The sequence below is a fragment of the Pelotomaculum sp. PtaB.Bin117 genome, assembly GCF_002067195.1.
Classification (GTDB): domain Bacteria; phylum Bacillota; class Desulfotomaculia; order Desulfotomaculales; family Pelotomaculaceae; genus Pelotomaculum_D; species Pelotomaculum_D terephthalicicum.
Genome location: NZ_MVQM01000151.1, coordinates 1 through 45417, shown reverse-complemented (window position 1 = coordinate 45417; position 45417 = coordinate 1). Strand labels below are relative to the sequence as shown.

Annotated in this window: 51 protein-coding genes, 1 tRNA gene and 2 riboswitches; of the genes, 41 read left to right on the top strand and 11 right to left on the bottom strand. The window is 47.0% G+C overall.

All coding sequences use genetic code 11. The features are described from left to right. The 10 genes from A4E54_RS11235 to A4E54_RS11190 all read left to right on the top strand — a co-directional run. On the top strand, positions 1 to 510 hold a 510-nt coding region (locus tag A4E54_RS11235), incomplete at its 5' end, for an AAA-type ATPase lid domain-containing protein (protein ID WP_286726154.1). A gap of 225 nt (positions 511 to 735) precedes the next feature. After that, positions 736 to 1494, top strand: coding sequence for an electron transfer flavoprotein subunit beta/FixA family protein (locus A4E54_RS11230; protein WP_240081786.1), 759 nt, complete (start codon positions 736 to 738; stop codon positions 1492 to 1494). Between the two features lie 15 nt (positions 1495 to 1509). After that, complete coding sequence (locus A4E54_RS11225; protein ID WP_240081785.1) at positions 1510 to 2493, top strand: electron transfer flavoprotein subunit alpha/FixB family protein; 984 nt, start codon at positions 1510 to 1512, stop codon at positions 2491 to 2493. 170 nt (positions 2494 to 2663) lie between these two features. Further along, entirely contained in the window at positions 2664 to 3848 is a 1185-nt protein-coding gene (locus tag A4E54_RS11220; protein ID WP_240081784.1) for an acetyl-CoA C-acetyltransferase, read from the top strand. A 95-nt stretch (positions 3849 to 3943) separates the two neighbouring features. Beyond that, complete coding sequence (locus A4E54_RS11215; RefSeq protein WP_286726152.1) at positions 3944 to 4792, top strand: 3-hydroxybutyryl-CoA dehydrogenase; 849 nt, start codon at positions 3944 to 3946, stop codon at positions 4790 to 4792. 18 nt (positions 4793 to 4810) lie between these two features. Continuing rightward, positions 4811 to 5593: an enoyl-CoA hydratase-related protein gene (locus A4E54_RS11210; RefSeq protein WP_240081782.1), complete on the top strand. Its 783-nt coding sequence runs from the start codon at positions 4811 to 4813 to the stop codon at positions 5591 to 5593. 121 nt (positions 5594 to 5714) lie between these two features. Next, positions 5715 to 6872 (top strand): acyl-CoA dehydrogenase family protein, encoded by a 1158-nt coding sequence (locus A4E54_RS11205; protein WP_240081781.1) that lies wholly within the window; start codon positions 5715 to 5717, stop codon positions 6870 to 6872. 412 nt (positions 6873 to 7284) lie between these two features. Continuing rightward, a complete protein-coding gene (locus tag A4E54_RS11200; RefSeq protein WP_240081780.1) occupies positions 7285 to 8169 on the top strand; it encodes an AAA family ATPase in 885 nt (294 codons plus the stop codon). 6 nt (positions 8170 to 8175) lie between these two features. Then, positions 8176 to 9378: a vWA domain-containing protein gene (locus tag A4E54_RS11195; RefSeq protein ID WP_286726149.1), complete on the top strand. Its 1203-nt coding sequence runs from the start codon at positions 8176 to 8178 to the stop codon at positions 9376 to 9378. A gap of 35 nt (positions 9379 to 9413) precedes the next feature. Then, a complete protein-coding gene (locus A4E54_RS11190) occupies positions 9414 to 10628 on the top strand; it encodes a vWA domain-containing protein (protein ID WP_240081778.1) in 1215 nt (404 codons plus the stop codon). A gap of 11 nt (positions 10629 to 10639) precedes the next feature. On the opposite strand, the gene A4E54_RS11185 is transcribed toward A4E54_RS11190, so the two are convergent. Together A4E54_RS11185 and A4E54_RS11180 are read right to left on the bottom strand one after the other, a co-directional pair. Next, complete coding sequence (locus A4E54_RS11185) at positions 10640 to 11326, bottom strand: protein-L-isoaspartate(D-aspartate) O-methyltransferase (RefSeq protein ID WP_240081777.1); 687 nt, start codon at positions 11324 to 11326, stop codon at positions 10640 to 10642. An 85-nt stretch (positions 11327 to 11411) separates the two neighbouring features. Beyond that, a complete protein-coding gene (locus A4E54_RS11180; RefSeq protein WP_240081776.1) occupies positions 11412 to 12497 on the bottom strand; it encodes a GNAT family N-acetyltransferase in 1086 nt (361 codons plus the stop codon). 285 nt (positions 12498 to 12782) lie between these two features. Here A4E54_RS11180 and A4E54_RS11175 point away from each other — a divergent pair, with 285 nt between their 5' ends. Genes A4E54_RS11175 through A4E54_RS11155 form a run of 5 tightly spaced genes read left to right on the top strand, consistent with a single transcriptional unit; the run spans position 12783 to position 17290 of the window. After that, entirely contained in the window at positions 12783 to 13766 is a 984-nt protein-coding gene (locus A4E54_RS11175; RefSeq protein ID WP_240081775.1) for an HlyD family secretion protein, read from the top strand. 29 nt (positions 13767 to 13795) lie between these two features. Then, positions 13796 to 14674: an ABC transporter ATP-binding protein gene (locus A4E54_RS11170; protein WP_240082146.1), complete on the top strand. Its 879-nt coding sequence runs from the start codon at positions 13796 to 13798 to the stop codon at positions 14672 to 14674. Continuing rightward, positions 14674 to 15591: an ABC transporter ATP-binding protein gene (locus A4E54_RS11165; protein ID WP_240081774.1), complete on the top strand. Its 918-nt coding sequence runs from the start codon at positions 14674 to 14676 to the stop codon at positions 15589 to 15591. The genes A4E54_RS11170 and A4E54_RS11165 overlap by 1 nt, the downstream gene beginning before the upstream one ends. Continuing rightward, positions 15592 to 16701, top strand: coding sequence for an ABC transporter permease (locus tag A4E54_RS11160; protein ID WP_240081773.1), 1110 nt, complete (start codon positions 15592 to 15594; stop codon positions 16699 to 16701). It abuts the gene before it with no gap. Positions 16702 to 16726: 25 nt separating this feature from the next. Continuing rightward, positions 16727 to 17290, top strand: coding sequence for a TetR/AcrR family transcriptional regulator (locus A4E54_RS11155; protein ID WP_240081772.1), 564 nt, complete (start codon positions 16727 to 16729; stop codon positions 17288 to 17290). A gap of 7 nt (positions 17291 to 17297) precedes the next feature. Here A4E54_RS11155 and A4E54_RS11150 read toward each other — a convergent pair whose 3' ends face one another. After that, positions 17298 to 18623, bottom strand: a complete 1326-nt coding sequence (locus A4E54_RS11150; protein WP_240082145.1) for a DUF2225 domain-containing protein — start codon at positions 18621 to 18623, stop codon at positions 17298 to 17300. A 477-nt stretch (positions 18624 to 19100) separates the two neighbouring features. Further along, on the bottom strand, positions 19101 to 19337 hold the full coding sequence (locus A4E54_RS11145) for a hypothetical protein (RefSeq protein ID WP_240081771.1): 237 nt from the start codon (positions 19335 to 19337) through the stop codon (positions 19101 to 19103). 37 nt (positions 19338 to 19374) lie between these two features. Further along, positions 19375 to 19458: riboswitch (cyclic di-GMP riboswitch) on the bottom strand. A 322-nt stretch (positions 19459 to 19780) separates the two neighbouring features. Between A4E54_RS11145 and A4E54_RS11140 the strand changes: the two genes are divergently transcribed. Beyond that, positions 19781 to 19855, top strand: a tRNA-Thr gene (locus tag A4E54_RS11140). A gap of 267 nt (positions 19856 to 20122) precedes the next feature. Further along, entirely contained in the window at positions 20123 to 20416 is a 294-nt protein-coding gene (locus A4E54_RS11135) for a hypothetical protein (protein WP_240081770.1), read from the top strand. Between the two features lie 198 nt (positions 20417 to 20614). Here A4E54_RS11135 and A4E54_RS11130 read toward each other — a convergent pair whose 3' ends face one another. Continuing rightward, complete coding sequence (locus A4E54_RS11130) at positions 20615 to 21145, bottom strand: hypothetical protein (protein ID WP_240081769.1); 531 nt, start codon at positions 21143 to 21145, stop codon at positions 20615 to 20617. A 636-nt stretch (positions 21146 to 21781) separates the two neighbouring features. On the opposite strand from A4E54_RS11130, the gene A4E54_RS11125 reads away from it, so the two are divergent. Together A4E54_RS11125 and A4E54_RS11120 are read left to right on the top strand one after the other, a co-directional pair. Beyond that, positions 21782 to 21931 (top strand): hypothetical protein, encoded by a 150-nt coding sequence (locus A4E54_RS11125; protein WP_240081768.1) that lies wholly within the window; start codon positions 21782 to 21784, stop codon positions 21929 to 21931. Positions 21932 to 22221: 290 nt separating this feature from the next. Next, entirely contained in the window at positions 22222 to 23571 is a 1350-nt protein-coding gene (locus A4E54_RS11120; RefSeq protein ID WP_240081767.1) for an aminotransferase class V-fold PLP-dependent enzyme, read from the top strand. 315 nt (positions 23572 to 23886) lie between these two features. Here the strand turns inward: A4E54_RS11120 and A4E54_RS11115 are convergent, their stop codons facing one another. Next, complete coding sequence (locus A4E54_RS11115) at positions 23887 to 24141, bottom strand: AbrB/MazE/SpoVT family DNA-binding domain-containing protein (protein ID WP_240081766.1); 255 nt, start codon at positions 24139 to 24141, stop codon at positions 23887 to 23889. Positions 24142 to 24423: 282 nt separating this feature from the next. On the opposite strand from A4E54_RS11115, the gene A4E54_RS11110 reads away from it, so the two are divergent. The 6 genes from A4E54_RS11110 (at position 24424) to A4E54_RS11085 (ending at position 28745) form a co-directional block, all read left to right on the top strand. Further along, entirely contained in the window at positions 24424 to 24849 is a 426-nt protein-coding gene (locus A4E54_RS11110; RefSeq protein ID WP_240081765.1) for a ribonuclease HI family protein, read from the top strand. A gap of 122 nt (positions 24850 to 24971) precedes the next feature. Beyond that, the gene (locus A4E54_RS11105; protein WP_240081764.1) at positions 24972 to 25352 is read left to right on the top strand and encodes a zinc-ribbon domain-containing protein; all 381 of its coding nucleotides are present in this window, start codon (positions 24972 to 24974) and stop codon (positions 25350 to 25352) included. Positions 25353 to 25416: 64 nt separating this feature from the next. Next, on the top strand, positions 25417 to 25788 hold the full coding sequence (locus A4E54_RS11100) for a DUF2512 family protein (protein WP_240081763.1): 372 nt from the start codon (positions 25417 to 25419) through the stop codon (positions 25786 to 25788). Between the two features lie 59 nt (positions 25789 to 25847). Then, positions 25848 to 26017: riboswitch (cyclic di-AMP (ydaO/yuaA leader) on the top strand. Then, a complete protein-coding gene (locus A4E54_RS11095; protein ID WP_240081762.1) occupies positions 26018 to 26824 on the top strand; it encodes a cell wall hydrolase in 807 nt (268 codons plus the stop codon). A 215-nt stretch (positions 26825 to 27039) separates the two neighbouring features. Then, positions 27040 to 27672 (top strand): 5' nucleotidase, NT5C type, encoded by a 633-nt coding sequence (locus A4E54_RS11090; RefSeq protein WP_240081761.1) that lies wholly within the window; start codon positions 27040 to 27042, stop codon positions 27670 to 27672. A gap of 65 nt (positions 27673 to 27737) precedes the next feature. Beyond that, a complete protein-coding gene (locus A4E54_RS11085) occupies positions 27738 to 28745 on the top strand; it encodes a tetratricopeptide repeat protein (RefSeq protein ID WP_286726156.1) in 1008 nt (335 codons plus the stop codon). Positions 28746 to 28768: 23 nt separating this feature from the next. On the opposite strand, the gene A4E54_RS11080 is transcribed toward A4E54_RS11085, so the two are convergent. Next, positions 28769 to 29002 (bottom strand): hypothetical protein, encoded by a 234-nt coding sequence (locus A4E54_RS11080; RefSeq protein ID WP_286726145.1) that lies wholly within the window; start codon positions 29000 to 29002, stop codon positions 28769 to 28771. 83 nt (positions 29003 to 29085) lie between these two features. Between A4E54_RS11080 and A4E54_RS11075 the strand changes: the two genes are divergently transcribed. From A4E54_RS11075 to A4E54_RS11065, 3 genes are all read left to right on the top strand, one after another. Further along, positions 29086 to 29355 carry a TIGR04076 family protein gene (locus tag A4E54_RS11075; RefSeq protein WP_248285786.1) on the top strand — a complete coding sequence of 90 codons (270 nt, stop codon included), beginning with the start codon at positions 29086 to 29088 and terminating at the stop codon, positions 29353 to 29355. A gap of 115 nt (positions 29356 to 29470) precedes the next feature. Then, on the top strand, positions 29471 to 29722 hold the full coding sequence (locus tag A4E54_RS11070) for an FmdB family zinc ribbon protein (RefSeq protein WP_240081757.1): 252 nt from the start codon (positions 29471 to 29473) through the stop codon (positions 29720 to 29722). 102 nt (positions 29723 to 29824) lie between these two features. Next, positions 29825 to 30469 carry a redox-sensing transcriptional repressor Rex gene (locus tag A4E54_RS11065; RefSeq protein ID WP_240081756.1) on the top strand — a complete coding sequence of 215 codons (645 nt, stop codon included), beginning with the start codon at positions 29825 to 29827 and terminating at the stop codon, positions 30467 to 30469. A 4-nt stretch (positions 30470 to 30473) separates the two neighbouring features. Here the strand turns inward: A4E54_RS11065 and A4E54_RS11060 are convergent, their stop codons facing one another. From A4E54_RS11060 to A4E54_RS11050, 3 genes are all read right to left on the bottom strand, one after another. Continuing rightward, on the bottom strand, positions 30474 to 31439 hold the full coding sequence (locus tag A4E54_RS11060; RefSeq protein ID WP_240081755.1) for a patatin-like phospholipase family protein: 966 nt from the start codon (positions 31437 to 31439) through the stop codon (positions 30474 to 30476). A 184-nt stretch (positions 31440 to 31623) separates the two neighbouring features. Next, the gene (locus A4E54_RS11055) at positions 31624 to 32277 is read right to left on the bottom strand and encodes a response regulator (RefSeq protein ID WP_240081754.1); all 654 of its coding nucleotides are present in this window, start codon (positions 32275 to 32277) and stop codon (positions 31624 to 31626) included. 34 nt (positions 32278 to 32311) lie between these two features. Then, positions 32312 to 33502, bottom strand: a complete 1191-nt coding sequence (locus A4E54_RS11050) for a sensor histidine kinase (RefSeq protein WP_240081753.1) — start codon at positions 33500 to 33502, stop codon at positions 32312 to 32314. 104 nt (positions 33503 to 33606) lie between these two features. On the opposite strand from A4E54_RS11050, the gene A4E54_RS11045 reads away from it, so the two are divergent. From A4E54_RS11045 to A4E54_RS11000, 10 genes are all read left to right on the top strand, one after another. After that, positions 33607 to 33795, top strand: a complete 189-nt coding sequence (locus tag A4E54_RS11045) for a ferredoxin (RefSeq protein WP_240081752.1) — start codon at positions 33607 to 33609, stop codon at positions 33793 to 33795. Positions 33796 to 34136: 341 nt separating this feature from the next. Continuing rightward, positions 34137 to 34517 carry an adenosylmethionine decarboxylase gene (gene speD / locus A4E54_RS11040; protein ID WP_240081751.1) on the top strand — a complete coding sequence of 127 codons (381 nt, stop codon included), beginning with the start codon at positions 34137 to 34139 and terminating at the stop codon, positions 34515 to 34517. Between the two features lie 187 nt (positions 34518 to 34704). Beyond that, positions 34705 to 35484: a polyprenyl synthetase family protein gene (locus tag A4E54_RS11035; protein ID WP_240081750.1), complete on the top strand. Its 780-nt coding sequence runs from the start codon at positions 34705 to 34707 to the stop codon at positions 35482 to 35484. A 16-nt stretch (positions 35485 to 35500) separates the two neighbouring features. After that, the gene (locus A4E54_RS11030) at positions 35501 to 36229 is read left to right on the top strand and encodes a demethylmenaquinone methyltransferase (protein ID WP_240081749.1); all 729 of its coding nucleotides are present in this window, start codon (positions 35501 to 35503) and stop codon (positions 36227 to 36229) included. Next, the gene (locus tag A4E54_RS11025) at positions 36219 to 37640 is read left to right on the top strand and encodes a menaquinone biosynthesis decarboxylase (RefSeq protein WP_286726143.1); all 1422 of its coding nucleotides are present in this window, start codon (positions 36219 to 36221) and stop codon (positions 37638 to 37640) included. Before A4E54_RS11030 ends, A4E54_RS11025 begins: the two co-directional genes overlap by 11 nt. Further along, the gene (locus A4E54_RS11020; protein ID WP_240081748.1) at positions 37630 to 38499 is read left to right on the top strand and encodes a UbiA-like polyprenyltransferase; all 870 of its coding nucleotides are present in this window, start codon (positions 37630 to 37632) and stop codon (positions 38497 to 38499) included. Before A4E54_RS11025 ends, A4E54_RS11020 begins: the two co-directional genes overlap by 11 nt. A 62-nt stretch (positions 38500 to 38561) precedes the next feature. Continuing rightward, positions 38562 to 39662, top strand: a complete 1101-nt coding sequence (gene mqnE / locus A4E54_RS11015) for an aminofutalosine synthase MqnE (protein WP_240081747.1) — start codon at positions 38562 to 38564, stop codon at positions 39660 to 39662. Then, positions 39663 to 40511, top strand: coding sequence for a menaquinone biosynthetic enzyme MqnA/MqnD family protein (locus A4E54_RS11010; RefSeq protein WP_240081746.1), 849 nt, complete (start codon positions 39663 to 39665; stop codon positions 40509 to 40511). Then, positions 40495 to 41574 carry a cyclic dehypoxanthinyl futalosine synthase gene (gene mqnC, locus A4E54_RS11005; RefSeq protein WP_240081745.1) on the top strand — a complete coding sequence of 360 codons (1080 nt, stop codon included), beginning with the start codon at positions 40495 to 40497 and terminating at the stop codon, positions 41572 to 41574. Before A4E54_RS11010 ends, mqnC begins: the two co-directional genes overlap by 17 nt. A 30-nt stretch (positions 41575 to 41604) precedes the next feature. Beyond that, positions 41605 to 42006, top strand: coding sequence for a hydrolase (locus A4E54_RS11000; protein WP_286726142.1), 402 nt, complete (start codon positions 41605 to 41607; stop codon positions 42004 to 42006). Positions 42007 to 42054: 48 nt separating this feature from the next. Here A4E54_RS11000 and A4E54_RS10995 read toward each other — a convergent pair whose 3' ends face one another. Then, positions 42055 to 42717 carry a L,D-transpeptidase family protein gene (locus A4E54_RS10995; RefSeq protein WP_240081743.1) on the bottom strand — a complete coding sequence of 221 codons (663 nt, stop codon included), beginning with the start codon at positions 42715 to 42717 and terminating at the stop codon, positions 42055 to 42057. Between the two features lie 220 nt (positions 42718 to 42937). On the opposite strand from A4E54_RS10995, the gene A4E54_RS10990 reads away from it, so the two are divergent. The 3 genes from A4E54_RS10990 to A4E54_RS10980 form a co-directional block, all read left to right on the top strand. Next, on the top strand, positions 42938 to 43732 hold the full coding sequence (locus tag A4E54_RS10990) for a hypothetical protein (RefSeq protein ID WP_240081742.1): 795 nt from the start codon (positions 42938 to 42940) through the stop codon (positions 43730 to 43732). A gap of 3 nt (positions 43733 to 43735) precedes the next feature. After that, on the top strand, positions 43736 to 44947 hold the full coding sequence (locus A4E54_RS10985) for a BREX system ATP-binding domain-containing protein (protein ID WP_286726140.1): 1212 nt from the start codon (positions 43736 to 43738) through the stop codon (positions 44945 to 44947). Then, positions 44904 to 45417, top strand: a 514-nt coding sequence (locus A4E54_RS10980; protein ID WP_286726139.1) for a BREX system ATP-binding domain-containing protein, incomplete at its 3' end; no start/stop codon positions are given. The genes A4E54_RS10985 and A4E54_RS10980, both read left to right, overlap by 44 nt.

The window sequence follows — 45417 nt, the reverse complement described above, 5'->3', positions numbered from 1 at the left end:
GACTTGTTTTTCCGCCTGAATGTTGTTCCGGTGCAGATTCCGCCTTTAAGGGACCGCCGTTCAGACATTGTTCCGCTGTTAAATTTCTTTTGTGAAAAATATTATAAGAAATACGGCATCCGGAAGCAGTTTTCCCCTGAAGTTCTCAAGATATTTTATGAATACCACTGGCCCGGCAATATCAGGGAACTGGAGAATATTGTTGAGAGAATGGTGGTAACCGAACCCGAAACGATTATTACCCCCAAGCACTTGCCGGAAAGCCTGCGCTACATAATGCATAATACTTCAGCGAAAGTAATGGTGCAGGGAGTGCTTCCCTTTAAAGAGGCGCTCCTGGAAATGGAGAGCCAGTTGATCAATGAGGCGCTGAATTTATACGGGAGCACTTATAAGGCGGCGAAAGTGCTGGGGATTGACCAGTCTACTGTGATCAGAAAACTACAAAAAATAAAGCAGTTTAAAAACAGCCGTCAAGAGCAGTCAAGCAGTTTCAGTGTAATTAAATAAGGTCAATTCGTCAGATTTAATTAATACGGGAGGTGTTGTCCATTATATAACTGGTTGAGTTGTTTGAAATGAAGTTAAGTGAATTATGAAGTTGATACTAAAAAAGGGAAAGGAAAAGGTTTTTGCGGCATGATTTGATACGCTATTATGGAAGGCGTGAGGTGCTATGCCGCCTCCCGAGTAGTCGGCGGGAGTGGGACGTAGGTCCCGGAACCGGAGAATGGAATGAATATTGCAGTTCTCTTGAAACAAACCTTTGACACAGAAGCAAAAATCGAGATCGCGGGCGGCGCAATCAACAAAAAGGGCGTTGGCCTGATTATCAACCCCTACGACGAGTATGCTGTGGAAGAAGCGCTCAAGCTGAAGGAAAAGAATGGCGGCGAGGTAACTATTATATCTGCCGGGGCGGATACCCCGGACGCGATGCGTCAAGCGCTGGCTATGGGAGCGGACAAAGCTATCAGTGTGGAAGATCCCGCCCTTGCCGGCGGCGACGAGTATACCACAGCCGTTGTGTTGGCTAAAGCGGTAAGCACTATCCCGTACGATCTGGTCCTGGCCGGGTGGCGTGAAGGTTCCGCCCAGGTAGCGGTACGGGTTGCCGAGGAACTTGGCCTGCCGCATATTAATGTAGTGACCAAATTGGATATTGACGGCGGTAAAGCCACAGCCACCAGAGACATCGAAGGCGGCAACGAGATTGTGGAAGTGCCGGTGCCCGCTGTGATTACTGCTCAGAAGGGCTTGAACGAGCCGCGCTACCCGTCAATGAAGGGTATTATGCAGGCTAAGAAAAAGCCCATCCAGAAACTCTCCCTGGGCGACCTGGGACTGAGTGCCGATCAAGTAGCGGCCAAAGTTAAAGTACAATCTTACTTCCTTCCCAGCGCTAAAGCCGCGGGCAAAATCATTGGCGGTGAAGCGCCCCAAGCTGCCGCCGAACTGGCGCGGCTGTTGCGGGAAGAAGCAAACGCTATCTAAGGGAGGGGAAAAATAATGGCAAAAGGAATACTTGTATTTGCAGAAGTAAAAGATGGTAAAGTGAAAAACGTGGCTTTCGAGATGTTAAGCGCCGGCCGTAAAATAGCTGGTCAGACCGGTGATGAGCTTGCCGCCGTCCTGATTGGTAAAGGCGTGGCAGGTTTGGCAGGCTCGCTTGCCGAATACGGAGCCGACAAGATTTACGTGGCCGAAGATGATAAGTTAGCACAATATACCACAGACGCTTATAGCAAAGTTTTGGCCGACCTGATCAAAGAAACGGATCCCGCCACAGTGCTGCTCGGCTGCACCGTGCTGGGCCGCGACCTGGCTGCCAAAACAGCGCAGAAGGTTAAAGCCGGCCTGCTGTCCGACTGCATCGCGATAGATGTTGAAGGCGGCGGCTTGGTATTCACCCGTCCCGTATATTCCGGCAAAGCTTTGTTAAAAGCCGGCGTTCCCGAATCCAGCCCGGCAATGGCCACTATCCGCCCCAACGTGCTGACTGCCGAACCGGCAGCGGGCAAAGGCGAAGTGGTTAACTACGCTGTGAACCTGGATGCCTCCGACCTGCGCCAGGTAATTAAAGATGTCATTCTGCAGGTTTCCTCCAGGCCGGAACTCACCGAGGCAAACGTGATCGTGTCCGGCGGACGCGGCGTGAAAGGTCCGGAAGGCTTTAAGGTTCTGGAAGACCTGGCCGACGTGCTCGGCGGGGCTGTCGGCGCCTCACGCGCTTGTGTCGACGCCGGTTGGATCGGGCAAAACCTCCAGGTCGGACAGACCGGCAAGGTTGTGTCCCCCACTCTTTATTTCGCCTGCGGCATCTCCGGCGCCATCCAGCATATGGCCGGGATGAGCTCTTCCAAGTGCATCGTGGCGATTAATAAAGATGAAGAAGCCGCTATCTTTAAAGCGGCTGACTATGGTATTGTCGGCGACCTCTTTGAAGTAGTGCCTATCTTGACCGAGGAAATCAAGAAAGTTATAGCCAAATAAGAATTAGTTTCACATATGTGAATGCTGCTGGAACACTTCTCAAGCAGAAACTTTTGACAGAACCCTCAATGGATTGAGTTCCCCAGGGGTCTCTTGGGGAGGGTTCCAGCAAACTTTTTGTTTATTTACGTATCAGGCAGGATGCCGTTTTTAGAGAAAGGATGTGCCAAATGAAGGAAGTTGTTATCGTCAGCGCGGTGCGCACCGCGGTGGGTAAGTATGGCGGTTCGCTGCAGAATACTCCTGCTGTCGAACTGGGCGCCTTGGTGATTAAGGAAGCAATCAAGAGGGCCGGGATTACTGTCGAGCAAGTCGAAGAAGTGATCATGGGCAATGTTTTGACCGCAGGCCTCGGTCAAAACCCCGCGCGCCAGGCCTCTTTGAAAGCCGGTCTGCCTATTGAAACACCGGCTTATACAATGGGCATCGTCTGCGGTTCCGGGATGAAGTCAATTATGCTGGCCGCCCAGCAAATTATGTCCGAGCAGGCTGACATAGTCGTGGCCGGCGGCATGGAAAACATGAGCGCCGCCCCCTACGTGCTGGACAAGGCCAGGTGGGGCTACCGCATGTTCGACAGCACTCTTACCGACGAGATGGTCAAAGACGGCCTGTGGTGTGCTTTTAACGATATCCACATGGGCATGACTGCCGAAAACCTCTCGGTAAAATATGGAATATCCAGGGAAGACCAGGACCAATTGGCTGTTGACAGCCATAACAAGGCCATTGCGGCCATTGATTCCGGAAGATTTAAAGACGAAATTGTCCCGGTGCCTATTCCCCAGAAAAAGGGCGATCCCGTGTATTTTGACACGGACGAATTACCGCGCCGGGGCGCCACAGTAGAAGCCCTGGCCAAGCTGCCCGCCGTTTTCAAAAAAGGCGGCACCGTTACCGCCGGGAACGCCTCCGGGATCAATGACGCCGCTGCCGCGACAGTGGTGATGTCCGCTGAAAAAGCGAAAGAACTGGGACTAAAACCCATGGCTGTGATCAAATCCTTTGCCACCGCGGGCGTGGACCCCGCCTATATGGGCACCGGGCCAATTCCCGCCAGCAAGAAGGCGATGGCCAAGGCCGGACTTACCGTGGCCGACTTTGACGTGATCGAAGCTAACGAGGCGTTTGCATCGCAGGCCCTAACCTGCATCCGTGCTCTGGATCTGCCGATGGACAAGGTGAATTTTAACGGCGGCGCTATCGCCATCGGCCACCCAATCGGCGCCAGCGGTGCGCGAATCCTGACGACCCTGCTTTACGAGTTAAAGAAGCGGAACGGACGTTACGGCCTTGCCACCATGTGCATCGGCGGCGGCCAGGGCGTGGCGATGACCGTGGAAAATATTAAATAAATTGTCCGGTTGAGATTAACCATGGAAAGAAATTAAACCCTCATTGTTGTTATAAGGCCATGATCCGATGGATGAGGGTTTGGAAGGAGTATCATATGGAAATTAAGAAAATTATGGTTATCGGCGCCGGCCAGATGGGTTCAGGCATTGCTCAGGTATCGATCGCTGCCGGTTATGATGTGGTTCTTAATGATATCAATGACACGTTTGTTAACAAAGGCATTGGTTTGATAGACAAAAACCTGTCAAAGGATGTCAGCAAAGGGCGTCTTGATGAAGCGGCCAAAGCAGCCTTAATGGCAAAAATTACCCCGTCCATCAGCCTGCAGGACGCGAAGGACGTCGACTTGGTGATTGAGGCGGCTATTGAGAATATGGAAATCAAAGGCAAGATCTTTAAGGAACTTGATGAAGTATGCAAGCCTGAAGCGATTCTTGCTACAAACACCTCCTCGCTGCCCATCACCGAAGTAGCTGCTGTTACTAAACGGCCGGACAAAGTGATTGGTATGCACTTTATGAATCCTGTTCCCGTGATGAAGTTGGTAGAAGTCATCCGGGGCCTGGCAACATCCGATGAAACTTATGAGCTCGTTAAGACTGCCAGCGAAAAAATGGGTAAGGTTCCTGCGGAAGTGAACGACGCTCCCGGTTTTGCGGTAAACCGCATTCTCATACCGATGATCAATGAAGCGATATACTGTCTCCATGAAGGCGTCGCTTCGCCGGAAGCGATTGACCAGGTGATGAAGCTGGGCGCGAACCACCCGATGGGCCCGCTTGCTCTCGGTGACCTGATTGGCCTGGACACCTGCCTGTCAATCATGGAAGTATTATACCGCGGCCTCGGCGATCCCAAGTACCGCCCGTGCCCGCTCCTGCGCAAATACGTGGCTGCCGGCTGGCTTGGCCGTAAGACTGGCAGAGGGTTTTACCAGTACTAACGCGACGGGGGTGTAAAAATGGCGTGGAATAATATTCTGGTGGATTTTGATAACGAGATTGCGGTGGTGAGCATCAACCGTCCCAAAGCACTGAACGCGCTCGATCATCAGACCATCGCGGAGTTGGGCGAAGCCATGGCTGAATTAGCCGCTAACCAGTCGGTAAAGGTAATTATTTTAACCGGTGCCGGTGAAAAAGCTTTTGTAGCGGGCGCCGACATCGCCTACATGTTATCCCTGACTCCCATGCAGGCACAGGAATTCAGCCGTCATGGCCAAAAAGTATTCAGCCAGATTGAGAACATGCCGAAACCGGTGATAGCCGCGGTAAACGGCTTTGCCCTTGGCGGCGGCTGCGAACTGAGCATGGCCTGCGACATCCGCGTGGCCTCCGAGAAGGCCAAGTTCGGCCAGCCGGAAGTAAGTCTCGGTATCATGGCCGGCTTCGGCGGCACTCAGCGCCTGGCGCGGCTGGTGAACCCCGGTGTCGCCAAAGAGATACTCTTTACCGGCGATATTTACGATGCTCAGGCTGCGCTGAGGTTTGGCCTGGTCAGCAAGGTTGTGCCGGCCGATGAGTTGATGGATGTCTGCAAGAAGATGGCTAAACGCATTGCCTCAATGGGTCCGGTCGGCGTAAGGTTTACCAAAGAAGCTATTAACCAGGGCCTGGATATGGATCAGGAAAAGGCCTTTAATATTGAAGCCGACCTTTTCGGCGTGATTTTCTCAACTGCCGACCAAAAAGAAGGTATGAGCGCCTTTTTAGAGAAACGTAAAGTGGAGTTTAAAGGCGAGTAGTTTATGCTGTTTTTGCAGCTAAATAATCCAGATGTTTTTGGTGGTTTCTGCCCGTGAATAGCTAATGGGCTATAGAAATCACCATTTGCACCAATATAATTTAATACTAGGAGGGAATAGAATGGATTTTGGGTTGACAGAAGAACAAAAAATGGTACAGGATATGGCCCGCAACTTTGCGGAAAAGGAAATCGCTCCTTACGTTGAAGAGGATGAAAAGAACCATTACTATCGCAGAGAGATTTTAACCAAAATGGGTGAACTGGGCCTGCTGGGCTGGAGCATTCCGGAAGAATACGGCGGAAACGGCATGGGCTGGATGGAAGGCGTTATCGCCCTGTATGAAATAGCCAAGGTCCATACATCCTGGAGACTTTCCATCAGCGGCAACTGCTGGGGTCCGGCCATGACCATTAATGAATACGGCACCGAAGAACAAAAACAGAAATGGATCCCCAAACTGCTGGATGGAACATGGGCGGGAAGCTTTGCCATCACCGAGCCCAACACAGGTTCCGACGTGGCCAGCATGAAGTGCTTTGCCGAAGATAAGGGCGACCACTGGCTGATCAACGGCACCAAGACTTGGATTTCCGGCGGGCACACTTCCGATATCGGACTGCTCTATGCTGTCACTGAAAAAGGCAAAGGTGTTAAAGGGATGTCCTGCTTCGTTATTGACTATAACAACACCCCCGGCGTTCAAAGAATTCCTATGGAAGACAAAGTCGGTATGTATGCTGCTCCGACCTCGGAACTGATTTTCGAGGATGCAGTGGTTCCCAAAGAAAATCTGTTGGGCGGATTAAACAAAGGCTTCTTCATTTGCATGTGGCAGCTTAACAACACCCGCATGGGTTGTGCCGTTGGCGGCGCGGCTCTTTCCAGGGCGTGCCTGGATGGCTGCATTCAATATGCCAACGACCGCTTCCAGTTCGGCGTGCCGATCGGCAAACACCAGATGGTTCAGCAGCAGATTGCTGAAATGATCTTGGAAGATGAGGCGGCCAAGCAACTCGTTTACCGCGCCGCGTGGTTAAAAGACAACAAATTACCCAGCCAGAAGGCGACTTCCACCGCCAAGCTGGCAGGCTGCCTGGCATCTGTGCATGCCGCCAACCTGGCCATGAAAATCTACGGCTCATACGGGTATTCCAATGAGTATCCTTGCGGCAGATGGCTCCGCGACTGCAAACAGTTCGAGACCCTGGAGGGAACCTCCAACATGCATATGCAGATCATCGCCAACATTGAGCTTGGTTTCGCGCCCGACCGCTAGAATCAAAAGGGTTCTTAACGGCTAACCAGTAGGACCGAAATCACACTAGTCATAATATAGCGGCCACCCTTTTTATGATTGCCGGTTTAGTATTCACAGCTAGCGGCAGTCATAAGAAAGTGGCCTTTTTATTTGCGCATAGCGCTTGTATCTGATTCATTTACATGATAATCTAAAAACGATATAATGTTCGTAAATAATCAGGATGCAAAAGAGAGAATCTTTATTATGCCCGAATATTCTGAAATCCGTCTGCGGAATTCTAAATACATGGGCAACCAATATTGATAGCTAAGATAATTTTATGATAAATTGTTATTGTTGGCGGCGCGGTAATATTAGTTGCCTTGCGGCCAGTAAAAGAATAGTATAAAAAGAAAAAGAGTATGTTAAATTTATGGGGGGGGAATATATGCAAAAAAAATTGCAAGAATTCAGAGGTACGGCGAATTATATTGCCTCTGAAGATCTAATGAACAGTGTAAACGTATCCAGGGCGCTCGGCAGGCCTTTATTAATTAAAGGGGAACCGGGCACCGGCAAGACCATGCTGGCCCGGAGCATATCCGAGGGATTGGGTCAACAGCTCATTATCTGGAATATTAAATCAACAACCAAGGCTCAGGACGGCCTGTATATCTATGATACGGTTCAAAGGCTCTATGACAGCCAGTTCGGGGAACACGACGTTTCCGACATCAGCCGGTATATCCGGTTAGGGAAATTAGGCGAGGCGTTTGAATCCGATGAACCGGTTGTGCTGCTGATAGATGAGATCGACAAGGCCGACCTGGAATTTCCGAACGACTTGCTCTGGGAATTGGACATGATGAGCTTTTTTATCCCCGAAACCGGGGTGACAATCACGGCAAAACACCGGCCGGCTGTGATTATTACCAGCAACGCCGAGAAAGAACTGCCGGACGCGTTTTTGAGAAGGTGTATTTTTCATTACATTTCTTTCCCGGATCCGGAGATGATGAAGGAAATCGTTAGAGTGCATCATCCCGACCTGGAAGACCGGTTGATTGGTGAAGCGATGGAAGCGTTTTACTGGATCAGGAGCCTGAGCGGGCTGCAAAAGAAGCCGAGCACCAGTGAGCTGATTGACTGGGTGCAGGCTCTGGCCGTGGGCGGGATTAGCCTGGATAAGATTCGCAAGGAAATACCCCTTTTGGGAGTTTTAATCAAGAAGAACCAGGACTTCGATATTATCTTGAAGAGACTGAGCACCCATGGGGGCGGCCAGGGCTCTTCAAAAACAAAACCAAGCATTCAAACCATATGGAGGGGATGATACCCCTTGTTTGTTAACTTTTTTTATGAACTGAAAAGAACCGGGGTGCCGGTTTCCCTGACAGAGTGGATGACTTTGATGGAAGCTTTGAGCAAGGGGCTCGCTTTTTCCAGTTTGAGCGGGTTTTACCACCTGGCCAGAGCGGTGCTGGTTAAAAGTGAATCCCATTTCGACAGTTACGACATTGCTTTCCAGAACTACTTTAAGGGTATTGAAACGCCGGTGGATGTGCTGGAGCAGGCTATGGAATGGCTAAAGGACGCTTTGCCGCCGTACATGATATCACCGGAAGAACGCAAGCTTTTTCAAGAGTGGGATTTGGATAAATTGCGCCGCGAACTGGACGAAAGGTTAAGAACACAGGACGGACAGCACCACGGAGGCTCCAAGTGGATCGGCACGGGCGGGCGTTCGCCGTTCGGTTATGGCGGCTATCATCCGGCCGGGGTGCGCATCGGCGGCGAGTCGCTCAATCACTCGGCCGTTAAAGTGGCTGCTGAAAGGCGCTACCGGGGATACCGCGGCGATGAAACTCTCGGGGTCAGGCAGTTTGAAGTGGCGTTGCGCAAACTTCGCCAACTTACCAGCCGCACTGAGGGCGAAAAAGACGTGCTGGATCTGGACGGCACTATCGACGCTACCTGCCGGAACGCCGGCAGGCTGGAACTGGTTTGGGACCGCTCCCGCAAGAACACCATGAAAGTTGTTGTGGTGATGGACTCGGGAGGATCAATGGATCCTTACATTGACCTATGCAGCCAGCTGTTTTCAGCGGTTAACCGGTCAACCCATTTTAAAGATTTAAAATTTTATTATTTCCATAACTGCATTTATGCGAACATCTATACCCACCCGGCGTGTGTTTCCCGGTATGCAGTCAATACCTACGATTTTATGCGCGATCTTGACCCGGAATACCGGTTAATCATTGTAGGTGACGCCAGCATGGCGCCCAGCGAGTTGACCATGGTCGGCGGAGCTATTGACTGGGCGGAAATGGATAACGAGCCGGGGCTGCTTTGGCTGGAAAGGATAACCAAGCACTTTCCGCATGCTGTGTGGCTGAATCCGATTCCAGTCCAGTGGTGGGAGCCGCGTTTGTATTATGGAGCATACACCATCAGTTTAGTCAGAAAACTGTTTCCCATGTTTGAGCTGACCCTGGACGGGTTGGAGCAGGCGATAAAGAGTCTTAAAGCAAGGTTCTGATGAAAATTAATCGAACATTACGGTGGTGATGCTCCGTGTTTGTTAATTTTTTTTATGAACTGAAAAGGGCCGGAGTGCCGGTTTCCCTAACAGAGTGGATCACCCTGATGGAAGCGCTGAGCAAGGGGCTGGCCTTTTCCAGTTTGAGAGGGTTCTATTATCTGGCCCGGGCGGTGCTGGTGAAGAGCGAAGTCCATTTTGACAATTACGACATGGCGTTCCAAAATTACTTTCAAGGTGTCGAAACAGCCGAAAAGGTTCTTGAACAAGCTTTGGGATGGTTGGAAGAAGAACAGCCGCCTTTGTTGATATCGCTGGAGGAGGAGGAGAAGGAGCTATTCCGTGATTGGGATGTAAAAAAGCTGCGCCAGACATTGGATGAAAAGTTGAAAACGCAGGACGAGAAACGCCTGGGCGGCTCCAGCCTGGCCGGCACGGGCGGCGGTTCGCGGCTCGGACATAGCGGTTTCAATCCCAAAGGTGGAGTACGCCTTGGCGGTGCTTCCGGCGGCAGCTCGGCTGTTAAGGTGGCGGGCGGGCGGCATTACCGGGGATACCGCAGCGATGTAATCATTGGCGTAAGACAATTTGAGGCCGCTTTGCGTATTCTCAGCCAGTTGACTACCCGTCATGAAGGTCTAAAGAGCGAGTTGGATTTAAACGGCACCGTTAATGCCACCTGCCGGAATGCCGGCAGGCTGAAGCTTGTCTGGGACCGCCCGCGCAAGAACAAAATGAAAGTAGTGCTATTGATGGATTCCGGCGGGTCGATGGATCCTTACATCGACCTTTGCAGCAAGTTGTTCAGCGCGGTCAAGCGCTCAACTCACTTAAAAGATTTAAAAGTTTATTATTTTCATAACTGCGTTTATCAAGATATTTACTTAAGGCCGGCCTGTGTTTGGAGCAATGCCGTAAAAACATATGATGTGCTGCTGCATAACCTCGATCCGGATTACCGGCTGATCATAGTCGGTGACGCCAGCATGGCTCCGGGTGAATTGACCATGGCAAACGGGGCTATTGACTGGGAATCTGTGAATAACGAGTCCGGGCTGGTCTGGCTGGAGCGTTTGGTTAGGCATTTCAAACACGCTGTTTGGCTCAACCCGATACCGGCACAAGGGTGGGATGAGCGTATGAATTACCGTGCGCATACCATAAATATGGTTCGTGAATTGTTTCCCATGTTCGAGTTGTCGTTGAGCGGGCTGCAGCAGGCGGTAAAACGGCTCAAGGTCTGTGTTTGATTATATTGTTGTCAAGGTTTGTTTCCGTTCCAGCCTTCTTCACCAACAAGCGGAACGAAACGCACTCCACCCAAGTTTTCCCGGTCGAAGCTGCCGTCTGGTTTTTTCTCCAGACGCAGCAACTCCTGGTGATGTCTATCCCCTACCGGAACCACCAGACAACCGCCGGCTTTCAGTTGGTTGCCCAGGGATTCAGGAATAACCGGCGCTCCCGCCGCCACCAAGATCCCGTCAAAGGGTGCTTTTCCGGTCCAGCCTTTTGAACCGTCACCTATGCGGACAATTATATTCTCGTACTTTAAAGTCTGAAAACGTGATTGAGCTTGTCCGGCCAGGTTTTTATGGCGCTCAATAGTATATACTTTGGACACGATGCGCGACAATACTGCCGCCGCGTATCCGGATCCGGTGCCAATTTCCAAAACTGCATCCGCCGGGTCCGGCCTCAGGGCCTCAGCCATTAAGGCGACTATATACGGCTGGCTGATAGTTTGTCCTTCATCGATGGGAAGCGCACAATCAGCATAAGCATAGGCCTGTAGTTGTTCAGAAACGAAAAGGTGACGTGGTACCTCAAGCATGCTCGACAGGACAGCTTCATTGGAAATGCCGTAGGGAATAAGCTGCTTTTCCACCATTCGCCTCCGTTCCTCCGCCCGGTCACCGGCAATGTTGTGGCTGTTTTGCGGGAAATCCATAATGATTCTCCTTTGTAACGAATATTGATTCGGATAATGACTTAAATATTTCCACCCGGCAGAATTAATAATACTAGGGATAATCTTAATAATCAATTGAGCTTAATTCATCGGTTTGAGCTTGATAAACGCGATAAGTCCTCTCGTTTTGATTATTCCCCAGGCGCTTAATAATATGGTTCATCATCAGGTTGTTTTCGGCAACCTGAGATAATTCAATTGTGGATATCCCTTTGCCGCGGGCCCGCCGGATAAATTCCAGGATGAGTGCCGCTTCCAGCCCTTTTAAACGGTGCTCGGGCAGGACAGCCAGGACTGCCAGCCGTAAGCTGGGCCGGCTGAATAACGCGGGCAAGGATTGTTTAATTATTGGATAAATAGCTAAACAAATGCCCGCGGGTTCTCCGTTTATTTCGGCTATCAAAACCATGCCCCGTTCACAAGCTCCATGAAGTTTTCGCCAGATTGCCGAGCCCTCACTTGCGGAAAGGGGGACGAAACCCCACCCATTGTTCATTGAACCGTTATGAATGTGAGAAAATATTTTACCTTCGTTGTCTATGTCATTAAAATTCACTTCTCTTAAGCGCAGATTTTTAATCCTGCCGGCGGCACGATTTGCCACCTGGAGCAATTTATCCGGCAATGGCCTTCGCAAATTGTAGAAATATGCGAAAAGGTTTATCTCATTTTTAAAACCGCACCCGGTGAGAAGGTTTGCGTAATAAGGAGGATTATAGGGCATGCCGGGATGGTGATGCCCCGTGAAGCCTTCCACCAACAATCCTAAACGTTCATGAGGGGTCAAGTCCACCGGGCCGATTACACGGGACATGCCGTTGTCAGATAACCAGCGCGTTGCCGTTTTAACCAGTGCCGCAGTTACCGTCTGATCGTTCAGCGATTCAAAATAACCAAAAAACCCGGTTTTTTTGACAGGGTAAGCCTTATGTATGCTTGCGGCAATCCTCCCCACCGGGTGTCCGTTCCTTACCGCCAGAAATGGTTGGGCTGTAACCCTGCTAAATAGAGGATCCATAAACTCACAGCTTAAGTGTTTCAGCGGTGGGTAAGAAGGAGCACTGAAAAAGCCACGGTATATCACCCGGGGGAAGGTGTTAAACACCCTCATTTCATCCGGTTCTGAAATCGCGATTACTTCAACAGTCAAAACAGCACCCCCGTGTTTTTGTTAACAGGTTATGCGGTTCTGTGTGACATTGGAACAAATAATTCAGGAGACTTAGAGGAGTGTGAACGGTTCAACTTTTTTACCTTTTTCAAAAATTATTTCTGATTTGTAAGCGTTTTAAATTAAATATAAATTATTGTTGTCAGACAGCCGGACAAGTGGTATATTGAGTACGGGTAAACTAAAATAGTAGTGATAGTTTACCTGTTTTTGAGCAATTTATTTTACCAATTGATTGATTTTTTAGTGAAACGGGGGCAAGGCATGAGAAGGAAAATCACCATAGGGCTTTTGGTAGCTTTGCTTAGCGCCGGCGCTTATTGGGGATACGCCAGGTATGGCAAAAAGCAGCCGGAAGGCCTCCAGGCAAGCGGTACTATTGAGGCGACCAAAGTACAATTATGCGCTAGAGTATCCGGAACCCTCCAAAATATTGCGCTTAATGCCGGCGATCCCGTGCAAAAGGGTCAGCTTGTGGCAGTAGTTGTCCGCAATGACTTGATTGCGCAAAAGGAGAGAGACGCCCTTGGCGTTTTGAAAGCTGAAGCGCAATTGGCTGATTTGACTTCAGGCGCCAGGTGGCAAGAAATAAAAGACGCTGAAATTGCTGTCAACACCGCGCGGACTAATTATGACAAAGCTGATAAAGATTACGGCAGGGCTTTGGCCTTGTTTCAGGCGAGCGCCATTTCCCAATCCGAGATGGATAACGCGGAAACAGCTTTACAGCAAGCTAAAAACCAGGTGGAATCGGCTGAATCAAAGCTTAGCTTGTTAAAGGCCGGCAACCGGCCGGAGCAGATTGAGGCGGCCCGGGCTGAACTTGAGAGAAGCAATGCAATCCTGAAGGCTTCAGAAGCGGCCTTGGAAGATACCCGTGTGCTCAGCCCGGTTGACGGAGTCATATTAACAAAAAATTTTGAAGAGGGTGAATTTATTCAGGCCGGCGCTTCAGTGGCTACCGCTGTCAACCTCGATGATATGTGGATAAAAATTTATTTGCCCACTGATGACCTGCCCAAAATTAAATTAGGTCAGCAGGTTGCTTTCACTGTGAGCGGAAGTGAGGCAAAATATGGGGGAATCATTGAAGAAATTGCCACAAGCGGAGAATATACGCCAAAAACAATTCAGACTAAGAAAGAACGCACCAATATTGTTTACGAGGTTAGAATTAAAATTAATAATGAAAATGGTATATTGAAACCCGGTATGCCTGCTGATGTCATCATTGATGAGGCGAGGTGACGATGATGGATAAAATGAACATTAATAACATAATTGAAACAGAATCGTTAACCAAGGTGTTCGGCGGCCTGGCGGCAGTTAATGAAGTTACTTTAAAAATTGACCGGGGCGATATTTTCGGTCTGGTTGGCCCGGACGGCGCCGGAAAAACTACCCTGCTGCGCATGCTTTGCGGCTTAATCACTCCTTCCCGCGGCAGGATCAGCAGGAACAGCGACAGTTTCGGCTATATGCCTCAAAAATTCAGCCTTTACGGTGATTTGACGATTGCGGAAAATATCAATTTTTTTGGCGCTCTGTACAAAATCGACAGCAAGACAATCCGCCGGCGGGCTGACGAAATACTGGAAATAACCGGTTTAGCCGGTTTTAAATCACGGTTTGCCGACGACCTCTCCGGAGGAATGAAACAAAAACTGGCTCTGACCTGCGCCCTTCTGGCCAAGCCTGCTTTGTTGGTCCTTGATGAGCCGACCTACGGCGTTGACCCGGAATCGCGCAAAGAATTCTGGAAAATTCTATACCAGCTGAATAAAGAAGGAGTCACGATTGTCGTTTCTACGCCATACATGGATGAAGCGGAACTCTGTAAAACAGTTGCTTTAATAAGCAGGGGGATAATTATGTCGACCGGTGATCCCGGCAGTTTGAAAAAGAGTTTCCCGTATGGAATCCTGGAACTGAAGGCAGATGCGCGGGATTTGGATTTTATCAACGACCTCCCGGAAGTGGTTGACGGCGATTTCTACGGCGATAAGTACCATGTGGCTGTATATGAAGTTGAACAGGCAAAAGCCGCCATCATTAATTTGCTTGCAGAAAAGAAGGTGGCCATTCACCACCTGAGACATATACCGCCCTCGATGGAGGATGTCTTCGTAGCCGTGACAAAAGAAGAGGTGGTTTAATGGAATACGTGGTAACCACCTGTGAACTTACCAGAACATTTGGTTCTTTTACCGCTGTCGATAGAATTAATATTAACATCAGGCCGGGTGAAATATACGGCTTTTTAGGACCTAACGGTTCCGGAAAGACGACCACGATGAGAATGCTGTGCGGGCTGTTGGAGCCCACTTCGGGCTCCGGTTCCGTGCTTGGATATGACCTTGCCCGGGAATCAGAAAAAATCAAGCAAAAGATCGGCTATATGTCTCAGAAATTCAGCCTGTACGACGACTTGACCGTTTATGAAAACCTGGTGTTCTACGCGGGAATGTACAGTATCCCATATCACGAGCGCAAAAAAAGGGTTGCTGAAATGATCGAGATGGCCTGGCTGGCCGGCAGGGAGAAGGATTTGCCCGCCAATTTGAGCGGCGGATTAAAACAACGGCTGGCCCTTGGATGCGCGATCATATCCCGCCCGTCCATATTGTTTCTGGACGAGCCTACCAGCGGAGTCAGCCCGACCAGCAGGCGGATGTTTTTTAAAATTATCCAGAAGCTCGCTAATGAAGGAACAACAGTTATGGTTACCACTCATTTTATGGATGAAGCGGAAAGGTGCCACAATATCGCCTTTATTTCCGGGGGAAGACTGATTGCCAACGACACGCCGGACAACTTGAAAAATAATGTAATTGAAGGATGTATGGTCGAAGTGGACCTGCCTGACGCCATGGAGCGGATTGAGGAGCTGGAGTCGCTTCCTTATGTGAAAGAATGCTCCATCCATGGGCCGCTGCTGCATGTGCTGCTTGATTCTGAAGGAAATGTCGCGGTATTTGACCGCTATACAGGGGTAAAAGCCAGGGAGATCACCCCTTCCCTGGAGGATGTGTTCATCTCCCTGGCCAAGCTGCAAAGAAAGCAGGAATCTTAAATGAGCAGAATACTGGCAATTTTGCAGAAAGAATTCTTACAGATGAAAAGGGACCGGTTGACCCTCGGCATGGTTTTCATGCTCCCCCTGGTGCAGTTGCTGCTCTTTGGTTACGCCATTCAAACCGAAGTGAAGCATATATCCACCGTTGTTTTCGACCAGTCCATGTCCATTGAAAGCAGGGACCTCCTGGATTCTTTCAGTTCTTCGGGATACTTTGATATTACCGGCACAGCAAAAGGCTATGCGGAAATAACAAAAATGATTGACAGCGGCAAAGCCAAGGCGGGAATTATTTTCCCGCCCGATTTCGCGGAAAAGCTGAGAAAGGGTGAGACGGCGCCGGTGCAGGTGTTGGTGGACGCCAGTGACAGCATGGTGTCAAATTCTGCTATTGCCGTGGCCAACTCAATCGGGCTTTTGAAATCACAAAAAATCATTATGCAAAAAACAGGCGTGCAAAGCCTTCCTTATGATATCAGGGTGCGCCCCTGGTATAACCCTGACGGCATCACCGCGTATTATATGGTTCCCGCTATTCTTGGCATTATTGTGACCATGACTATGGTGATGATGACCTCCATGGGGATAGTCCGGGAACGTGAAAAGGGCACCCTGGAACAGCTCATGGTCACACCTGTAAAATCATATGAGTTAATGATCGGCAAGGTGATTCCATATATCGCGCTCGGCTACCTGCAGATCACCGTCGCCCTGCTGGTGGGTGGAGTTGTATTTGGGGTGCCCATACGCGGCAGTATATTGCAGCTTTATTTGTTAACACTATTTTTTATTACAGCGTCACTGGGAATCGGCATCTTTATTTCGAATATAGCCAGAAACCAGATGCAGGCTTTTCAAATGTCTTTCTTCGTTTTCCTACCGAGCATCATGCTGTCCGGTTTCATGTTTCCCCGGGAGGCCATGCCCTCAATAATCCAATACATTGGAAATATATTTCCCCTGACCTTTTACCTGACGATTATCAGGGGAATCGTATTAAAAGGAATCGGCTTTCCGTACTTAATTCCCCAGGTTATGTCACTGCTCGTTTTCTCGGTGATTATGATGACGCTGAGTATTATCAAGTTTAAGAAGAAAATTGCATGAAAAATGCGTCCGGGTGGTGTATGGAATGGATTACAAGCAAAGGATCTTGCATGCCTTAAAAGAACTGGCCGCGCAGCGAGGATTCTCCGGCGCCACAATGGATGAGTTGGCAGCGCGAGCCGGAGTAAGTAAAAGGACTATTTACCGTTATTTTAATAGTAAAGAAGAGATAATTGACGCATTGCTGGATGATATTTTAAGTATTTATGAACAAAAAATACTGCAGATGTTGGATTCTTGCGAGAACCCGGTGGAAAAAATGTCAAATATTATAAAAATAGTTCCGCAGATAACCCAAATAATTACCCCGGCGGCTCTTCATGATCTGCACAGGCATTACCCTCATCTCTGGGAAAAAATCGAACGGTTTCGCGCAGAACGAATCCAACAGTTATTTGATGATCTTCTCTTAAGCGATGAATACCGTTGTTTTAAACCCATAAATCCGAAAATATTCACCACAGCATTGATGGCCAGTATCAGGTCGGTGGTTAACCCGGCTTTTATAATAGAAAATAACTTATCCGTGGAAGAAACAATTCAGACCTTATTTACAATTTTTTTATCCGGTATTGTAATGAAGGAATAAACAGGTATCATTCGGAAACGTCTTCATTTAGTTTTTTCTGTTCTTTTCCCTCGCGTAATTTTTGCCGTACATCGGACCATAGTTCCCTGGTCTGGTTAATTACCATTGGAAACATTGATTTTGACGGGTGTCTCAGGACACGGTCCAGCCATTTGGCCGCTTCTCTGTAATTGCCCGAATTCATATTTAACACGCCCAACAAGTATGCCGTATTTATTTCCGACCTGACATTGGAAAAATCCTCACTTTCAAAAGCTATTGAAAGGCTAGTCAAGGCTTTTTCAATATACTTTCGCTCTTGAACTTTTTCATGTTTAAACCTGTAGAGCCAGGCAATTTTTAAAAACAGCATACCCATCAGGGATTTTTTAACAGGTCTGCCCTGGAGGCTGTAGATAGCCAACAGAAAAGTTTCTATGGCTTCTTCCAGAGTACGAACTCCACTATAGTCCTTTAATTTATTCTCTTGCCAGAATGTCATCAGGCGCGATTTTATTTCTTCCGACTGCTCTTTTTTCAGGCGCATGCCAAGTATTTCTTCGTTAAAGGTGAAACCGCAAATGGGACATACAATCATTTCATAAAAAAGCGGATTAATATTTTTGTAGTACTGACAGAAATCATAATCCATTTTCGTAGTTTGAACGTATTTTGACAGAGCTTTCGGTGATTCGAATTTTGAATTGCAAATTGGACAAACAACTTTTTTATTATATAACATTTCTCTCAGGTCAGTATCTTTTTTTACTCTTGGCTTTTCATCTTCCTCCGCAGAATGCTCGACTTCATATAAATGCTGTTCCAATACTCCTGCGAAACCGCTTTCCTCCCTCTCTTCCATACCGGCTCTATCTGCTTTAATGCTATATTCTTTTTTTTCTTCGGCTAGCTGTTCTTGTTGTTCGTCAGTAGCCTGTCCGGGTGTGTTGCCGGCGCTCTGCTTTTGGTCATTGTTCTGAGTAGACAGCTTGCGGTTGGTTTCAATTAATATTTTATTTCGGATATTTGATTGCCGGAGTCTTTTGCTTAAAGTTTCAATAATGGTCACCGCCGCTTTGGGGTTGTTGTCTAGAAACTCCAAAAAATCTTTCCGTTCCAGACTAAAAACTATTGATTTTTCTAATGTCCTTGCGCAGGCCGAGCGATATCCGCCGTCTAGCAGACTCATTTCTCCAAAAATATCTGATGGTTCAAGTGTTTGAATAGCCATTTCCTGCCCGGTGGACGATTTTGAATATATTAAAACCCTTCCTGATATGATTAGGTATAAGCTTGAACCTTGATCTCCCTCAGAAAATATATCTGTGTTTTCTTCAAAACGTTCCAGATGCATTTTTTTAACCAGGTCTTGCAAAGGACAGTTTAAGTTTTGAAAAAAAGATATTTTTTTCAAAATGCTTTCAAGAGCATCCATATAATGTTTTTCACCCGCCTTTGAAATTTCAATTAATATTTTATACTACTAAAATGGTATTTGAAAGGAATTTTTAATTATGATGAAGGCATATATTTCTCTAAACTGAAAAAGCGGGTATATTTATTTCTTATTATATGGATTTTATTGACTTTTTTAGATATTTAAAAAGATTTAAGTGCTTCTGTAAAGGAAATACGATTTAGAAGCAAAAAAAAATTCCCTGTTGTTATGGAAAAAAGGGAATGGTGGGGTAAAACCCCGCAGATGGGTGATTATATTAAAGGAGGTATTAAAAATAATTATAATTATTTTTATTTGTCACACATGGGTAGCATATCCCAATTTTTTAGGACTTCAGTCCTAAAAATAACACATTTTAATAATATTATTAACTTATTTTATAATTGTTGCCTTTACTTCATTTTTTATCCAATCAGTTACTATAACTGTATGGTTTTGTTCACTAGCGCGGGAGAAAAACTTGTTACGTGAATCGTCAAAACCCATCAATAAATAAAGGGCAATGCCAACAGCAAGCATTGGACTGTAATATTTTACTAATATTAATAAAGTTAGTACTAATAAAATGATATTAAGAACGTTTAAGTAAAACATTTTTCCATAACGCATCCGCTAACCCTTCTTTGTGAAAGGAAATACCGGGGTTACTGGTAACCCGGCTATCATGGCAATATGCCTTAGACCCGTGGTTTTGCGTCCATAGTTTTCACTATGTTTGCTCTTTTCAGTTTGCGTCTTTTATATTATTATATAAAGCTGTCTAATATAAGGAAATATGAAAAAAGAACTATTGTTACGGGACTCTGGTCCTGTTTGGCAGTTAACATTCAGATAGCAATAAAATGTTTAAGTTTATAAATGGAATTTATGGGAAATTGCGTAGCAGATCATATTTTATAGCTCTCATTATTATAAGATAGTCAATTCATTAAGAAAGGAATTTGGATAAACTTGTGATTTGAGTAAAGTGAGATTTGAGTAAAGTTGACTTTAACCACTTGTTCAGATAAAATATTAGATACACTAGTTATTAACTGAGAAAGAACTAATTTGCTGATGTGGCTCAGGGGTAGAGCAGCGCACTCGTAATGCGCAGGTCGTGGGTTCAAATCCCACCATCAGCTCCAAATTATACAGCAATGGCAAGGGTTCCGAGGTTGGAAGTCCTTGCCATTAGCTATTAGAAGTCAAAAGTGTGCCAAACATTTTAAAATGAGACTTATCCATGCCTAACAGAACCGAGCAAAACCAAAAGACAGGTGCGCTCCCAACTAATATTTACTTGACTAAACAAAACGCTTTTAATCGTTACTTCAGCAGTTAATGGGCTCATTGATTCGTACCAGAAAATATGCCAGAATGAATAGATAATAAGAGTAGATGAGGTTTTATTTGTGAGTGATCTAATAAATAGGGTTGGTAAGTTTAAAATTCCGAGGGATTTAATTCGCGGCGATAACAATGAAGATTTGCTTAAGCTGTTTGCAAAAACCATAATCATGAGGGCTGAATATAAAATTTCTAAAGATGTAATTGAATATACAGCGCTGTCTCCTTTATTCAGGGTAAAGGAAGCGGCAGAAACAATTCCCGAGTATAGGGTAGAATGTAAAAATATATACTCCGACAATGAAAACGTTGATATTGAAATAATTGCTGAAGAAATAAAGCAGCGCTTTAACGCTTAAGTAAGACTGTAATAAGCCAGGTTTAATAAATTGGCCGTCCGGCAGGGCGGCTTTGGTTTTACCAAAAAAGCAGGCCAGTGAAACGCCGCAGGTATGAATGACGGGTAGCCGGGGGGAGGCTTGCTTGTACAATCTTTTTGTTGAGACGTCGTTTCCGTAACCAGTAATCTGCCGTTGTCAAATCGGAGACGACGTAATTTACTGCACAGTCTTTGTTTTAATCATATCGTCAATGTTTAGGGTGCCGAATATGGTTTTTACTTCAATGTCAAAGTAATTTGCGTTCTCAATAAAACTTTTTGTTTTGTAATTATAACTTCCGAAATAAACTGATGATTTATCTGGTGTTTTGGCTACTGCAAATGCGGAACTAATTTTAATCGTAGCTGGTGTTTCTGGTTTTATTTTAATGGTTCCACATGAAAAGACATTGTTAATTATTATCTTTTCACCTTTGTGCCGAGGTATTACATTTGATAAATCAATTGTGCCTCCACTAAAAGTTAAATTATATTTTTTAGCTGGATTTGTAACTTGAACGGTTTTACTGCTAAAAACAATATCATTATCGGATTCTAAACCGGGGCCATGAGTAAATAATGTGACTCCTAAAAAAACAACGATTATAGAAGTTGAGGCAACAAAGATCGGTATTTTGATTTTGAAAATATAAGGGGCTAAAATTAAAAATCCCAGCATTACCAACAGAATTCCATAAAAATAATTCAATTAACGCACCCCAATATTATTTAAAATAGAGTAAATGCCGCTATAGGAGCGGGTTGCCATCACCGTCGGTTGAGTATGGTGCTTGGCTTGCCAAACACAAGTTTATGAGGCTGTTAAATAGCGGTGAGGAAGTTTGCGCATAGATAATCGTGAACGCCGAATCCATGATGCTATACAAAAAATTTCCAGGACAAAAGGCTATCTGCCTTCTGTTCGGGAGATCCATTTTAAACTGAAAGGACAGGTGTGTAAGCCTGCCCTTTTGTCTTTCTCCACTTGGGTATATGGAGTTTAATTGTTGGTTTAAGCTTGCTATTTGAATTGCAACGTTTTAAATGCAGCCGCCACCACAAATGCCAATACCAAAGACAATCAGGATAAAGATTAAGAAGATGATAAACCCGAAATTACCAAAACCTGCGCCTTCAGCGATAACATCGGACATTAAAAAGAACCTCCTTAGTTTTGTTTTTTACACTATATGAAACAGGTGCTGAATGTGTGAATTATTGTGAATTATAAAGAAACAAATGGTTGGTTCAGCTAAAGAACTTGAAGAAATTGCTAAATAATATTTAAGGGTGTTTAACATCCTTATACGGGTAAGATAGATGTAGTTAAAGGGGGTGAAACAAAATGAAGAAAGCAAACCGAAAGAAAAAGGTGCCAACAATGGCGCCAGGATCTAAAGGTTTATTGGAAAAAGAAGCCAGTAAAGAAGAGATAAAAAAAGGCAATTTTACCAGGGTCACCAATCTTTCATTCGATGAAACAGAGCCCAGTTAAGAAAATAAAGTGATAACAGCCTCCCCGCAAGGAGGCTGTGTCTTCGATACTCTGCTCACCGTCGAGCAAGGTCCCAAAGAGAGTAAAGCCGGCAGTTACTTTTTAATCTAATATATCCATATTATTTCATAAAAATATCCACGGTATGTGACCATCCATATTAACAAATTATTCAGCCACCGCATATATTATAAAAGAGATGGAGTGATTCTTGAAGTATATCTCTATAACCACCGGTCCTAAATGAGTCGGTGGTTATAATTTTGAAAAAATAATCTGGAGGTATTTTCATGCCCCGATCTGTTTACCGGGAACTGGTTGTTGGAGTTAATATTAAAGTTCCACTTCTTAACGGCAGCTGGATTACTTCTATTAATTTGGATAATGCAGCCACCACACCGCCGTTTGTCTGCGCTTTGCAGGAAATTATCCAGTTTGCCCCTATGTATTCCTCCGTTCATCGCGGCGCAGGATATAAATCCCGGCTTTCAACTGAATTGTATGAAAATTCAAGATTAACAATCGCAAACTTTGTTAAGGCAGACCTTAATTATGATACTGTGATTTTCTTGAAGAATACTACGGAAGCAATAAATAAATTATCTCACCGGCTTTATTGCGATAATGAGAAAAGCGTGGTTTTGTCCACAGAAATGGAACACCACTCTAATGATCTTCCCTGGAGAAACAAGCATCATGTTGATTATATAGAAATAGACGATGATGGAAGGCTATGCCTTGATGACTTAGTCTGTAAATTGAATAAATATAAGAACGCTGTAAAATTAGTAGCGGTTACCGGAGCTTCCAATGTCACCGGATATGTCAATCCGATTTACGAAATAGCTGAAATAACCCATAAATATAATGCAAAAATACTTGTTGATGGAGCTCAGCTTGTACCTCATGCTCAAATAGACATGCAGCCTGTCAATTCTCCCGGTCATATTGATTATCTTGCATTTTCAGGACATAAAATGTATGCGCCGTTTGGGACGGGAGTACTGATAGGCCCTAAGGAAACTTTTATGAACGGCGCCCCTGAATATGCCGGAGGCGGCACTGTGCGGACTGTTACCCACACTGACGTGTTATGGGATGACCCGCCCCATAAAGAAGAAGCAGGGACGCCAAATATGATGGGAGCGCTCAGTCTGCAAGCGGCTGTAAAAACATTGAGTATGATCGGTATGCAAAACATTAGTAATTATGAATTAGACTTATGGAATTACACTATAAGTAACCTTAAAAAGATTCCCGGCCTGCAGCTTTATTGTGACACGAATCCCGATAAACCCCGCATAGGAATCGTTTCCTTCAATCTGGACGGGATCCATCATGCTTTGCTGGCTGACATTCTGGCCGGGGAAACCGGTATCTCAGTCCGCAGCGGGTGTTTTTGCGCCCAGCCATATGTGCGGAAGCTATTGAAGATCCAGGAAGAAAAAGAATCATGTATAAGAGGGCATCGCTCCCTCAGCCGTCCTCAAAGCCATCTTCTCAGCCGTCCGGGTATGGTCAGGATTAGCTTTGGGCTATATAATGACTTTGATGAAATTGATATTTTAATTCAGAAACTCCATCACATTGTAGACTATAAAGAATTCTATATTCAAAAAATACATGGCTGTATGATATGAAAAAGGAATAAACATAACAGATTATAGGATGTAACATACTTGTTTTCTAATACATAAATTGTTTTATAAATTTGGGGGGAGAGTGGTTATTTAAATGTCTTTTGTACAATTAGGCGGTTTCTGTGAAATATTATTTTTGGGGGTATTTGTTTTTTTTGCCATGGGTATAGGAAGGTTGCCTAATAATTTTGTCCAGTTAATAGCCTTGTTTATTCTAATAATTATCACGTGGCTGGTAATTCAGGAATAAAAAACCCCACTTAAAAATAGTGGGAAAAAAAAAGCTGCGAAGCACTGGAAATATACTTTCCGGCGTTACACCGCTTTAATATTATCAAATACTTCTTCAACGCATTTCCGGCAGACAATTTTACCCTGATAACTCTGAACTTCAGCAGTGGTGCCGCAGAAAGTACAGGTTGGCTCGTACTTCCTTAAGATTATCTTGTCGAATTCAGTGTAAATCTCAATCGGGTTTTTCTCGTCAATGCCCATAATGCGCCTAATTTCAGCAGGAATGACCACTCTGCCGAGGTCGTCTATTTTCCTGACCAATCCCGTTGCTTTCATTGCTACATGCCTCCCCTTTTTTCGACAAATTATTACATTGATATTATACCAGATGATACCATTGAAAGTAAATACTTTCTGTTAATAATTGTTTAAAAAATTATTCAGTTAATGTAAAGTTCATGTTCTGGATACGTCTGCCCTATCCGCCGTAATATTTGCAGCTATCATAACGTATAGCTGTAAACTTGCTTTGCAAGTGAATTTGTAGTATTCTTCAAGGGATCACCACGACCGGTAAAAACCGGTGGCAGATACCAGTAAAGTCAGGGGTGAATCTTTTTGAAATTATTTGTGAATATTGATGGCGGCAGCCGCGGTAATCCGGGGAATGCGGCTGCCGCGATGGTTATTACTGATGAGGCGGGTCAGGTGCTTGCCACAAAAAGCAAGTTCCTGGGGACTAAGTTAACCAATAATTATGCTGAGTGGAGCGCCTTGGAAGGGGCGGTTGCGGCGCTGATCCATTTGGCCCGGAGGCATGGAAAAATTGAGGCTGAAGTACGGTCGGACAGTGAATTAGTGGTGCGCCAGTTTAATCATCAGTACAAGATTAAAACTCCTGACCTCTTTGAGATAGCCGGACGGGTATGGGAAAATCTTGCGAAAAATCCGAATCTCAAAGTAACCCTGCACCATGTGCCCAGAGAAGAGAATAGGCTGGCCGATGCGGCGGTCAATCGTGAGCTTGATCATTATCATGCATAGTTAAACCTGTTTTTATTAAATCGTATGAAGAAATAAATTGTACCCGCAATAGAAAAAGAAGGAAAATAAGGGAGTTGTCTAGAATTACGTGTTTATACCATTAATAATGAGGAGGTGCCAATATGGAGATTTTTAAAAAGGTTAGCGAAAGCGCCAAGACAATCAGTGAAGGGGCTAAGACAATTAGTAAAAAATCAAGTGATCTTGTCGGTGCGGCCAAGCTAAAGTATGAGATAAGCAAGTTGGAAAAGGAGATGGAAAATAACTTTTCAGCCCTGGGTAATCTGGTTTATCTGCGGCATAAGGGCGAGGAAGGTATTGAGGAAGAGATAAAGCGTCTTCTAGACGCTACAAAGGCACTGGAGGATGATATCGCTGAATTCGAAGAGCAAATAACCAAACTTCTGCCGAAGTCGCTGATATGTTCCGAGTGCCAGACGGAGCTGCCCGCCGCCGCCAATTTTTGCTTTAATTGCGGGACTAAAGTAATTGATCATGACTAAACCGAGTGAGATAACCCCGCAGGGGTTATTTTTTTGAAAAAATATCAATTCCGGGAGGAATTTAATGTTTAAAAACAAACATTTTAACGCTATCTTGACAAAATTTCTTTTGAGCGTTACCGTGTTAGGGTTAATATTGCCGTTGGCGGCTAATACAACCACTTTGACGGCTGTGGTCGCGGCAGTGGTCTTAACTTTGGCGGCCTATATTATTGCTGATTTAATAGTTTTGCCGCTATATGGAAACCGCTTGGCTGCGGTATCTGACGCTGTTATCGCCCTGGCAGTGACTTGGGAGGTGACGCGGGTTGTGGAAAATGTCAATCCTCCGGTGCCGGGCCTGATGATTATCGCCCTCCTGATTGGGCTTGGCGAATGGTATTACCACGGCCGTTATCTGGCCAGATTATTATATCAGGGGAAGATTAAGCCTTAAGTGGATAAAAAAATGCTAATATTTGTGATATGGCCAGATATTCTAAGGACTGATATAATTGTGAAATAAAGCCGAATCCCCGGTAAACCGGGGTACGGGGGAAAAAATTTTTTGGGGTGAATCCTGATTAACCGTTGGACGGAAGGCGTAAATGACCGGCGGTGATCGAGGTAGGGTGCCCTCAACCCGAACCCTTCAGCTAACCCCGGAGGCGAAGGAGGGGTTTTTATTGCATTTTGTTTGTCGTATTCTGTCAGGTTTTTTATTGTTGTTGGGGGTGTATGCAGTACCGGCCGTCGCTGATGCCGCTATTCACAATGTATCGCCCGGAGAGAGCCTTTATTCTATCAGCGTGGATTACGGCGTCTCTTTGGATTCCCTGAAGGAGGCCAATGGAATTCAGGATTCTTTTATTTTCCCGGGGCAGCAGATTTATATTCCGGAAAGTGACTACGGCAGTGATAGTTCTAATTACAGCGTCACGGAGGGAGACAGCCTTTATTTGATTGCCCAAAGGTACGGGGTGAGCTATCAGGATATCATGCTGGCCAACGGCCTGAGCGATACCACGATTTGCGCGGGTATGGTTCTGGCAATTCCCGGGTCCTCCGGCGCCCCTGTAAGAAATACCGCGTCCGGAGTAAGCCGGGGAGGCTATTTCCAGAGGCCGTCGTCGGCGGAGGTCGACCTTTTGGCCCGTTTAATTACGGCTGAGGCTGACGGCGAATCGTATGCGGGAAAAGTCGCGGTTGGGGCTGTGGTGTTGAACCGGTTGTACAGCTCTGAATTTCCAAAAACGATAGAAGATATTATTTATCAATATGATAATGGTACCTACCAGTTCGAACCGGTCATGAACGGATGGATTGACAAACCGGCAAGTTACCAATCCATTCAGGCGGCTAAGGATGCGTTGAACGGGGAAGACCCGAGCAACGGAGCGCTTTATTTCTTTGCCGGGAGTAAGGTCAGTAATAGCTGGCTGTGGTCCAGGCCTGTGAGCGCGGTTATTGGAGATGTTGTTTTTACTTATTAACAACAGTGTTTTATCCTTATCAGTACTTTAATAGCTAACACCCATGCCAAATAAGGTCTGTTTTACGGGCCTTATTTTTTTGTTTGCGACTGGCCGGCAGTCAATAATTCTGAGGGTTTTTACTTCTTGCACCGCAATTGACAATTTGCGATAGTTTGACATATACTGATTTTACTACAAATAATATGGAAACCCACACTTGAAGGGGGATATTAATGCGAGTCGGGGTGGATATTGATGGCGTTTTGGCAGACAGCCTGCCTTTATGGGTTCGGGAACTTAATCGTTTTTTTAATAAAAACAAGCAAGTCGAAGAGGTTCATCTCTATGATATTATCCAGACGTTTAATATTACGCCTGTTGAATTAAAAGCATTTATTGAACAAAGAGGCCGGTTTTTGATGTCCGCCCCCTGTCCGGTAAAAGACGCCGCGCATTATCTTAGCAGGATCAAAAAATATCATAATATTTATATCATCACGGCCAGAAAAGAAGTGTACAGGCGGGAAACACAGGCTTGGCTGCAGCAGTATGGTATGCTTTATGACGAGCTGTTGCTTATCGGCAGCTACGAGAAAGATGATACTTGCCTGAAAATCGGGCTGGACGTAATGGTGGAGGACACGCTTGAGGTTGGTTTAAAGTTAAGCGCGGTGGGAATACCGGTCATACTGATTGATGCTCCATACAACCGGGGAGATTTACCGGAGCTCATTCACCGCAGATATTCATGGCTCGAAATTTACAAGACCCTGGTTACAGAATCACAACAGCCGGCGGCTTCTTGTTTTAATAAAAATGATTATATAAAGGCGGTTGTTCCGCCTGCCGGCACAGCTTTAACTTGAGCCGGCTGCAGGTGATTCTTGAAGCCGTAAATACAGCTGGCAGGGGGGTGATTCCATTGAATGAAATGGCAGATGCAATCAGGCTGTATTACCACGGGGAAATATTCGAGTCGAAAAGAATATTAAAAAAGATCATAAATAAGGAGCCTGAGAATATCGGCGCATTAATCAGGTATGCTGCGATCCTGGAGGAACTCGGGAGGAAGGAAATTGCCGGGAAAATTTACCTGAAGCTTGCCGGTCTCTACCAGAAAGATACATGCTATGAGGATTGTCTGGAAGCATTGGAAAAAGCTTCGTCCACTGTGCCGCAAGTCGAACTGGCGCCGTTAAAGGGTACATGCCTTTATCATATGGGCCGTTTCGAGGAGGCCTTAAGTTGTTTCAGCATTGCTTCGAAAAGCATCCAAAATTTATTCCATACGGGCAAGATCTATTTTGCTTTAAAACAATACGATAACGCTTTGAAAATTTTCCGTGAAATAATGTCCGGGGCAACTAATAACGATGATATTTTTCTGGCCTGTTATTGGGTTGGTAAATCTTTGTATGCTTTAGGAAAATTCAGCGAGGCAATTTCATGCCTTCAGAGTTATGTTTCCGTTTATCAGGATAAAACACAGGCCCTTCTTGAGCTTGCTATCTGTTTCCTTGAGTCGGGTAGTTTGGAAGAAGCTGAAAGACACCTCCTGAAATATAAAGAACTTGACGGTAACATCGATTTAGCCAACCTGTATTTAGGTATCTTGAATTACCGCAAGGGGAGTTATGAACAAGCAGTTGAATACTTGAATGAAACTTCATCGAGCGAGCAGTCCATGCACTGGAAAGGTCTGGCATATTATGAGCTCGGTTTATATGAAGAAGCCGTGGCGTGTTTTTATGAGGCGGCGAAAAAGACGGCCAATCCACTCTATTTCAAAATGATGGGAAGCTCCCATTTAAAACTAGGCAATTATTTTGAGGCGAAAATTTGCCTTGAAAAAGCTTTAGATGCTGATCCTGCGGATGAAGAACTGAGCAAACTGATCGCAGTTACCGGCCATTACTTGGGAAAAGGCGAACTTATCTAAAAAACTGCAATAATAAATACCTGTTATGATAAAAGAGGTTTTTTTCTTCCCTTATTTTTGTTGTGGTCGTAGATCTCAAACTTCCCTGAAAAATTTTCTAAATTATATTCAATTAATGGAGCAGCCTTGTTTAAACGCTCCATCTGTTTAACGCGCATCTTGCTGACAGCGTTACCGTATTCGTTTCTTCTTCTGTCAACGTGGCTTTTGTGTTTGCTCATAAATTTATTATGTTCAACCGCTGGAAGTTCATGCATCCGGTATAACCACAGTTTCGAAGCTGGATTAGCGAAGTAAAGAGACACGGCAAACGAGAGAATACGTGTCGAAAGGAGCGGCCATGTACAAATATAAAATAATCGCAACTATTATTGAAATACGGGGTGACGGCAAGTGCTCATACGGGCATAAGGTGGGCGACAGCTTTGAATTTACGGCGGTATCACCGGCCGGGCTGTGTCAGTTTGCCTATGACTCGTTGCGATCCGCTGTAGCCGCGCTGCTTTACGGCGGCCAGTTCCCCTGGATGCAGAACAGCGAGGTGACTACCTGGGCATGTCCTGATCCGGAGAGGCCGGTAATTTTTGAACTGAAGAGAGTGCCGGTTTAAGGATGGAAGAAGTAACTTACCTGTTGCTGCCGTAAAAGTGACGGTTGAACGTAGGATTTTTACATTAATTGTCGAATACTATACCCCTATATAAATAATAAAGAGGTGAACTGATATGCCAATATTTGAGTACAAGTGTGGTGCATGTGAAAAAGTATTTGAGATTCTCCAACTGGCCGGTCAGGAAAAGGGAGTTAAGTGCCCTGATTGCGGCGGTTCCGATTTGAAGAAACTCATCTCGGCTCCTTTTCTGCCTAGTTCTGTTGGAAGACCGGCCAACGATGATTTGGGAAGGTGCTGCGGCAGCAATCCAGGTGAAAAGGGATGCGCAGCCGCTGGTTCCTGTTGCGGGCAGGAGCTCCAATAATGTTTTTTTGGGAAACGCCCAGGCCGGCCCACACGGCCTGTTCTATTTTATTAAAGATGAAATTGTTTATTATTGTTTGTTTGGACGGGGAGGTGTGTCTAAGTGAAGACGCTAAGAGTTCCGGAAGCCACTATAACGCGGTTGTCTGTATATTCAAGATTTTTGGAATATTTGGACCGCAGGGGCATAGTAACTGTTTCATCAAGGGAAATAGCCCAGGGTGTTGGTGTGGGTCCCGCTCAAGTACGGAAAGATCTGGCGTATTTCGGCGAATTTGGAACGCGCGGTGTAGGTTACAATGTCAAAGACCTGATGCGTTATACTTTAAAGATTCTTGGTCTTGATGAACCTTGGCCGCTTGTGCTGGTGGGCGCGGGAAACCTTGGCTTTGCCCTTTGTACCTATAAAGGTTTTAATGAGCGTGGCTTCTCAATAATCGGTGTTTTTGACAACGACCCGAACAAGATAGGTAAAAAAATTGTTGACCTTGAGGTTTATCATCTTGACAAGATGGCAGAAGTAATTGCCCGTCATAATGTTAAAGTCGGCATTATTGCTGTACCGTCCCAGGCCGCGCAAGAAGTAACCGATCTGATGGTGAAAAACGGGTTGCTGGCCATTTTGAATTATGCGCCGGTCGCGCTTAATGTCCCTGAAAATATTGAAATGCGAAATGTTGATATGGCGACGAAGCTTGAGATACTAACTTGTAATCTGAGCAAAAAGGATTTTAACCAGGCTACATAAGTTGTTAGTCCGTTGTAAAATAAAGCGCCCTGATTGTCTCAAAATCCCAGCCTTCATAGAAATTGACAGCGGCTTGAACTCCGGCCCGGTAAAGCTTCTCTTTGAGCTGTAAGCTCATTTCAAAATCAGTGGTCTTTACCCCCATAGAAGGAATAGATATTGTCCGGACACGACTTTTAGGATCCAGTTCGTGGATTTGGTCGTGTGCTTCCAGCATTGTCGATACAATGGCCTTAAGCAGATCGAATGGGTTGTTTACCCGTGGGAATAATGGTCCTTCAGATTCGATGATTTTGAAACCGAAAGTAGGCCAGGGAGGAGTCTCATCACTGTCAAAAATCCATACCGGAAAGTTGCTCAGCACTCCCCCGTCAATAATAAAGCTTGATATAGTCTGTTTGCCGGGTATGGTGTAGGGAAGCTTGCATGGTTTATAAAAAAAGGGTAAGCCGGAACTCATTCTTACCGCCTTGCTGACTTCCAGATTGTCAGGATTAATAGCATAGTCCTTAATATCATGAGGCAGCTTTAGAAGCTTGCGCCTGGTCACATCGGTAGCTATAATTACCAGCTTATAGCGAAATTTGGGGTCGTTTTCGTATTCTTTTATGACAAGATCTTTAAATGTGCGGATCCCTTTGGCGGCAAGTTTTTTCTTGACCCAGTTTTCCAGGTACTTACCCGCGTACAGGCCGTTTTTAAACCACAAACTCAGCGCCGGCCCGATGCAGGGGACCCTGTGTAGCCAATATTTGTCTTTTAGCATGCTGAAATCAAGGTCGTCAATCAACGAGCATATTTCAGCGGCGGAATACCCCGCCGCTACTAACGAAGCGATAATTGCGCCGGCGGAAGTACCTGCCACGTTTACCCAGGTATAACCCCTGCGTTCGGCTTCGGAAAGGGCGCCGAGTATGCCGAATACTTTAATTCCGCCGCCTTCAAAAACAGCGTCAGCGCGCATTGTCATGGCCCAATCACTCCTGATAGAATCATCTTATGGAGAAAAGACAAAACTGACACACAACTGACCCACAAATAAGCTTATGCCAATTTCTTCACATGTACGGGCAAGAAAAAAGGCTTCCCCTTATGGGAGCCTTTATAACCCGATACCGCCCGGCTACAGTCTTATTTGTTTATCAGCAGCAGTCCTACAGATCTACAATTTTGTTTTTCACGGCGAGAAGAGCGGCTTGTGTCCGATCGATCACACCAAGCTTTTGAAAAATATTTGTCAGGTGATTTTTTACGGTTTTTTCGCTGATGTATAATTTTTGGGCAATGTTCCGGTTGCTTTCTCCATGCGCGACCAGACGAAGCACGTCCACCTCCCGCCTGGTTAAGCCCTGAGGCAGGGCGTCCTGGGCGTGACGGGAGGACAAACGGCTGAACTCGGCAAATATCTTAGTGGTCATGGACGGAGGAATAAAAGACTCGCCTCGCGCTACTCCCACAATGGTTTGCACCAGTACATCCGAGCGGATGTCTTTAAGAACATAGCCTGAAGCACCGGCTTTGATCAGTTCAAAGAGGTACTCTTCCTGGTCGTGAATGGTTAAGGCGATTATGCCAATCTCGGGGTATTTGTTTTTGATAATCCGGGTGGCTTCGATTCCGTTGACCTTTGGCATGGTAATATCCATAAGAATGACATCAGGCTTGATTTTTATAGCCTGTTCTATGGCTTGCTGACCGTCTTCCGCCTCACCTACCACCTCGATGGCTTCTTCTGTGGACAATATTTTACGCAGTCCCTCGCGGATGAGTGTATGATCATCTGTTATTAAAACCTTTATCCTCTTCAAATTTCGTTTCCCTCCGTTTTAAGTTAAAAGTTTTTCAGTTATAGTCCACGGGAACCGAAATGCCTATTGATGTGCCTTTACCGGGAGCGGTAGAAATGTCAAATCCTCCTTTGAGAAGTTGGACTCTTTCCCGTATTCCGATTAGGCCGTACCCGTCGCGTTCCCCGTCCGCCATGACTTTACTCAGGTCAAAACCTATGCCGTCGTCTTTAATGTGAATGTTAACCTTGTCGGGGAGCATTTCCATTTTCACTAATGCGTTTTTTGCCCGGGCGTGTTTTTTTATATTGTTTACCGCTTCCTGGATTATTCTGAAAAGAGCGACTTCAACAGAACTCTCCAGCCGTTTCTGCTGCCCGATAAAAAGAAATTCAACTTGTACGTCAAATTGATCATTATAATCGGAAAGATACCTTTTTATCGCGGGAGCCAGTCCGAGGTCGTCCAGCACCATCGGCCTCAAATCAAATATTATTTTACGGACATCCGTCAAACTCGAACGGACTAACTCCTGTAGCGCAAACAGCTCGCCGCGGACTCTTTCGGGCTGCAAATCCAGCAATTTCTGACAATATTCCGCTCTCATGACTATATTAGCCATGGATTGCGCCGGACCGTCGTGGATCTCCCTGGCGACCCGCTTGCGTTCTTCTTCTTGAGCTCTAATAATGCTCATAGCCATCTGCTGCGCCTGGTGAACCTCGCCGATTTTAGAGCCAAGCTCCTGCAGTCCCCCACCCAGGTAGTTCAAGACCACACCCACTTGGGAGACTAGTTTTTCAGCCCGGTCAACGGTAGTACTGAGCCTGCGCAGGCTTGCCTCCAGATGATCCCTCCTGTACCGCAGGAGTTTTTCTTTTTCTTGCATTTTGATTAGTTCCACTTGCAGCTGATATGCCTGATCGTAAGCGTCCTTAATATCTTTTTCGGTAAATCTCTGTAAATCTTTACTAACCTCCATCAGTCTGGTCCGGGCTTTTTTTTCAATAACGGCTTTATGGTCAACCTGTTTAATAATATCCGCCACTTCATTTTTAACTTCGTTGAGTTCCTGGCTTACCCTGATTAATTCAATACGGGAATTTTCAGCTATGTCGTAAATTTGATTTTTACTTCTTTCGATAGCTTCAAGAGTGTCTTTGACAATGCGATCAAGGGCATTTATGTCAAACACGGTGTTCACCTCGTAGCCCCTTTTTTTTAAATGTTCTTTTTTATTCTCCATTTTCCTCCCTCGTTGAGAAAAATAATGAAAATTGAAAAGCTTTTACATAATTTGTTTACATTGTGCTACACTATACTTGATTAAAAAACAAGGGGTGATTTTGCTTGCGAGTTGATGTAGATCAGGAATTATGTATCAGTTGCGGTACGTGTATAGATCTCTGCCCGGATGTTTTCAAATGGAATGAGGACAACAAGGCCAGTTGTGTTACTGCTGAAATACCGGTTGATTTGGAGGAGCAGGCGCACGAGGCTGCCGAAAACTGTCCTACTGAAGCGATCACTGATATTTAATCAGGAGTCAGGAGTCAGAATGAGAGAATGGCTTATCGCTACAAGATATTCTGAATTCTGACTCCTGAATTCTGAATACCTAAAATAGATCATTGACACTTTTTTACCGCTTAGTCCGTATATTATTAGAGATCCGGACATTGTTACCAGTTAAATTTAGGCATATTTTACCTTAAGCCATTAACTCAGGACATGAAATGTGATTATGACTGTAAAACTCAAAATTTTGTTGACAAGATAAGATATTATGCTAAAATTGAGTTTGATTGGAATTAGCCAACCTGTCTTTGATAAGGGGGTTTGTTAATTCCAAAAATATTGTCCAAGAGGGAGGCAGATAAATGAAACAATTGGGCCGCCATGTATTGGCTGAGATTTGTGGGTGCGATTTTAACATTCTTAATGATATCGACAAGGTTGAAGAAATCTTGGTGAATGCGGCGCTGGAAGCCGGCGCCGAAGTCAGGGAATGTGTGTTCCATAAATTCAGCCCTCAGGGAGTAAGCGGTGTGGTGGTTATTTCCGAATCGCACCTGGCTATCCATACCTGGCCGGAACTAGGTTACGCGGCGGTAGACGTGTTCACTTGCGGTGAAAAAGTAAATCCCTGGGATGCATGCAACTACCTGAACGACCACTTTTGCGCGAAACATATGACGGCAAAAGAACTAAAACGTGGAGTCATCCCGGAAGCTTACCTGAAGGAAGCTGTAAATCTTTAGGAGGGATATTTATTAGTACCAAGAGCAATAAAAATTAGCAGGCCTTGCAATAGTGGATATTGCAGGGCCTGCTAATTTTTGCTGCCATCTTAATCAGATAAAATTAGGAATGGCTGACGCGAGGGGAGGAAATTGTGAGACTATACCGAATTATATATCAAGGCAAGTAAAGGAGGAGCCTCACTAAATGTTGAGAACCATTTTAGATCCGATAAAAGAAGACCTGGAAAACGCATCTTGTTTGTTTAGAGAAGAGTTTCCTCCGATTATCGGCCGGGCGGGAGATTTAGCCGGCCTGGAACATTTATCTGTCGATAAGGCAATTAGACCGGCGCTGGTGATCCTGTCTTCCCGGATTTACGGCGGTAATCCTGAAAAAACGGCTGTTCTGGCCGTTGTTTTTCAGTTTATTTATCTGGCTTCGAAGGTACAGGACAGTTTTGCTGAGTTTGAACAACCGGTCTCGGCTAGTGAGGATTGCGTCCATTGTGAGGAAAACCGTTTTTCTGTTTTACTGGGAGATTACCTTTACAGCAAATCTGCTTTTATTTTGCTTGAGTCAGGCATTACCGGGATGCTTCGTGTGCTGGCCGAAATTGTTCGTCAGGTTCATGAGGGTCTAATCCTGAAAAATAAAATCACCGGGTTCAACCCGGCCTCAAAAGCCTTCCACGATATTATTCGCAAGGTGACTGCCGAGCTTTTTGCCGGCTGCTGTCTTCTGGGAGCCCGCCTGGCCGGCGCTGCCGAAGAAGACCAGGAAATCATGCGCCGCTTCGGCCAAAACTTCGGCATGGCTTTTGGACTGTCGGAGTTAGGTGCCGCTGTGGAGCAAACAACATTTTACGCGGATAAAGCTCGGGAATGCCTTTTGCTGGCGCCGGCCCGGCCGGAAAAGGTTGTATTGGAGCAACTGGTTAATATGTTATCCAGGGGCGAAACGAATATGCGGCGCATGGTGGGATAATGTATTGGAGGGCTATATGCGGCCAGACCAGTATCGTAGTAAAGAAGAGTATGTACACGCGGTTTTTTCATCAATTGCCCACAGGTACGACTTTCTTAATACCGCGTTGAGTTTTAACCGGGACAAGTATTGGCGGAAATTTGCAGTGAAACTCACTGGTTTGACGCCGGGCGGCGAGGGCCTGGATGTTTGCTGCGGGACGGGTATGCTAACCCTGGAACTGGCAAAAGCGGCCGGCTTAAAAGGTCGTGTGGTCGGCGTGGATTTTTGCGCGGACATGCTGGCGAAAGCTGTTGTAAATATAGGAGGCACTCCTTATCGGGAAGTAATTGAACTGGTTGAAGGAAATGCTCTCAGCCTGCCGTTTCCGGAGAATACCTTTGACTGCGCCACCATCGGTTTTGCCTTGCGTAATGTGCCCGATATCAGGAAAACTATCGATGAAATGCGGCGGGTGGTAAAACCCGGGGGAAAGGTTGTTTCTCTTGAGTTTGCCAAACCTGGCATACCGGTGTTCAAGCAGATCTATTATTTTTACTTGAACTGCGTTATACCTGTGCTGGGCAGACTGGGAGCAGGACTAAGCGGGCCTTACAAATGGCTGCCGGAATCGTTGAAAATGTTTCCTCACCAGTCGGAGATCAGGGATATCTTTACCGACGCCGGTCTGACCGGCGCCTGCTATTATGAGCTTACCGGCGGTATTGTAGCCGTGCATGTGGGAGAGAAGCGACATGGCTTATAAAGATTTGCGCGCTTTTATGGCGGACTTGGAAAAACGCGATCTCTTAAAAAGAATAAAGGCGGAAGCAGACCCGGTGCTGGAGATTACCGAGATCAGTGACCGCATGGTCAAGTCGGGCGGGCCGGCTTTATATTTTGAAAATGTCCGGGGGTATAAGTTGCCGGTGGCCACCAATCTCTTCGGTACGCTGGAGCGGATGAAGCTTGCTCTCGGGGTGGACGACCTGGAACAGATCGGTAGGGACCTGATGGCTTTTATCCAGCCGTCGGAGTTGCCGGCTACCTTTATGGACAGGCTGAAGACGCTGCCCAAGCTGGCGCAGTTGGCTTCTTTTATTCCGAAGAAGGTAAGCGACGGTCCTTGTAAGGAAGTGGTGGTCAAGGACAATCCTTCACTGGCGGGATTGCCTGTTTTGAAGTGTTGGCCGGAAGACGGGGGACCATATATTACCTTGCCCCTGGTTATTACTAAAGATCCCCGTACAGGGCAGCGCAACGTCGGGATGTACCGGATGCAAGTGTATGATGAACGCACTACCGGGATGCACTGGCACATTCACAAAGACGCCGCGGGGCATTGCCGTAATCAAAAAGTGGGCGGCGGGACTGAAAAAATGCCTGTGGCTGTCGCAGCCACCGCTCCTCTGCCTGCCGGTATTGATGAAATGCTGTTTGCCGGTTTCTTGCGCAAGGAACCTGTCCAGCTGGTGAAATGCGAAACAGTTGATCTTGAGGTGCCGGCATATGCCGAGGTTATTCTTGAGGGGTATGTCGACCCCTTGGAAAAGAGGCTGGAAGGTCCTTTCGGCGATCACACCGGTTACTACTCACTGGCCGACCAGTACCCGGTTTTTCACCTGACCTGTGTGACCAGCCGGAAAGATCCCGTATACCCGGCAACTATAGTCGGACGGCCGCCGATGGAAGACGCTTATATCGGCAAGGCTACCGAACGCATCTTTCTGCCATTGCTCAGGCTGCTGGTTCCTGAGTTGGTGGACATGAACCTGCCGCCAGAAGGGGTTTTCCATAACTGCGTCATTATATCTATTGAAAAGCGCTACCCGGGACAGGCCAAAAAAGTAATGTCGGCGTTGTGGGGTTTTGGTTTAATGATGCTGGCCAAGCTGATTATTGTAGTTGATGCGAGGGTGGATGTGCAGAATATTTCCGAAGTGATGTGGCGGGTGTTTAACAATATTGACGCCAAGCGCGACGTGGTGATCGCCGAAGGCCCGCTGGATGCTCTGGACCATGCGTCCCCACTGCCCCACCTGGGCGCAAAAATGGGCATTGACGCCACGACAAAATGGCCCTCGGAAGGGCATTTGCGCGAATGGCCGGGTGACGTTGTAATGAGTGAGGAAGTGAAAAACCTGGTTGACGGCAAATGGAGGGAGTATGGTTTTTAAGAAGCTGATAGTTTTTCTGGAAATGATCAGGTTTGAACACACTGTGTTCGCCTTGCCTTTCGCCTATATTGGGGCTTTGCTGACGGAGAAAAAAATACCGGCCGCGCATGACCTGCTCTGGATCACCATGGCCATGGTGGGGGCCCGCACGGCTGCGATGTCCCTCAACCGGCTTATCGACCGGCGCCTTGATGCCCGGAATCCCCGCACCGCCGGCCGGGCCTTGCCCAGGGGACTTCTGCGGGAAGGAGAAGTCTGGTTTTATGTTTTGGTTTCCTTTTTGCTTTTATTCTATTCTGCATACCAACTAACCCCGCTGGCTTTCCGCCTTGCTCCGGCGGCAGTCCTGGTGCTGTTTACCTATTCGTATACCAAGCGTTTCACCTGGACATGCCACCTGGTGCTCGGGCTGGTGCTGGGAATGGCCCCGCTGGGCAGTTGGATCGCCATTACCGGCCAATTTCATCCGGCGCCGTTCCTGTTGGGAGCGGGAGTGCTTTTTTGGGTCGCCGGCTTTGATATTATTTATGCCTGCGATGATTACGAGTTTGACCTTAAAGAAGGTCTTTATTCCATCCCGGCCCGGTTCGGCATTAAGCGGGCACTTAACGTTTCCGCTGTTTTTCACGCCATCGCGCCGTTGTTTTTCCTGGCCGCGGGCTTGCTATTAAACCTTGGTGTCCTTTACCTGGCCGGGGTGGCGGTTTCTGTAGGGATACTTTTTTACCAGCATACTTTAGTGCGACCTGATGATTTGTCGCGGGCCGGCGTAGCTTTTTTTAATTTAAACGGCACTTTAAGTGTGGTCATGTTTGTTTTTACCTTATTTGATATTTTTTTCCCTTTGCGGATCTTTTAAGGTTAAGATGCAGCGGAGTCATGGCTATCATGCGTTGGTAAAGAAAGAAAGGAATAGCGGTAATGGAACTTGTTCTTGACGGTGAATTGGCTGATTTGGAGAGGAAAATTCTAGCCGGTGAAAGGTTAAGCCGTGCAGACGGCGTTCGTCTTTATCAAGCCAAAGACCTCTTGGCGGTAGGCCGTCTTGCCGATCTGGTCCGGCGTAGAAAAAACGGGGACAAGGCCTATTTTATCGTCAACCGGCATATTAATCATACCAATGTTTGCGAAAATCTTTGCAAGTTATGCGCTTTTGGGCTTGAAGCCGGCCATCCCCGGGCGTATACTCTCAGCCTTGATGAAATCGAAGCTAAAGCGCTGGCTTCGGCAGGAGAGCGAATTTCTGAAATACATATTGTCGGCGGTCTCAACCCGGATTTAAAAATGGATTATTATGTAGAGATGTTGCGGCGCATCCGGCGGGCGCTGCCAGACGTTATGATCCAGTCGTTTACCGCGGTGGAGGTTGATTATCTGGCGCGGGTGCACAACATGCCGGTAGAGGAAGTGCTGGCCGTTTTACGCGAAGCCGGACTTGACTCGCTGCCGGGCGGCGGGGCGGAGATTTTTTCGCCGCGGGTGCGTAAGTTGATTTGCCCCAGGAAAATCAGCGGCGAGCGCTGGCTGGAAGTGCATCTGGCCGCGCACAAGTTGGGAATGCGTACCAACGCCACTATGTTGTACGGTCATGTGGAGACAGCTGAGGAGAGAGTCGATCACTTAGTCAGATTGCGCGAGGCGCAGGACATCTCGGGTGGGTTTTTGACCTTCATTCCACTTGCTTTCCACCCGCAAAACACCGGCCTGGAACCGCAATCGGTCTCCGGAACCACCGGTTTCGATGACTTGAAGGCATTGGCTGTGGCCAGGCTGATGCTGGATAACTTTGATCATATCAAAGCTTTCTGGATAATGATTGGGCCAAAATTAGCCCAGGTTTCCCTGACCTTCGGGGTCGACGATCTGGACGGAACCGTGGTGGAGGAGAAGATCGCCCACGACGCAGGTGCGGCAACCGGCCAGTTTATGTCTAAAGCTGAGCTTGTAAAGATGATTAGAGCGGCGGGGCGTAAACCGGTAGAGCGTGATACCCTGTATAACGTTATTGAGGAGGTTTTTTAGGTGTCCAGATTACGCCTCGGGCAGTTGGACTATATTAATTGCCTACCGGTTTACCATGCCCTTGAAGAGGGGTTGCTGCCGCTGGAAGCTGAACTGGTAAAGGGGCCGCCCACTGTATTAAACCGACTTTTTTTGAGCGGCCGGTTGGATGTCACCCCGCTGTCTTCAATTGAGTACGCCCGAAACGAAGATAAATGCATAATCCTGCCCGATTTGTCCATAAGCGCCGACGGCCGGGTGATGAGCATCCTGCTTTTCAGTAAGGTGCCGGTGACAGAACTGGAAGGAAAGAAAGTGTGTCTTACCGATTCTTCCGCGACCGGGGTTGTTCTCTTAAAAGTGCTCTTTGACCATTATTACCATGTGGACGTGGATTTTGAAACTAGCGCTCCTGAACTTAACACCATGATGGAAAGAGCGGACGGGGCGCTGTTGATCGGGGACAACGCCATGCAGGCTCACCAGCATGTGAAAGAACGGCACATGCCTTACTATGTGACTGACCTCGGCGAGACATGGAAGCAATTTAGCGGCGCTAAAATGGTTTACGCGGTATGGGTGGTGCGCAAAGCTTACGCCGGCTCCGATGCGGCGGCTGTTGACTGCCTCAGTAACGCTCTGGTCAACGCAAAAAAGATCGGGTACAGCCAATTTACCGCCGTGGCTGCCAAGGCTCAGCGGCGGAGCGGATTGCCGCTGCCCGTGGTTGAGGATTATTTTCAAACGATCAAGCACGAATTTAGCGAAGACGACAGAAAGGCACTGCTTTCTTTTTATGATTACGCCTATAAGAGTGGATTGATTGAGGATAGAGTCAAGCTGCGGGTCTGGGGTGAAACCGGTGCTTAATTTAGATGACCTCTTGAACGAGGCTGTCCAGGGAAGACGGCTCTCCTTGGAAGAGGGTGTCGCTTTACTCGCCTCGCCTGATTTATTGTCGATAGGCCGCGCGGCCAGCCTGGTGCGCAGGCGAATGCACCCGGGCGATAGAATTACGTTTATTATTGACCGGAATATCAACTACACTAACATATGCTGTTGCCGGTGCCGCTTCTGTGCCTTTTGGCAGGAAGAAAGCGATCCGGAAGCTTATATAATCAGTAAGGAGACGCTTTTTAAAAAAATTGAGGAAACTATAGCCGCCGGCGGTACGGCAGTAATGATCCAGGGTGGGCTTCACCCGAAGCTGCGCTTGGAATACTACCTGGACATGCTCCGGTCGGTTAAAGAGCGATACGCTATTCACATCCACTCTTTCTCCCCGCCGGAAGTAGCGCATATGGCGGGGATTTCCGGTTTGTCCCTGCGCAAGGTCCTGTTAGAATTACAGAAGGCCGGGTTGGATTCCCTGCCGGGCGGCGGCGCCGAAATTCTGGATAACCGGGTGCGCCGCCTGATCAGCCCGGAGAAGATTACCTGGGAGGAGTGGATGGCGGTAATGGCGGAGGCCCATCAAATTGGGATGAAATCGACCGCCACCATGGTGTTCGGTCATGTGGAAACTCTGGAGGAAAGGGTAAAGCATATGATCCGGGTGCGGGAGCAGCAGGACCGCACCGGTGGCTTCACCGCTTTTATTCCCTGGAGCTTCCAGCCCAAAAACACCAAGCTTGGCGGTGAAACCGCCACCGGGGCGGATTATTTGAAAACCCTTGCCGTGTCCAGGCTGGTGCTGGACAATGTGCCCAATATCCAGGTCTCCTGGGTGACTCAAGGCGCCAAACTGGCCCAGGTGGCCCTGGCTTTCGGCGCCAACGACTTCGGGAGCGTCATGTTGGAAGAAAACGTTGTCCGTGCCGCCGGGGTAAACTACCGGGTTCCTGCGGAAGAAATCATCCGCTGTATTAGAGATGCCGGTTTTACACCGGCACAGCGGAATACGGGTTATGAGATCATCAAAGAATTGTCTTGATCTTGTAATAGAGTGAAAGGAGCACTTGTAATGGGGAATGAAAAATTTCAAGAACTGGTGCTGGAACAGTTGCAGGTACTGACTGAAGGCCAGGCCAAACTGGACGCCAAGGTAGACGGTTTAGATGCCAGGCTTGGCGGTCTGGAAACCAAGGTAGACGGTTTAGATGCCAGGCTTGGCGGTCTGGAAACCAAAGTAGATGGCTTGGACGCCAGGCTTGGCGGTCTGGAAACCAAAGTAGACGGCTTGGACGCCAGGCTTGGCAATATCGAAACAGACGTGCAGCAATTAAAGACGGGCCAGGATATAATGCAAAAAGATATTGACGGCATCAAAAACGAACTGAGTTATGTTTGGGGCGATATTAAGAAAATTGATAACCGGCTGTCTTCCCAGGAAGAAGAACTGGTCATACTGAAGCGGTTAAAATAATTCTATCCGTTGATGAGTGCCATGGAGGTTGTATCCAGCCGGTTTGCGTTAAAATCCGAGCAGCGTATAGACTTTGTCATCAACAATATTTTGCCCGGTAAGACCGTTGTCCGCCCGGAATTTTTTCACAGCTTCTTCAGTTCCCTGGCCCCAAAAGCCATCAGGCTTCCACTTGAGATAGCCAAGTCTTTTCAGCGCCCGCTGTACTTCCAAAACATCCGGACCTTGGTTTCCAAATTTTAAAACAGCAGGAAGTGTGCCCGGGGCGCCGAATGGTGTCCCAATAATTGTTACAGGTGTGCCATGGCTGACAAAAGGAAAAATTTCCTCAACGTGAGCGTTATGCATCCTGATGCAGCCGTGGCTGGCAAAACTGCCGATGCTGTGCGGAGCGTTGGTGCCATGGATGCCATATTGCCCGTATGGTATATTGAGTCCAAGCCAGCGTGTGCCCATGACATCAGGCGGGTTGGTGTCCTGTGAGGCGATTTTCCAGTTGCCGACCGGAGTTGGTGTTTCGTATTTACCCATGGCAACTGGAAACTGGCGAAAAGATACCCCATTGTCGAAGAGGGTCAGGGTTAACCTGTCCATATCGATAATAATACTGGTTTTTTCCGGTATTGGGTTTGCCGCCCAAGATATTTTTATCCCTACCCCCGTGAAAAAAACGGCTAAAAAAACTGCGGCGGCGTAATAGAAATATTTCATTAATAGAGCTTTTCCCCCGTTTATTTTTATATCTATTGTCTCATATACCGGTCCTTATTATTCCGGCCGGGCTTCTTAAAATGAGGTATTTGGTTATAAAACTGGATTGATTGGTGTCTCAGCGAAGCTTGTGAATATATCAAATTAAAAGAAGGATAATGCTCTTCTTATGAAGAAAAATAGTATATTCTGTCTTACGCAGGAGGTGTCTGAGCAATAAATGCCGATGAACATAGATGACTTTCTGGATTATTCGCTGCAGGAAGACTTTAAAAACCTGAATAACACTCACCGCAGTATGGTAAACGCAGTCAGACGCGTCAAGACTGCTGCTGATCAGGGCAACCTTGACGCGTTGCAGCAGGCGCTGGCCCGCTATGAGGAGTTGGTGGATAAGCAAAAAGAGTCTTTACAAGGGTTTAAAGATAAATTTCCTTCTTTTGATCTGCAATCTTACTTGCTGGAAGAGTTCCACGCGGGTTTTCTTGGCGCGTTGGCTGAAGAGGGCTTGTCTGTAGAGGCGGAATATCCGGTTTATGAAGTGTTGCCATTTAAAGTCCGGGTGCTGCCTGAAAAAGAAATGATCACCATAGACGACAGAGTTTACCGCAACCTCCGGCCGGGTGTCGTGGCCAGACATTTAAAGAAGGAGATCGACAAGTTAAACGCGGCCTCCTTTGATGTGCAGCGTTTTCTTCAGACTCTCGCCAATGCTTACGACACAGAGATGGCCAGGCAGGTTGCCAAGACAAAAATTTTTCTTTGCGAGCAGGAAGTGCTGTTGAAAGATGTCTATGATAATCTTACACCCATGCCGCAACAAAAGCGCGACTACCCGGTGCAGCTTTTTGCCTTCAGCCTGCACCGGGTGCTGAAAAGCGGCCAGATGAACGCGCCGGACGGCCGGCGGCTCTGGCTCGGCAACGTTCGCAACCGGAGACAGGCTTTGGTAGTGCTGGACGCTCAGAAGCAACCCCAGCGTTACGGTGTGATAAAGTTTTACCGGGAGGGATAAACTGTGGAACCGGCTGTCAAGGAATCTGCCCTCGAAAGCCTGCGGCGCGGCGAGCCGCCTTTGGATAGAGAAGCGCTGGAAGCGATCACGGTGGGCAGACAGGATGGTATCTGGAATTTCTGGCAGGCTCGCTACCTGGAAGACTATATAGCCGATGGGGGCAGCAAAATTAAGTTCTTCATCGGCAAGCCGGGTTCGGGTAAGACCCACGCTCTTCTTTTGATGATGGAAGAAGCCCGCCGCCTGGGCTATGTAACAGTTTATTTAGATGCCCGCCAAGTGCGTTTAAATAAGTTTGACTCTATCTATCAGGCTGTGTTCGAGGAAGTGGACATGCAGGCGGTGGTTGCCGTCTATTGCGGTACGGTATTGGAAAGGCTGGGCTGTCAGGCGGGGCAAATTTCCTCCGGACAGGGCATGGGTAACGACGGGCATACGGCTAATGCGCTGCGGCTTGAAGTTCAAGAAAACCTGGACACATTGTACCATAACCGTAAAATAAACAATAACTTCGCCATGGCCTTCACGCAGCTCTGCTCCGACTATCTTGGTCTGCGTTATTTGCATACGGAGCAAAGAGACATTTTGACGGGCTGGCTCAAGGGCAGGTCTTTGCCGGCAAAAGTTTTAAAGCCGTTAAGGATTTTCACCAAAATAGATAAATACAACGCCCGAAATATGATGGCTTCTTTTCTTGCCCTGTTACGTCTTTGCGGTTACCGGGGCTTGTGCCTGGCGGTGGACAACTTGAACGCTTTATTAGAACGGGGTCCGTTAGGGCGGGCGCTTTACGGGAAGTCGGCGCGCAATGAAGTCTACGAAAGCCTGCGCCAGTTAGTGGACGACTTTGCCGGTTTTGAAGGAGCTTTTTTCGTTTTCGCCGGCCGGCCGGAATTGATTCAGGATGAAAAAACCGGTTTTAAGTCATACGAGGCGCTCTGGATGCGCATTCAGAACGAGGTTGCCGGTTTGCGCCCGAACAAGTTTGCCGACTTGTTCAATCAAGACAACCTCATAAAAGAGATTTTTACTGTCGAGACTTGTCTGGAACTGCAGGAAAGGTTGAACGATTTCTTTGCTCTTGATTCCAGGCTTCAGCGGGAGGACTTGCGCTGCCTGGTTGATACGGTGAGCATGTTTTCGCCGGTGCGACGGGTTATAGAGGCCATAGTTGGCGAATACGGCGCGGGAGGTGACCGTGGTGGAGCAATTTGACGCGAAGAAAACTATTGAGTGCCTGCGTTCAGGCGTTTCTTCCGGTCATTTAAGCGCTATTTTTTCATATGGCCGGGAAGCCGCCCTGGAGCGCGTAGGTCGCGAACTCGATCGCGTGCAGTCCGGCGCCGGTGTTATATCTTTAGTGGTCAAGGGAAACTTCGGCAACGGCAAGACGCATTTTCTTAATATCATTGCGCGGAAGGCGGAAGAAATGAACTTTGCCGTCAGCTTCGTACCGCTTTCCAAAGAGACTCCATTTGACAAAATGGACCGGCTTTACCGCCGGGCGGCCGCCAATTTGCTCCTCCCGGGGTATAACCAGCCGGGCTTCGCGCCCTTGTTGGAAGGACTGAAGCGGGACAGGATGAAAGCGGAGGAGGTCTTGAAATATACCGGACACAACCTCCACCCGAAAATTGAGGCAGTGTTGAAGAATTACCTGGAAAGTGACAGCGATATGTATAACC

Excerpts from the sequence above, each read along its gene's own strand:
- A4E54_RS11230 (WP_240081786.1), top strand. The coding sequence starts at position 736 with ATGAATATTGCAGTTCTCTTGAAACAAACCTTTGACACAGAAGCAAAA.
- A4E54_RS11225 (WP_240081785.1), top strand. The coding sequence starts at position 1,510 with ATGGCAAAAGGAATACTTGTATTTGCAGAAGTAAAAGATGGTAAAGTG.
- A4E54_RS11220 (WP_240081784.1), top strand. The coding sequence starts at position 2,664 with ATGAAGGAAGTTGTTATCGTCAGCGCGGTGCGCACCGCGGTGGGTAAG.
- A4E54_RS11215 (WP_286726152.1), top strand. The coding sequence starts at position 3,944 with ATGGAAATTAAGAAAATTATGGTTATCGGCGCCGGCCAGATGGGTTCA.
- A4E54_RS11210 (WP_240081782.1), top strand. The coding sequence starts at position 4,811 with ATGGCGTGGAATAATATTCTGGTGGATTTTGATAACGAGATTGCGGTG.
- A4E54_RS11205 (WP_240081781.1), top strand. The coding sequence starts at position 5,715 with ATGGATTTTGGGTTGACAGAAGAACAAAAAATGGTACAGGATATGGCC.
- A4E54_RS11200 (WP_240081780.1), top strand. The coding sequence starts at position 7,285 with ATGCAAAAAAAATTGCAAGAATTCAGAGGTACGGCGAATTATATTGCC.
- A4E54_RS11185 (WP_240081777.1), bottom strand. The coding sequence starts at position 11,326 with ATGGATTTCCCGCAAAACAGCCACAACATTGCCGGTGACCGGGCGGAG.
- A4E54_RS11175 (WP_240081775.1), top strand. The coding sequence starts at position 12,783 with ATGAGAAGGAAAATCACCATAGGGCTTTTGGTAGCTTTGCTTAGCGCC.
- A4E54_RS11165 (WP_240081774.1), top strand. The coding sequence starts at position 14,674 with ATGGAATACGTGGTAACCACCTGTGAACTTACCAGAACATTTGGTTCT.
- A4E54_RS11160 (WP_240081773.1), top strand. The coding sequence starts at position 15,592 with ATGAGCAGAATACTGGCAATTTTGCAGAAAGAATTCTTACAGATGAAA.
- A4E54_RS11155 (WP_240081772.1), top strand. The coding sequence starts at position 16,727 with ATGGATTACAAGCAAAGGATCTTGCATGCCTTAAAAGAACTGGCCGCG.
- A4E54_RS11150 (WP_240082145.1), bottom strand. The coding sequence starts at position 18,623 with ATGCATCTGGAACGTTTTGAAGAAAACACAGATATATTTTCTGAGGGA.
- A4E54_RS11145 (WP_240081771.1), bottom strand. The coding sequence starts at position 19,337 with ATGCGTTATGGAAAAATGTTTTACTTAAACGTTCTTAATATCATTTTA.
- A4E54_RS11125 (WP_240081768.1), top strand. The coding sequence starts at position 21,782 with ATGAAGAAAGCAAACCGAAAGAAAAAGGTGCCAACAATGGCGCCAGGA.
- A4E54_RS11120 (WP_240081767.1), top strand. The coding sequence starts at position 22,222 with ATGCCCCGATCTGTTTACCGGGAACTGGTTGTTGGAGTTAATATTAAA.
- A4E54_RS11115 (WP_240081766.1), bottom strand. The coding sequence starts at position 24,141 with ATGAAAGCAACGGGATTGGTCAGGAAAATAGACGACCTCGGCAGAGTG.
- A4E54_RS11105 (WP_240081764.1), top strand. The coding sequence starts at position 24,972 with ATGGAGATTTTTAAAAAGGTTAGCGAAAGCGCCAAGACAATCAGTGAA.
- A4E54_RS11100 (WP_240081763.1), top strand. The coding sequence starts at position 25,417 with ATGTTTAAAAACAAACATTTTAACGCTATCTTGACAAAATTTCTTTTG.
- A4E54_RS11090 (WP_240081761.1), top strand. The coding sequence starts at position 27,040 with ATGCGAGTCGGGGTGGATATTGATGGCGTTTTGGCAGACAGCCTGCCT.
- A4E54_RS11085 (WP_286726156.1), top strand. The coding sequence starts at position 27,738 with ATGGCAGATGCAATCAGGCTGTATTACCACGGGGAAATATTCGAGTCG.
- A4E54_RS11080 (WP_286726145.1), bottom strand. The coding sequence starts at position 29,002 with ATGCATGAACTTCCAGCGGTTGAACATAATAAATTTATGAGCAAACAC.
- A4E54_RS11075 (WP_248285786.1), top strand. The coding sequence starts at position 29,086 with ATGTACAAATATAAAATAATCGCAACTATTATTGAAATACGGGGTGAC.
- A4E54_RS11070 (WP_240081757.1), top strand. The coding sequence starts at position 29,471 with ATGCCAATATTTGAGTACAAGTGTGGTGCATGTGAAAAAGTATTTGAG.
- A4E54_RS11060 (WP_240081755.1), bottom strand. The coding sequence starts at position 31,439 with ATGACAATGCGCGCTGACGCTGTTTTTGAAGGCGGCGGAATTAAAGTA.
- A4E54_RS11050 (WP_240081753.1), bottom strand. The coding sequence starts at position 33,502 with ATGGAGAATAAAAAAGAACATTTAAAAAAAAGGGGCTACGAGGTGAAC.
- speD (WP_240081751.1), top strand. The coding sequence starts at position 34,137 with ATGAAACAATTGGGCCGCCATGTATTGGCTGAGATTTGTGGGTGCGAT.
- A4E54_RS11035 (WP_240081750.1), top strand. The coding sequence starts at position 34,705 with ATGTTGAGAACCATTTTAGATCCGATAAAAGAAGACCTGGAAAACGCA.
- A4E54_RS11030 (WP_240081749.1), top strand. The coding sequence starts at position 35,501 with ATGCGGCCAGACCAGTATCGTAGTAAAGAAGAGTATGTACACGCGGTT.
- A4E54_RS11025 (WP_286726143.1), top strand. The coding sequence starts at position 36,219 with ATGGCTTATAAAGATTTGCGCGCTTTTATGGCGGACTTGGAAAAACGC.
- A4E54_RS11020 (WP_240081748.1), top strand. The coding sequence starts at position 37,630 with ATGGTTTTTAAGAAGCTGATAGTTTTTCTGGAAATGATCAGGTTTGAA.
- mqnE (WP_240081747.1), top strand. The coding sequence starts at position 38,562 with ATGGAACTTGTTCTTGACGGTGAATTGGCTGATTTGGAGAGGAAAATT.
- A4E54_RS11000 (WP_286726142.1), top strand. The coding sequence starts at position 41,605 with ATGGGGAATGAAAAATTTCAAGAACTGGTGCTGGAACAGTTGCAGGTA.
- A4E54_RS10995 (WP_240081743.1), bottom strand. The coding sequence starts at position 42,717 with ATGAAATATTTCTATTACGCCGCCGCAGTTTTTTTAGCCGTTTTTTTC.
- A4E54_RS10990 (WP_240081742.1), top strand. The coding sequence starts at position 42,938 with ATGCCGATGAACATAGATGACTTTCTGGATTATTCGCTGCAGGAAGAC.